Annotated in this window: 43 protein-coding genes and 1 pseudogene; 25 read left to right on the forward strand and 19 right to left on the reverse strand. The window is 72.6% G+C overall.

From position 1 onward, the window contains the following. The 4 genes from OJ997_RS23765 to OJ997_RS23780 form a co-directional block, all read right to left on the reverse strand. A partial coding sequence (locus OJ997_RS23765; RefSeq protein ID WP_270027745.1) for an MFS transporter occupies nt 1–605 on the reverse strand: 605 nt, incomplete at its 3' end. Nucleotides 606–617: 12 nt separating this feature from the next. Beyond that, nucleotides 618–1,208, reverse strand: a complete 591-nt coding sequence (locus tag OJ997_RS23770) for a winged helix-turn-helix domain-containing protein (protein WP_270027746.1) — start codon at nt 1,206–1,208, stop codon at nt 618–620. Nucleotides 1,209–1,313: 105 nt separating this feature from the next. Continuing rightward, nucleotides 1,314–1,940 (reverse strand): HAD family hydrolase, encoded by a 627-nt coding sequence (locus OJ997_RS23775; RefSeq protein ID WP_270027785.1) that lies wholly within the window; start codon nt 1,938–1,940, stop codon nt 1,314–1,316. A 33-nt stretch (nt 1,941–1,973) separates the two neighbouring features. Further along, complete coding sequence (locus OJ997_RS23780; protein WP_270027747.1) at nt 1,974–3,122, reverse strand: ankyrin repeat domain-containing protein; 1,149 nt, start codon at nt 3,120–3,122, stop codon at nt 1,974–1,976. On the opposite strand from OJ997_RS23780, the gene OJ997_RS23785 reads away from it, so the two are divergent. The 6 genes from OJ997_RS23785 to OJ997_RS23810 all read left to right on the forward strand — a co-directional run bounded on the left by OJ997_RS23785 (nt 3,121) and on the right by OJ997_RS23810 (nt 10,641). After that, nucleotides 3,121–4,074: a quinone oxidoreductase family protein gene (locus tag OJ997_RS23785; protein WP_270027748.1), complete on the forward strand. Its 954-nt coding sequence runs from the start codon at nt 3,121–3,123 to the stop codon at nt 4,072–4,074. The two genes, OJ997_RS23780 and OJ997_RS23785, sit on opposite strands and share 2 nt — an antisense overlap. Nucleotides 4,075–4,153: 79 nt before the next feature. Continuing rightward, a complete protein-coding gene (locus OJ997_RS23790) occupies nt 4,154–4,717 on the forward strand; it encodes an RNA polymerase sigma factor (protein WP_270027749.1) in 564 nt (187 codons plus the stop codon). Between the two features lie 3 nt (nt 4,718–4,720). Then, entirely contained in the window at nt 4,721–5,164 is a 444-nt protein-coding gene (locus OJ997_RS23795) for a hypothetical protein (RefSeq protein ID WP_270027750.1), read from the forward strand. Nucleotides 5,165–5,339: 175 nt separating this feature from the next. Then, the gene (locus tag OJ997_RS37800) at nt 5,340–8,615 is read left to right on the forward strand and encodes a CHAT domain-containing protein (RefSeq protein WP_270027751.1); all 3,276 of its coding nucleotides are present in this window, start codon (nt 5,340–5,342) and stop codon (nt 8,613–8,615) included. A 15-nt stretch (nt 8,616–8,630) separates the two neighbouring features. After that, nucleotides 8,631–9,251: a signal peptidase I gene (gene lepB / locus OJ997_RS23805; RefSeq protein ID WP_270027752.1), complete on the forward strand. Its 621-nt coding sequence runs from the start codon at nt 8,631–8,633 to the stop codon at nt 9,249–9,251. 70 nt (nt 9,252–9,321) lie between these two features. Then, nucleotides 9,322–10,641 carry an FAD-binding oxidoreductase gene (locus OJ997_RS23810; RefSeq protein WP_270027753.1) on the forward strand — a complete coding sequence of 440 codons (1,320 nt, stop codon included), beginning with the start codon at nt 9,322–9,324 and terminating at the stop codon, nt 10,639–10,641. Nucleotides 10,642–10,665: 24 nt separating this feature from the next. Here the strand turns inward: OJ997_RS23810 and OJ997_RS23815 are convergent, their stop codons facing one another. Both OJ997_RS23815 and OJ997_RS23820 read right to left on the reverse strand, forming a co-directional pair. Further along, a complete protein-coding gene (locus OJ997_RS23815) occupies nt 10,666–12,564 on the reverse strand; it encodes a M14 family zinc carboxypeptidase (protein WP_270027754.1) in 1,899 nt (632 codons plus the stop codon). Between the two features lie 80 nt (nt 12,565–12,644). Beyond that, nucleotides 12,645–13,859, reverse strand: a complete 1,215-nt coding sequence (locus OJ997_RS23820) for a hypothetical protein (protein ID WP_270027755.1) — start codon at nt 13,857–13,859, stop codon at nt 12,645–12,647. Nucleotides 13,860–13,981: 122 nt separating this feature from the next. On the opposite strand from OJ997_RS23820, the gene OJ997_RS23825 reads away from it, so the two are divergent. Further along, entirely contained in the window at nt 13,982–15,421 is a 1,440-nt protein-coding gene (locus OJ997_RS23825) for a cupredoxin domain-containing protein (RefSeq protein WP_270027756.1), read from the forward strand. Here OJ997_RS23825 and OJ997_RS23830 read toward each other — a convergent pair. The 5 genes from OJ997_RS23830 to OJ997_RS23850 all read right to left on the reverse strand — a co-directional run bounded on the left by OJ997_RS23830 (nt 15,372) and on the right by OJ997_RS23850 (nt 24,310). Next, nucleotides 15,372–16,826 carry a gamma-glutamyltransferase family protein gene (locus OJ997_RS23830; RefSeq protein WP_270027757.1) on the reverse strand — a complete coding sequence of 485 codons (1,455 nt, stop codon included), beginning with the start codon at nt 16,824–16,826 and terminating at the stop codon, nt 15,372–15,374. The two genes, OJ997_RS23825 and OJ997_RS23830, sit on opposite strands and share 50 nt — an antisense overlap. 62 nt (nt 16,827–16,888) lie before the next feature. Beyond that, nucleotides 16,889–18,166 (reverse strand): cell division protein FtsZ, encoded by a 1,278-nt coding sequence (gene ftsZ / locus OJ997_RS23835; protein ID WP_270027758.1) that lies wholly within the window; start codon nt 18,164–18,166, stop codon nt 16,889–16,891. A gap of 112 nt (nt 18,167–18,278) precedes the next feature. Next, complete coding sequence (locus OJ997_RS23840) at nt 18,279–19,031, reverse strand: ParA family protein (RefSeq protein WP_270027759.1); 753 nt, start codon at nt 19,029–19,031, stop codon at nt 18,279–18,281. 109 nt (nt 19,032–19,140) lie between these two features. Continuing rightward, nucleotides 19,141–23,460 (reverse strand): DUF3616 domain-containing protein, encoded by a 4,320-nt coding sequence (locus tag OJ997_RS23845; RefSeq protein WP_270027760.1) that lies wholly within the window; start codon nt 23,458–23,460, stop codon nt 19,141–19,143. A 157-nt stretch (nt 23,461–23,617) separates the two neighbouring features. Further along, nucleotides 23,618–24,310, reverse strand: coding sequence for a hypothetical protein (locus OJ997_RS23850; protein ID WP_270027761.1), 693 nt, complete (start codon nt 24,308–24,310; stop codon nt 23,618–23,620). Between the two features lie 81 nt (nt 24,311–24,391). Here OJ997_RS23850 and OJ997_RS23855 point away from each other — a divergent pair, with 81 nt between their 5' ends. The 4 genes from OJ997_RS23855 to OJ997_RS23870 all read left to right on the forward strand — a co-directional run bounded on the left by OJ997_RS23855 (nt 24,392) and on the right by OJ997_RS23870 (nt 30,519). Then, nucleotides 24,392–24,937 (forward strand): eCIS core domain-containing protein, encoded by a 546-nt coding sequence (locus OJ997_RS23855; protein ID WP_270027762.1) that lies wholly within the window; start codon nt 24,392–24,394, stop codon nt 24,935–24,937. 35 nt (nt 24,938–24,972) lie between these two features. Then, nucleotides 24,973–26,913: an ATP-binding protein gene (locus OJ997_RS23860; RefSeq protein WP_270027763.1), complete on the forward strand. Its 1,941-nt coding sequence runs from the start codon at nt 24,973–24,975 to the stop codon at nt 26,911–26,913. Between the two features lie 86 nt (nt 26,914–26,999). Continuing rightward, complete coding sequence (locus OJ997_RS23865) at nt 27,000–27,497, forward strand: RNA polymerase sigma factor (RefSeq protein WP_270027764.1); 498 nt, start codon at nt 27,000–27,002, stop codon at nt 27,495–27,497. Further along, nucleotides 27,490–30,519, forward strand: a complete 3,030-nt coding sequence (locus OJ997_RS23870) for a WD40/YVTN/BNR-like repeat-containing protein (protein WP_270027765.1) — start codon at nt 27,490–27,492, stop codon at nt 30,517–30,519. The genes OJ997_RS23865 and OJ997_RS23870 overlap by 8 nt, the downstream gene beginning before the upstream one ends. 40 nt (nt 30,520–30,559) lie before the next feature. On the opposite strand, the gene OJ997_RS23875 is transcribed toward OJ997_RS23870, so the two are convergent. Continuing rightward, nucleotides 30,560–31,786 (reverse strand): ABC transporter substrate-binding protein, encoded by a 1,227-nt coding sequence (locus OJ997_RS23875; protein ID WP_270027766.1) that lies wholly within the window; start codon nt 31,784–31,786, stop codon nt 30,560–30,562. 89 nt (nt 31,787–31,875) lie between these two features. Here OJ997_RS23875 and OJ997_RS23880 point away from each other — a divergent pair, with 89 nt between their 5' ends. The 7 genes from OJ997_RS23880 (at nt 31,876) to OJ997_RS23910 (ending at nt 38,608) form a co-directional block, all read left to right on the forward strand. Beyond that, nucleotides 31,876–32,775 carry an ABC transporter permease subunit gene (locus OJ997_RS23880; protein WP_270027767.1) on the forward strand — a complete coding sequence of 300 codons (900 nt, stop codon included), beginning with the start codon at nt 31,876–31,878 and terminating at the stop codon, nt 32,773–32,775. Then, nucleotides 32,772–34,151 (forward strand): ABC transporter permease subunit, encoded by a 1,380-nt coding sequence (locus OJ997_RS23885; protein ID WP_270027768.1) that lies wholly within the window; start codon nt 32,772–32,774, stop codon nt 34,149–34,151. The genes OJ997_RS23880 and OJ997_RS23885 overlap by 4 nt, the downstream gene beginning before the upstream one ends. Beyond that, nucleotides 34,148–34,690 carry an ATP-binding cassette domain-containing protein gene (locus tag OJ997_RS23890; protein ID WP_270027769.1) on the forward strand — a complete coding sequence of 181 codons (543 nt, stop codon included), beginning with the start codon at nt 34,148–34,150 and terminating at the stop codon, nt 34,688–34,690. Before OJ997_RS23885 ends, OJ997_RS23890 begins: the two co-directional genes overlap by 4 nt. 105 nt (nt 34,691–34,795) lie before the next feature. Next, the gene (locus OJ997_RS23895) at nt 34,796–35,548 is read left to right on the forward strand and encodes a carbohydrate ABC transporter permease (protein ID WP_270027770.1); all 753 of its coding nucleotides are present in this window, start codon (nt 34,796–34,798) and stop codon (nt 35,546–35,548) included. A gap of 14 nt (nt 35,549–35,562) precedes the next feature. Next, complete coding sequence (locus tag OJ997_RS23900; protein ID WP_270027771.1) at nt 35,563–36,798, forward strand: ABC transporter substrate-binding protein; 1,236 nt, start codon at nt 35,563–35,565, stop codon at nt 36,796–36,798. Then, nucleotides 36,792–37,739 carry an ABC transporter ATP-binding protein gene (locus OJ997_RS23905; RefSeq protein ID WP_372517927.1) on the forward strand — a complete coding sequence of 316 codons (948 nt, stop codon included), beginning with the start codon at nt 36,792–36,794 and terminating at the stop codon, nt 37,737–37,739. The genes OJ997_RS23900 and OJ997_RS23905 overlap by 7 nt, the downstream gene beginning before the upstream one ends. Next, the gene (locus tag OJ997_RS23910) at nt 37,736–38,608 is read left to right on the forward strand and encodes a carbohydrate ABC transporter permease (RefSeq protein WP_270027772.1); all 873 of its coding nucleotides are present in this window, start codon (nt 37,736–37,738) and stop codon (nt 38,606–38,608) included. Before OJ997_RS23905 ends, OJ997_RS23910 begins: the two co-directional genes overlap by 4 nt. 2 nt (nt 38,609–38,610) lie before the next feature. Here the strand turns inward: OJ997_RS23910 and OJ997_RS23915 are convergent, their stop codons facing one another. The 6 genes from OJ997_RS23915 to OJ997_RS23940 are packed head-to-tail and all read right to left on the reverse strand — an operon-like array spanning nt 38,611 to nt 44,064. Next, nucleotides 38,611–38,988, reverse strand: a complete 378-nt coding sequence (locus OJ997_RS23915; RefSeq protein ID WP_270027773.1) for a hypothetical protein — start codon at nt 38,986–38,988, stop codon at nt 38,611–38,613. A gap of 8 nt (nt 38,989–38,996) precedes the next feature. Next, nucleotides 38,997–39,890, reverse strand: a complete 894-nt coding sequence (locus OJ997_RS23920) for an SGNH hydrolase domain-containing protein (protein ID WP_270027774.1) — start codon at nt 39,888–39,890, stop codon at nt 38,997–38,999. Then, the gene (locus tag OJ997_RS23925) at nt 39,887–40,222 is read right to left on the reverse strand and encodes a hypothetical protein (protein ID WP_270027775.1); all 336 of its coding nucleotides are present in this window, start codon (nt 40,220–40,222) and stop codon (nt 39,887–39,889) included. The genes OJ997_RS23920 and OJ997_RS23925 overlap by 4 nt, the downstream gene beginning before the upstream one ends. 10 nt (nt 40,223–40,232) lie before the next feature. Then, complete coding sequence (locus tag OJ997_RS23930) at nt 40,233–41,225, reverse strand: DUF459 domain-containing protein (protein WP_270027776.1); 993 nt, start codon at nt 41,223–41,225, stop codon at nt 40,233–40,235. A gap of 22 nt (nt 41,226–41,247) precedes the next feature. Continuing rightward, complete coding sequence (locus OJ997_RS23935; protein WP_270027777.1) at nt 41,248–42,633, reverse strand: MBOAT family O-acyltransferase; 1,386 nt, start codon at nt 42,631–42,633, stop codon at nt 41,248–41,250. An 18-nt stretch (nt 42,634–42,651) separates the two neighbouring features. Next, a complete protein-coding gene (locus tag OJ997_RS23940) occupies nt 42,652–44,064 on the reverse strand; it encodes a methyltransferase domain-containing protein (protein WP_270027778.1) in 1,413 nt (470 codons plus the stop codon). Nucleotides 44,065–44,115: 51 nt separating this feature from the next. Here OJ997_RS23940 and OJ997_RS23945 point away from each other — a divergent pair, with 51 nt between their 5' ends. The 6 genes from OJ997_RS23945 to OJ997_RS23970 are packed head-to-tail and all read left to right on the forward strand — an operon-like array spanning nt 44,116 to nt 48,026. Continuing rightward, the gene (locus OJ997_RS23945) at nt 44,116–44,970 is read left to right on the forward strand and encodes a Pvc16 family protein (RefSeq protein WP_270027779.1); all 855 of its coding nucleotides are present in this window, start codon (nt 44,116–44,118) and stop codon (nt 44,968–44,970) included. A gap of 37 nt (nt 44,971–45,007) precedes the next feature. Beyond that, on the forward strand, nt 45,008–45,430 hold the full coding sequence (locus OJ997_RS23950) for an ANTAR domain-containing protein (RefSeq protein WP_270027780.1): 423 nt from the start codon (nt 45,008–45,010) through the stop codon (nt 45,428–45,430). A 9-nt stretch (nt 45,431–45,439) separates the two neighbouring features. Beyond that, complete coding sequence (locus tag OJ997_RS23955; RefSeq protein WP_270027781.1) at nt 45,440–47,002, forward strand: phage tail sheath family protein; 1,563 nt, start codon at nt 45,440–45,442, stop codon at nt 47,000–47,002. Nucleotides 47,003–47,036: 34 nt separating this feature from the next. Continuing rightward, nucleotides 47,037–47,483: a phage tail protein gene (locus tag OJ997_RS23960; protein WP_121248928.1), complete on the forward strand. Its 447-nt coding sequence runs from the start codon at nt 47,037–47,039 to the stop codon at nt 47,481–47,483. 16 nt (nt 47,484–47,499) lie between these two features. Further along, nucleotides 47,500–47,874: a hypothetical protein gene (locus OJ997_RS23965; RefSeq protein ID WP_270027782.1), complete on the forward strand. Its 375-nt coding sequence runs from the start codon at nt 47,500–47,502 to the stop codon at nt 47,872–47,874. Further along, the gene (locus OJ997_RS23970; RefSeq protein ID WP_270027783.1) at nt 47,871–48,026 is read left to right on the forward strand and encodes a hypothetical protein; all 156 of its coding nucleotides are present in this window, start codon (nt 47,871–47,873) and stop codon (nt 48,024–48,026) included. The genes OJ997_RS23965 and OJ997_RS23970 overlap by 4 nt, the downstream gene beginning before the upstream one ends. 358 nt (nt 48,027–48,384) lie before the next feature. On the opposite strand, the gene OJ997_RS23975 is transcribed toward OJ997_RS23970, so the two are convergent. Then, nucleotides 48,385–50,085, reverse strand: coding sequence for a hypothetical protein (locus tag OJ997_RS23975; protein WP_270027784.1), 1,701 nt, complete (start codon nt 50,083–50,085; stop codon nt 48,385–48,387). Between OJ997_RS23975 and OJ997_RS23980 the strand changes: the two are divergent. Continuing rightward, a pseudogene (locus tag OJ997_RS23980) lies at nt 50,084–51,539 on the forward strand (hypothetical protein); the annotation flags it as partial. The gene OJ997_RS23975 and the pseudogene OJ997_RS23980 sit on opposite strands and share 2 nt — an antisense overlap.

Genomic DNA, 51,539 nt, shown 5'->3' on the forward strand with positions numbered 1-51,539 from the left:
ACCGCCGTCGCCGGCGCCCTCCTCGTCGCCGCGCTCGCGGTGTCCCTGGACGGCGGCAGCTCGGCGCTGCCGCTCTCGCTGCTCGGCGCGGCCACCGCGGGCGCGTCCGTGCGGCAGGCCCAGGCCGCCGCGAGGGCCAACGGGACCTGCACGACGAAGATCGCGCGCCAGTCGAAGGCCTCGGTGAGCACGCCGCCGATCGCCGGGCCGGCGGCCGTGCCGATCAGCGCCGCGCCGAGCCACCAGCGACGGCCCGTGGGGGATGCACCGGCCTCGAGGACCTGGAAGGCGGTCAGCAGGGCCGCCGCCGCGCCCGCCGCCTGGACGGCGCGGAACAGCAGCATCAGCCACAGGTTCGGGGCGAGCGCGCAGCCGATCGAGGCGGCCGCGAAGACGAGCAGGCCGGCCGGTCCGGGACGAAGCCCACGGGCCGGCCAGAGGCATGCGGCGAGGACGAGCGCGTAGACGCCGACGATCGCGGCCGCGCCCGTGATCGTGGTCTCGAACTCGACCAGGATCGGCGGGAGCGCGAGCGCGACGATCGACGCGTCGGCCAGCGCGAGTGCGGCTGCGATCGCGACAAGCGCGCGTCGGGTTCCGGCCATTGGCCGGAGAGCTTATTCGCGGTGCTCGTAGTGCAGGATCGCCAGCTCCATCGCGACCTTGGACGCGCCGTTGCCGTTCGAGCGCCGTTCGGCCGCGCGCGACTGGATCTCCCGCGCACGCTCGACGGTCTCGCGCAGCAGCTCCGCGATCTCGCCGGACCCTTGCTCGTCGAGCTCCAGTGGGGCCCGCAGGACGACGCTGGACGGGCTGTCGAAGCCCCCCGCGTCGGCGGCCGCGGTGACGCTGCCGAAGATGTGCTGGAGGTTCTGCCCCAGGATCCCCCGGCGCGCCGAACGCGGCAGCTTCTGCCAGTCGGCCTCGCTGAACCAGACCGTGGTCACGGCCCGGTAGAAGTGCTCGAGCGCACCTCGTCGCGGCTCGGTGCGTACGAGCTCGATCGCCCCGAGGTCGTTCAGCAAGCGGATGTGGTAGCTGACCCGCCCCAGGGGCAGGTCCAGCTCACGCGCCAATTGGTTCGGGCTGGCGGTCCGCCCGTCGAGCATGCCCAGCAAACGATGTCTGAGCGGATGCGAGATCGCCCTAAGCAGCGATTCGTCCAGCTCACCCGATCCCTGCGCCGGGTGCAGTTCAGCTTCGGCCATTGCTACCTCCAGAAGACGTGGATCAATCTACGCCTCCCGACACAAAAAGTCATCAAGCTGTCAACTTCGCATGGCGTTTTTGCTCTGAGCGGGAACTTCGGATTCCTAAAGCGCCGCCAGCGCAAGTATTTCGCTGGCGCTAATTATGTTGACGACGCGGTCCGCTACCGCGAGCGAAGCTTCGGTTCCAGGCACTCGACAGACCCCGAGCGTCGGCATCCCGGCACTGCGCCCGGCCCGCACACCAGGGCCGGAATCCTCGACGACGACGCATCGTTTCGGTTCGATTCCTAGCCGCTCGGCAGCGAGCAGAAACATGTCGGGCGCGGGCTTGCCGCGGGAGACCTCGTCGCCGGCAATCGTTATGCCGAACTCGAGTCCGACGCTCGCCAGCGTGTGATCGAGCCGCTCACGCACCGAAGAGGAAGCAACCGCCATCGGCACGCCGGCCGCGCGCAGCTCCGCCACCGCCTCCAGCGCGTCCGCGAACGGCTTCAGGTGTGTGGCGTAGAGGCCGAACAAGGTCGCGTGCAGCTCGCGCTGCAGCGTCTCGGCGGCGGGGATCGCGACGCGCTCGGCCATGAACGCGTGGGTCCGCTTGTAGGTCGTCCCGAGGCACGCCTCGAGGTCTGCGTCGGTGACGGTGTAGCCGTAGGGCGCGAGCGTGCGGCGCCACGACTCCCCCGAGAGCGGCTCCGAATCCACCAGCGTTCCGTCGCAGTCGAAGATCACTCCGATCAAGGCGCGAGAGCCTAGCCTTCGGGCTCAGCGCGGGAGCCGTGCGGCGAGCCACTCGGCGAGCGCGCCGTCGGCCTGCTCGAGGTGGGCGCGGTCGACCGTGGCGCCCGCGCCGACGAGCGCTTCGGCCACGCCCACGTAGTCGCGACCGTCGAGCGCGTGGTGCTGGGAGCCGTGGGCGGCCCAGCCGAGGTCGACCGGTCGCGCGCCGTGCTCCAGCAGGAAATGCGCGAGCGCGGGGTCCCCCACCCAACTCACGTGCTCGAGCAGCGCGCCCTCGGGCGACCCACCGACGACGCCGCGGAAGTCCGGCCCGAGCAGCTCGACCACGCGCGCCATCCGGCCACGCAGCGCGGCGAGGATCACGACTTCCTGCTGGTCGACGTCAAGCGCGCGTGGCAGGTCGTCGCGCAGCTCGGCGACGGCGCGGTCGGCGGCGTCGACCTCGGTGTTCGCGCCCAGCTCCGCGAGCGTGCGCGCGTTGTCGCTCTGGCCGCGCAGGACGGCGTGCTGGTAGGCGGTGCGCAGCGGGACGTCGCCGCGCCACGTCTCTCCCCCACGGTGCTCGAGGTCGGCGCCGTGCGCGTGCAGGAGGCGCAGCGTCTCGGGCCCGCGGCCGCGGCGGACCGCGAACGGGAGCAGCTCGCGCGGGTCGGCACCCGCGGCCAGGAGGACCTGCGCGTGCTCGATGCGGTCGTGGTCGAGCGCGTGCGCGAGGACGATCGGCTCGGGGACCGCGCCGAACTCGAGGACGAGCTTCAGGCAGGCGGCGTCGGGCGCCTCGGTGGCGTGGTAGGCCGACTCGCCGTCGTTCGGGTTCGCGCCCGCCTCGAGCAGCGCGCGGGTCAGCTCGGGGTCGTGGCGGACGCCCGCCGCGCCGTAGAGCGCCGGCATCTGGCCGTACTCGTTCAGGAAGGTGGCGTTCGGGTCGGCGCCGCGGGCGAGGAGATCCCGCGCCAGCGCCGTCGTGTCGAAGACGCTGAAGCAGGCGTACAGGAGCGGGGCGCGGTCCAGCGGGCCGCCGGGGGCGTTGACGTCGCCGTCCCACGCGCGGCCGGCGGTGAGCCGCACCCAGCGGTCCTGCGCCACCTCCGGATGCTCGGCGAGCAGCGCCTCCGCCCGGGCGCGCCGGCCCGACGTCGCCGCGCGCAGGACCTCCTCCACAATGCCGAGCATGCGCGCGATCGTAATCGAGGAGAAGGGCGGGCCGGACGTCCTGCAGGTCCGGGACGAGCCGGAGCCGACGGTGGGCGACGACCAGCTGCTGGTGCAGGTCGAGGCGGTGGGCGTCAACTACCGCGACGTGTACGAGCGTGAGGGCCGCGGCGCGGCATACGGGAACGCGAAGCTGCCGCTGATCGTGGGGGCCGAGGGCGCGGGGACGGTGCTGCGCGGCGCGGGTTCGTTCAGCGAAGGCGACCGCGCGGGCTGGGTGGCCGCGCCCGCGTCGTACGCGGAGCGCGTGGCGGTGCCGTTGGACGCGGCGATCCCGGTGCCGGATGGCGTGACGTCCGAGCAGGCCGCGGCGGTGCTCCTGCAGGGCATGACCGCGCACTACCTCGCGTACTCGACCTATCCGGTGGCCGCGGACGACGTGGTCGTCGTGCACGCGGCGGCGGGCGGCGTCGGGCTCTTGCTCACGCAAATGGCGAAGGCGCGGGGCGCGCACGTGCTCGCGACGACCTCGACCTCGGAGAAGGCTGACCTGGCGCGCGGTGCCGGGGCCGACGAGACGCTCGGCTACGACGGCTTCCGCGAGCGGGCGCTGGAGCTCGGCGGCGCGCACGTGGTCTACGACGCGATCGGCGCGACGACGTGGGAGGACTCGCTGGCGTCACTGCGCGCGCGTGGGTTCCTCGTGCTCTACGGGATGGCGAGCGGGCCGGCGCCGGACTTCGACCCGCAGCGGCTGCAGGCCAAGTCCCTGTACCTCACGCGGCCGGGGCTTCCCGCCTACACGGCGACGCGCGACGAGCTGCTCGCGCGTGCCGATGCCGTGCTGGGCTGGGTCGCGGACGGGAGCTTGGACGTGCGGATCGGGGAGCGCTACGGACTGGAGGACGCGCGGCGCGCGCACGAGGACCTGGAAGCGCGGCGCTCGACCGGAAAGTTGCTGCTGATCCCGTAGCGACGTATCAGGGCGTGGCGTCGTCGCTCTGTTCGGACGCATGACGACGTCAAGCCCGCTCATGGTACGTTCGCGCCTCATGGCTGAGGTCGCCCTCTTGGTGCGTCGCGCCGCGGACGGGGATCGTGCCGCCTGGGACGCGTTGGTGGACCGCTACAACGGGCTCGTCTGGTCCGTCGCGCGGTCGCACCGGCTGTCCACGGTGGACGCCTCCGACGTGGTGCAGACGACCTGGCTCCGCCTGGTCGAGCATCTGGGCCGCCTGCAGGACCCTGAGCGCGTCGGCGCCTGGCTCGCCACGACGGCGCGCCGCGAGTGCCTGCGCACGTTGCGTCACTCCGCCCGGATGGTGGCCGTCGAGGAACCACCGGAACAGGTCACGGAGCCGCAGCTGGACGCCGCGTTGCTGGTGGAGGAGCGCGACCGCGCGCTGTGGCAAGCCTTCGGCGGGCTCTCCGAGCGCTGCCAAGGGCTGCTCCGGCTGCTGGTCGCGGATCCGCCGCCGAGCTACGACGAGGTGTCAGTCGCGCTGGACATGCCGATCGGGAGCATCGGTCCGACCCGTCAGCGGTGCCTGGAGCGGCTCCGCGGGCTGGCCGAGGGCGAGGGCGTCACCACCACTGACACCTCTGGAGGGAACTGAGCCATGGACGATCTGGAAGCACGCCTGCGGGCGGTGGTCGGCCACGTCGACCCGGTGCCGTCGCTGGTCGACGAGGCCGCGCGGTCCGCGTTCGGCTGGCGCACGATCGACGCGGACCTCGCCGAGCTCCTGCGCGACTCGGCCGACGAGGTCCTCGAAGCGGGCGTGCGCGGCCCCAGCGGCGCGCGACAGCTGTCTTTTGAGTCTCCGCGACTCGGGATCGAGCTCGAAGTGGTGGACATCGGGCCGCGCGAGCGGCGGTTGGAGGGCCAGCTGCTGCCGCCCGCCTCGGCCGTCGTGACGATCGAGCGGCCCGGCGAGGACTCCGTGTCCGTTCAGGCCGACGAGCTCGGCCGGTTCGTGCTCGAAGGGCTCCGCGCGGGCGTCGTGCGCCTACACGTGCTGCTGCGCGGCGCGCAGATCGCCGTGCCCTGGACGACGATTTGAACGGCGACGTCAACGGCTGAGCACACCGCTGGGCGTTCCCCCGTTGCGTATGGCGAGGGCCGACCGGGGGCGCGGTCGGAAACTGTCCCCACAGGACACTTTGCGACCGCACCCCCTACACGCTCGCCGCGCCCTCGGGTCTGGTCAGCCGTTGCCGTTCCCATAGGCTCCGTTCGTGCTCTCGGTCGCCGAGGAGGCAGTGCGGCTGGCGTCCGCCGATGCGCGCGCGGCGCGGCGGGCGGCGGCGTCCGTGGTCGCCGAGACGGTGGACGTGGAGGCGCGGTCGGTCGCCGAGCGGGCCTTGGGGCTCGCGGCGGTGGAGCTCGGGGACGTGGCCGCGGCCGTGGTGCACCTCGAGCGGGCGCGCGAGCTGGCGCTGGGCGGCGGGCTCGCGGGCCGGGCCGGCGAGGCCGACATGTCGCTCGCGCTCGCGTTGACGCTGGTCGGCGACACGGCGGGCGCGTTGTCGGCGCTGGACCGGGCCGAGCCCGCGCTCGACGGGCACCTGCGCGCACGCGTGCAGGGTCAGCGCGCGTTGATCCTGCAGAAGCTCGGGCAGCTGGACGAGGCGCTCGCGGGCTACCGGCGGCCGCTCCGCGCGCACCGCGCGAGCGGGGACGTGCTGTGGGAGGCGCGGCTGCTGTGCAACCGCGGTGTGTTGCAGGTCTATCGCGGCGCGCTGGCCGCCGCCGAGTCGGACCTGGCCCGCGCCGAGGAGCTGCACGAGTCGATCGGCCAGGCCCTGGCCGCAACGCAGGTCCGCCACAACCGGGGCTGGCTCGCGGCCCGCAGCGGCGACGTGCCGCTCGCGCTCGCAAGGTACGACCGCGTCGAGGTCGAGTACCGCGCCCACGACGTGCCGCTCGCGCTGCTGCTGATGGACCGCTGCGAAGTGTTGCTGTCCGCGCGCCTGGCGGCCGAGGCGAAGGCGAACGCCGCCGCCGCCGTGACCGAGCTGGCCGCCGCGGGCCTCGCCGCCGACCTCGCCGAGGCCCGCCTGCTCGCCGCGCACGCGGAGCTGCTGGTCGGCGACACGGCGGCGGCCCGCGAGCACGCACGCCGAGCCGACACAGCTTTCAGTCGCCAGCACCGCCCGGGTTGGGCCGCGCTGGCACGAGCCGCCGCGGCTGAGGCCGCCTGGATCGAAGCCACCCGCACCGATGCCGATCCCGCGACGACGGGCGACGGGATCGGACCGGCGGGGCCGGACGGCACACCGCGGCCAGCGACGAGCGGCGAGGTCGAGACGGCAACGGCCGGCGGCGAGACGGGGTCGGCGACGAGCGGCGAGGTCGAGACGGCAACGGCCGGCGGCGAGACGGGGTCGGCGACGAATGGCGAGGTCGAGACGGCTCCGGCCGGCGACGCGACGGGGTCGGCGACGACCGGCGAGGTCGAGACGGCGACGGCCGGCGGCGAGACGGGGTCGGCGACGAGCGGCGGGAACGAACCAGCGACGGCCGGCGACGCGACGGGGTCAGCGACGAGCGGCGGGAACGAACCAGCGACGGCCGGCGACGCGACGGGGTCAGCGGCGAGCGGCGGGAACGAACCAGCGACGGCCGGCGACGCGACGGGGTCGGCGGCGACCGGCGACATGACGGGGTCGGCGACGACCGGCGAGGTCCGGCGGGTGCGGCTGGAAGCGGCGCTCGGCGCGGCGCAGCGGGCGGTGCGGGCGCTGGAGCGGGTCGGGTGGGACGTCGAGGCGCTCGATGCGCGGCTCATCGCGGGGCGGGCCGCGCTGGAGCTCGGGCGGCCGCGGACCGCGCGGCGCTACCTCGAGCTCGCGGCGACCGGAGGGGACCGCGGGCCGGTCCAGGTGCGCACGCGGGCCTCGCACGCGGCGGCGTTGCTGCGGCTCGCGCGGGGTGACCGGCGTGGAGCGAGCGCGGCCGTGGCAGCCGGGTTGCGCGCGCTCGAGGCGCACCAGATGACGCTCGGAGCGACGGAGCTGCGGGCGCACGCGTCCGGGCACGGCGAGGCGCTCGCGACGCTCGGGCTGCGGCTCGCGGTCGAATCCGGCTCCGCCCAGCGCGTGCTCGCCGCCGCCGAACGACGACGCGCCGCCGGGCTGATGCGGCGGCCGGCGCGACCGCCCGACGACGCGGCGCTCGCGCGTGACCTCGAAGAGCTCCGGCGGGTGTCCGCCGCGCTGGAGGCCGGACTGCGCGACGGTCGGCCCGAGACGGAGCTGCGCCGCCGCCAGGCCGCGCTCGAACGGTCCGTCCGCCGCCGCGCGCTCCAGGCCCGCGGAGAGATGCGCGCGGGCACGACGACCGCCGCGCGAGTGGGCGGCGCACGCGTGGGCGTGAGCGCACGCGGCGACAGCGACGACGCGCGGGGCGGCGAGGAGGCGCGGCGCGACGAGCGCGGTGCCGGGCGGGGCGGCGGCGGCGGGATCGTGGCCGCCGTGGTGCGACGGGAGACCGCGAGCCACGTGGCGTTGATGGCCGACCTGGAGCGGATGCCTTCGTTCGACGCGGTGGTCGCGGCGCTCGGGAAGCGGGTGCTCGTGGAGTTCGTGGCGCTCGACGGGGTGCTGTTCACGGTGACGGTCGTCGACGGGCGGGCCAGGCTCAAACGGCTGGGCAGCGAGGCGGACGTCGCCAAGGAGGTGGCGAGCCTGCGGTTCGGGCTGCGGCGGCTCGCGACCGCTGCGCCGGGAAGTCGCATGGCGCAGGGGATGGCGGACGTGGTGGCGACGGTCGCCCAGAGGCTCGACGCGCTGCTCGCACTCGACTCGACCGCCGCTGCCGGCGACCGGCCGCTCGTGATCGTGCCGACCGGGGAGCTGCACGCGCTGCCGTGGTCGATGCTGCCGAGCCTCGACAAGCGGCCGGTGTCGGTCTCCCCCTCGCTGCGGCTCTGGTACCGGGCGGCGTTCGCCGGGCCGCTGCCGCACCGGCCGCGGCACGTGCTCGTCGCGGGCCCGCGGCTCCCGGCGGCCACCGAGGAGATCGAGGCGCTCGCGCGGCGTCATCCCGAGGCGACGACGCTCACGCACGAGCAGGCCACGGTCGCCAACGTGGCGCGGGCACTCGACGGCGCCGACTCCGCGCACGTCGCCGCGCACGGGCGGTTCCGGGACGACAACCCGCAGTTCTGCAGCCTCGAGCTCGCCGACGGGAACGTCACGGTCTACGACCTCGAGCGGCTGCATCGCCTCCCCCAGCGGATCGTGCTGTCCTCGTGCGAGTCCGGGCTGTCCGCGGTGCACGCCGGGGACGAGCTGATGGGCTTCACGGCCGCGGTGTTCGCGCTCGGGACGAGCACGGTGATCGCCGCGGTCGTGCCGGTCCCGGACGAGGCGACGAAAGGCCTGATGCTGGCCCTGGACGAGGCGCTGCAGGCCGGCGCCAAACCCGCCGAGGCGCTCGTGAAGGCCCGAGCTAAAGACGCCTTCATGAGCGTTGCCGGAGCGGCGTTCGTCTGCTTCGGCGCGGGCTGACTACCCTTCGCAAGCGTGAAGACGAAACCGCTCCGCTCGACGGTTGAACTCATCCTGACCGTCGCCGTGGCGCTGTTCTTCGCCCTGACGATCCAGGCGTTCGCCGTCAAGCCCTACCGCATCCCGTCCGAGTCGATGGTGCCGACGCTCCAGGAGGGCCAGCGCATCCTCGTGAACCGGTTCTCGCACAAGATCGGCGGGGACCCCAAGCTCGGGGACGTGACCGTCTTCACGCCGCCGCGCGGCACGGACGAGCGCGAGTGCGGCAACGCGGGCCAGGGCCCGTTCTACAACGGCGGCGCCGAAGCGCGCCAGTCGTGCGCGAAGCCGACCGCCGAGAAGTCCAAGACGACGTTCGTCAAGCGCGTCGTCGGGATGCCCGGGGACACGATCGCGGTCTCCAACGGCCACGTGATCCGCAACGGCAAGCCCGTCAAGGAGTCGTTCGCGTCCGACTGCTCGGACTCGTCGTGCAACCTGAACCCGATCACGGTCCCCGCGGGCCACTACTTCATGATGGGCGACAACCGCGGCAACTCCGAGGACAGCCGCTTCTGGGGCCCCGTCCCGCGCGACTGGGTGATCGGCAAGGCGGTGGCCACGTACTGGCCGCCGAAAGAGATGGGCGGGGTCTAAAGGGTTCGGCGGGCCCTCCCCTAGGGGGATCCCCGATGCGCGCGGCCCGCGCGCAGTCCACGATCGGCGCATGCTGATCACGGACCGATCTTCCGCCGCCGTCGAAGCCCTCCGCAACCGCCTCCACGGCGAGGTCTACGGACCGGACGACGCCGGCTACGACGAGGTCCGCCGGCCCTGGAACCGCGCGGTCGAGCAGCGCCCCCTCGCGGTCGCGTTCCCGCGTACCGACGCCGACGTGGTCGCCCTCACCCACGTCGCCCGCGAGCACGGCCTGGAGCTCGCCCCGCAGGCCACGGGCCACGGCGCCGGCGCGACCGGCCCGCTCGAGCACACGGTGCTGGTCAGCACGAAGCACATGCGCGGCGTCCGGATCGACCCCGTCACGCGCACCGCCCGTGTCCGCGCCGGGAACGTCTGGGGCGATGTGACCGGCCCCGCCGCGCGCTACGGCCTCGCCCCGCTCGCCGGCAGCTCGGCCACCGTCGGCGTCGTCGGCTACACGCTCGGCGGCGGCACGGGCTGGCTCGCCCGCGCGCACGGCTTCGCCTGCAACAGCGTCACCGCGATCGAGATCGTCACGGCCGACGGCGAGCACGTCCGCACCGACACCCGCACCGAGCCCGAGCTGTTCTGGGCGCTGCGCGGCGGCGCGGCCTGCACGTACGGGATCGTCACCGCGCTCGAGTTCGAGCTCTACCCCGTCGAAGAGCTGCACGGCGGCGCGCTCGTCTTCCCCGGCCACCGGGCCGAAGGGATCTTCCGGGCGTGGCGTGACTGGACGAAGACCGTCCCGGACACCGTCAGCTCGCTGTGCCGCCTCGTGAACCCGCCCGGCGGCGACCCGGTGGTGCTGATCGAGGTCGCGGTCGAAGGCGACGACGCGATCCTCGCCCCGCTGCGCGCCCTGCAGCCCGTCGCCGACCTCATCGGCCCGATGACGCCCGACCAGCTCACCGACATCCACAACGACCCGAAGGACCCGAGCCCCGGCGCGCACGGGCACCGGCTGCTCGGCGAGCTCTCCGACGGCGCGCTCGACGCGCTCGTCGCCCACGCCGGAGCCCCGCTCGTCTCGGTCGAGCTGCGGCACATGGGCGGCGCGATGGCCCACGGGAGCGTCTGCCACGGCGCGCTCAACGACGTGCACGCGTCCTACTCCCTGTTCGGCGTCGGGATCGCGGGAAACGCGGAGGCCGCGATGGCCGTCGACGCCGCGCTCACGCGCCTGACCGACGCGCTGGAGCCCTACGACGCCGGCCGCGCGCTGCTGAACTTCTCCAGCGGCCCGGCGCGCTTCTACGACGGCTTCACCCAGCACCGGCTGCGCGCCCTCAAGGCCCAGCTGGACCCCGAGGGCGTGTTCGCCGGCCGCGGGCAGACTCCATAGGGAGCCTGCCCGCGCGCGAGATGCTTACGGGTTCGTGGTGCTCAGCGTGAAGGTGAGCGTCTTCGAGTACGTGCCCGTGCGCAGCGCGTCGTTGGCGCCGATGAGCTGCTTGAAGGTGACCGGCACCTTCTCGTTGGACGTCGGCGCGGTCCACGTCTTGACGACGCCCAGGCCCTGCAGCGGCTTGGGCAGCGCGAACGTGCCGTTGACCAGGTAGCCCGGGTTGGCACCGGTGTCGGCGACCGTCAGGGTCGCGTCACCGGCCGTGGAGATCACGGTCGCGTCGGTGGTGGCCGTGTACTCCCGCTCGACGCCCGGCGTGAACGCGCCGAACGTCGCCGGAGTGCCGAGCGACAGCGCGAGCGTCGCGGGAACCGTGCCACCGACGTTGCCCTCGGTGCACAGCGACAGGTTCGCCGTCTGGCCCTTGTCGACGAGCACCGTCTTGGAGTCGACGACCGTGCCGTCCGGCTTCGAGCACGTGAGCGTCCAGCTCTCCTGGTAGTAGCCGCTCGGGCCGGGGACCATGCCCTCGGCGCGGTACGGCGGGACCGGGCGCACGGACGGGTTCACGTGGAACTCGAACTTGCCGCTGGCCGGGACCTGCATCCACGACTCGAGGTGCGTCGGGATCGCCTGCGGCTGGTTGAACGTGACCGGCGTGGTGTTGTTGCGGATCGTCGCCGTGTACAGGTTGAAGTCCTTGGTGACCTTCAGCGTGTAGCCGGCCGGCGCGGTGCCGTTGATGACGGAGTGGCCGGCGGAGATCGTCGAGTAGACGAGCGACTGGTAGAAGGCGTCACGCATCGCGTGGCCGCTGTACGCCGTCTTGATGTCCGCGGCGGCGTCGGCCGGCACGAAGCCGGTGTAGTCGCCCGTGGTGCAGTTGACGTAGTTCGGGGCCTTGCCGGCCTTGTTGGTGGCCGAGGCGCGGTTGCAGGTGCTCGAGCCGCCGACGGTCTCGGGCGTCACGGCGAAGCCGCGCGTCGCGTAGTAGGACCAGTCGATCGTCTCGCCCGACGTCTCGTAGTCGTGCGCCGAGTCGCGGACGTTCGTGTAGCCGTTGTTGGTGGCGGCCGCCATCGCGACGGAGAGGCCGCGGATGGAGTCCAGGTCGGCGGGGAGGCCGGCCGCGACCTCGAGGCCGGGGTAGAAGAACGCGTGCGAGTTGTTGTGGTTCGTGAGCAGCGCCACGACCTGGTTGTTCTTCACGATGTCCATCGTGTTCTGGACCTCGGGCTCCGAGCCCGGGCCGAGCCCGCGCGCGGCGAACGTGACGCCGATGTTCGAGCCCCAGCCGAACGGATAGTTGCGGTTCATGTCGACGCCGGTGGTGACGCACGTCGAGCCCGCGGGCGGCGCGGTGATGCCGCCGCAGTTCGCGCGGCGGTTGCGCACCCAGCCGTCGACGTTGACCACCGGGATGACGATCAGGCGGACCTTGTCCAGGAGGGCCTTGACCTTCGGGTTCGTCTTGGACGTGTTGATCACGTCGTAGATGAACTCGAGCGTGTGCTCGCCGGCGGCCCACTCGTCACCGTGGATCGAGCCCATCATGAAGTAGACCGGGCGGCCGTCGTACGCGGAGACGTTGTTGGCGAGCTCGATGTACTTGACGTCGCGACCCTCCACGCTCTTGCGCGGCAGCGTCTTGAGCGTGACGAGCGTCGGGTTGGCGGACGCGAGGTTCGCCAGCTCCTGGTTGATCTGGTCGTAGGTGCGGTAGCCGAAGTTGTCGGCGGCACCGACCGTGTTCGAGACCACGCGCCCGGACGGCATCGTGGTCAGCGGCGCGAGGCCGAGATCCCGGAACGCCGTGACGGCGGCTTCGACGTTCGGCTCCGCCGACGCGACGGCCGGCATGGCACACCCGGCGATGGCCGTGACCGCAGCAGCGGTCATCAGCTTGTTTCTGAGCGACATGGTCCCCCTCTTCAGAGCACCGCGCCTGGACCGCGCGTGCAGATTTGGCGAGCAGAACCTATGCGCCACCTAAGGGACAATCAAGGCGTTGGGCGCTGGGAAACCTCAACACGCGTCGGCGTCGACTGCCACGCCAGGTACGCCGTCGCGCCGTCGAACGCGACCGAGGGCTGGTGCGGCTCCTGCTCGGGACCGCTGACGTCCTCGGGCGCGCCGAAGGCGGTCCCGTCGAACGGCACGGCCCAGATCCGGTCCTTGGCGGCGACCGCGACGACGGCCTTGCCGCCCGCCGAGGTGGCGAGGTCGCCGAGCCCGATGTCGGCGAAGCTCTGGTCGGGCGCGACCGGCGCGATGGCCTGCGGCGCCCCGATCGAGCGGCCGTTGACGAGCGCGGCCTTGATGGCGTCCGAGCCGGAGAAGACGACCATGTTCGGCGCGGCTTTGACGCCGACGCCGCCCGCGATGTCGTTGTTGCCGTACGTGTCGAGCTGCTTGGGAGCAGCGAAGCCCCGCGTGGCGGTGCGGGCCGTGGCCCAGGCGGAGCCCTTCGCGGCCTCGCCCTCGCTGATGCGCTGGTCGATCCAGCCGACGACCGCGCGCCGGTCGTCCCCCAGCGCGACGCCGAGCTTGAGCGCCGCGTCGGTCTTGCCGAGTGCCTTCACGGCCGACAGCCGCTCCGAGCGCGCGTACCAGTACCGCGCCTCGATCGTGCCCGCGCGATCCCAGACGGCGAGGATGTCGCCGCCGGCGTTGGTCGCCACCGCGACCGAGCGGATGCTGCCGCGGCCGGAGAGCTTCTGCGTCGGCTCGAGCTTCGCGCCTTCCTGGCGCACGAGGTACACGGAGCCGGGCCCGAACGTGCCGAACACGGCCGCTCCGGGGGCCGCGGCCGCCCGAGCACCGCCGGTCTTGGGCCCGCGCAGCGACGTACGCCACTGCCCGTTGGGGCCGGACGCCTCGCCGACGAGGACGCGCTCCTCGCCGTTGGAGCCGACATAGAGCGCGCGCTCACCGCCCGCGAACGCGCCGTAGGTGGTGTCGAAGCCCTTCGCGCCCGGCCAGTCGACCGCCTGGGCGGAGCCGTCGAGCGGCGCCTGCAGGACGGGGCGCGCGAACGACGCGCCGGGCCCGTTGAACGCGACGGTGCCGGCACCGCCGGCGAAGAGGACGTGCGGCGCGGAGGTCGCTTCGCTGGACACCGAGACGGGAGCGCTCCACGGCGGCGCGGCCTGCGCGGCGGCCGGGAGCGCGAGCGCCGCGACGGCGGCGGCGATCAAGGTCTTGGGGAGGTGCATGGCTCTACAGCTAACGACGCCCGATGAGTGCTCGCGCTGCCCCTCAGCCGGACACGCGTGTCCGGCTGGCCGTACCCGTTGCCGGATCCCGGCGTCCTCGGCATCGTGTTGACTGTGCGGCGATGGTCCGGTTCCTCGCAGCGTTGGCGCTGCTGCTCGTGCTCGCGCCGGCGGCGCGGGCCGCGTCCACTCCCGTCACCCCGCCGCCGCCCGAGCACCGGGCGGACCCGTCGCTGACCACGTACGTCCAGCGCTCCGGCCCGTTCAAGCTCGGCCCGTACGCGACGCTGAAGACGTCCGCGAAGGTGCAGCCGCCGGAGGTCGCGGGCGCGATCGTGGGGATGGACGCGCGGCTCGTGGACGCCGACGGCAAGGAGCTGCCGCAGTACGTGGCGATGCTCCATCACCTCGTCTTCACCAACGGCGGCCCGGACGGCGAGCGGCGCGACCCGATGTGCCCGAAGAAGACGACCCGCGAGCGCTTCTTCGGCACGAGCGAGGAGCTGCGCGCGCTCACGCTCCCGCCCGGCTACGGCTATCCGACGACCCCGGCCGACCGGTGGAACGCGCCGATCATGGTCATGCACCACCGCGGCGGCTTCCAGGAGTTCTTCCTCGAGTACCGCGTGACGATCGACCCGCGCCCGGTGACCCCGGTCACGCCGTACTGGCTGAGCGTGATCCCGTGCTCGCCCGACCCGCAGTGGTCGGTGCCCGGCCGGGGGAGCAAGGAGCACCGGCGCTCCCGCATGTACGCGATGCCCACGGCGGGCCGGATCGTCGCGGTCGGCGGGCACCTGCACGGCGGCGCGAACGACCTCATCCTCAGCCAGCCGGCGTGCAAGCACCGCACGCTCGTGACCAACACGCCGTTCTACGCGCCCGCGAGCGACAAGCTGTACGCCGTCAAGCCGCTGCTGCACGAGCCCGACCCGAAGGCGATCAGCTGGTGGCAGTCGCCGACCGGCTACGCGTTCCGCAAGGGCGAGGACCTGAAGGTCACCGCGGTCTACGACAACCTGCGCCCGCACACGCGGGTCATGGGCATCAGCCACGTCTACGTCGCGCCGCCGCTCCCGGGCGCGCCCGACGTGCGCTGCTCGGCCGCCCCACCCGACGCGCAGCAGCTCGGCGCGCAGTTCGAGGGCCCGCGCACCACGCCGCCGACGGTCGGCCTGACGCTCGCGCGGGTCGGCAAGGACGGCCTCGCGCGGTCGACCACGACCGCGGCGGGCACGGCGCGTGAGATCGAGGGCGAGTCGGCGACCGTGACCGTGCGCGACTTCCGGTTCAGCTCGACCAACCTCGTCGTCGGGCGCGGCGCCGTCGTGCGCTGGCGCTTCCCCGACGACGAGCAGCACGACGTCACGCTCGCCGACGGCCCCGTCGGCTTCGCCTCACCGTGGCTGCGCGACGGCGGCGGCTACGGCAAGCGCTTCACCGAGCCGGGCCGCTACCTGCTGATGTGCTCGCTGCACTCCGCGTACATGTCACAGGTGGTGACGGTGCGCTCTACACCGCCACGACCGCCCCGCCCCGACGGGGATCCCCGCCCCCGCTGAACGAGCCCTTGCCGTGGTGGCGCTCCGCCGCCTGGCAGCCGCCGAAGAACAGGTTGCGCTCGCGGAAGCGCACCATCGTGCGAGCCACGACGTCCTCGATCCCCGGCTCGGCGTAGACGAGGCCGTCCTCGAAGTGCAGGCGCGGCGCGTCGACGGCGGGCTGGGCGTCCATCCCGTGGTCGATCGCGTTGACGATCACCTGCAGGATCGCGGAGCGGATCCGGTTCGAGCCGGCGCTGCCGACCACGAGCTCCGGACGGCCGTTCTCGAGCACGATCGTCGGCGCCATCATCGACGGCAGCCGGCGGCCCGGCGGGTGCGTGAACCAGCCCGCGGGCGACAGGTCCTGCTCGCCCATCATGTTGTTGACGTGGACGCCGGTGCCGGGCACCACGAGCCCGGAGCCCTCGCCGTTGGTGGTCGTCACGCTGCACGCCCAGCCGTCCGCGTCCATCACGGAGACGTGCGTGGTCGAGCCCAGCCGGGAGCTCATGAACGAGTCGGTGAAGCCCGGCTCGTGCAGGTGGTCGAGGAACGCGTCGGTGCGCTCGGCCTGCGCGGTCTCCATCGCCGCCACGAGCGCGGCGCCGTCCGGCTTGCTCTCGCTGCGCTGCAGGAGCGCCAGCGCGTAGGCGATCAGCAGCCCGCCCGCGCTCGGCGGCGGGTTCGTCAGCACGTCGCGGCCGTGGTAGCCGACGCGGACCGGCTCGCGCGGCAGCGTTCCGTACGCCGCGAGGTCCGCGCGGGACAGCGTGCCGCCGCGCTCGAGCACCCAGTCCGAGACCGCCGCGCCGATGTCGCCGGTGTAGAACGGCGCGGCGCCGTCGGTGGCGAGGCGCTCGATCGCGTCGGCCAGGTCCGGGTCGCGCACGACCTCGCCCTCGCGCGGCGCGCGCCCGTCCAGCTGGTAGCGGGCGCGGGACTCGGGTGTGGCGAACGCGATCGGCCCCAGCAGGTCGAACAGCAGCGCCTGGGTGGCGTTCATCGCGACGCCGCCGCGGGCGGCCGCGATCGCCGGTGCCGCGAGGTCGGAGAGCGGGACGCTGCCGAAGCGCGCGGACGCCTCCGCGATCCCCGCCGGCACGCCGTAGACGCCGCACGAGGACGCGCCGATGTGGAAGACCTGGACGGCGTCGCCGAAGTCGAGCACGACCGCGTCCAGCGGCGCGCGCTCGCCGTTGGAGGGCGAGGCGACCATGAAGTCGAGCAGCACCGGCTCTCCCCCGGGCGGCGCGACGAGCATGTAGCCACCGGCGCCGAGCCCCGTCAGGAGCGGCTCGGCCATCAGCGACATCATCAGCGCGGCCAGCGCCGCGTCGACCGCGTTGCCGCCGGCGCGGAGGATGTCCGCGCCGGCTTGGGCGGTGAGCGGGTGGCCCGCCGCGACGACTCCGCGGCTAGCCACGCTCAGCCCTCAACGGTGTTGAGGGCGGATGATCGGGGTGGGGCGGTGGGGTTGTCCCGGCTTCAAAATCTCGGGATGAACTCAGGAACGTCGACGTCGGTCGGACGCTGGGAACGCTGGGCGGGTTCACGCTCACGCGTACGGGTTACCCGCGGTTCGCCCGCGGGCTCGCGAAACGAGCCGCGATCGGACGCGGCCGGCCGCGCCGCCTGCGTCTCGTAGCCCGTGGCGACGACCGTGACCCAGACCTCGTCCTCGTCCAGGTTGTCGTCGACCATGGCGCCGAAGATGATGTTCGCGTCCGGGTGCGCGGTCTCCTGGACGGCGCGAGCCGCCTCGTTGACCTCCCACAGCGACAGGTCCCGGCCGCCCGTGATCGACAGCAGGATCGCCTTCGCGCCCTCGAGCGTCGTCTCCAGCAGCGGCGACGTGGTCGCCTGCGTGGCGGCCTCGAGCGCGCGCTTGTCGCCCGTGCCCATGCCGATGCCGAGCAGCGCGTTGCCGGCGTCCGACATGATCGTGCGGACGTCCGCGAAGTCGAGGTTGATCAGGCCCGGGAGCGTGATGAGGTCGCTGATGCCCTGGACGCCCTGGCGCAGCACGTCGTCGGCGACGCGGAACGCCTCGACCATCGACGTCTGCTTGTCCAGCACCGACAGCAGCTTGTTGTTCGGGACGACGATGAGGGTGTCCACCTCTTCGGCGAGCGCCTGGATGCCGGCCTCGGCCGCCTGCAGGCGGCGCGAGCCCTCGAAGCCGAACGGCTTGGTGACGATGCCGACGGTCAGCGCGCCGAGCTCACGCGCCACGCGGGCCACGACGGGCGCGGCGCCCGTGCCGGTGCCGCCACCCTCGCCGGCGGTGATGAAGACCATGTCCGAGCCCTTGAGCAGGGACTTGATGCGGTCATAGTCCTCCATCGCGGACGCGCGGCCGCGCTCCGGATCAGAGCCCGAGCCCAGGCCGCGCGTGATGTCCGCGCCGATCTGGAGCGTCAGGTGCGCCGAGGAGGACTGCAGCGACTGCGCGTCCGTGTTCAGCGCGAGGAACTCGACGCCGCTCACGCCGGCCTCGATCATGCGGTTGACGGCGTTCACGCCACCGCCACCCACGCCCACGACGCGCAGCTGCGGCTGGCCGACGCGCTCGTCGCGCCCGGAACCCCACGTGTAGTCCGTGGCGGCCGGCGGCGGCTCGTGCGCCGGCGGCTCCTCGGGCGGGGCCATCATGTCCCCCGGCACGTCCGTGCTGAAGGCGTGGCGCAGGCGCTCCTGCGGGGTCGGCGGCTGCACCGGGGTGACCCGCTCGGGCACCGACGGTTCCTCCCGCGGCTCAGGCACAGGCGATTCCTCTTGATTCATCATCGGCGACTGGGACGGGCCCAGCCCTTCCGTCTCGGTCTTGCGGAACAGGTTGGCCAACGGGCCTTCCCGCATGCTTGCCCGCTTGCCGCTACCCATTCGAGAGCACCTCCTTCGCCAGCCGGCGATACGCGTCTGCCGCTTGCCCAGTCGGGTCGTACTTGAGGACGGACATCCCCTTCACGGGCGCTTCCGCGAAGCGAACGGTCTTCTTGATGCGCGCCCCGAACACCCGGTCCCCGAAGTTCTCCTCCAGGATCTCGAGCGCTTCCTGCGCGTGCAGCGTCCGCGTGTCCACCATCGTGGGAAGGATTCCCATGATCTCGACGGTTGGATTGAGGTTCTCGCGGATCATTTCCAGGGTGTGCTGGAGCTGTAGAAGCCCACGCATCGAGAGATACTCGCACTGCACGGGGACGATCACCTTGTCGGCCGCCGTAAGTGCGTTCACCGTCAAGAGTCCCAGAGAGGGCGGCGTATCGATGCACACGAAGTCGTAGTCGTCGGAAACTGCGCGGAGAGCCTTGTCCAAAGAACGTTCGCGACCGATCTTCATCGACATCGCGATCTCGGCGCCGGCGAGGTCGATCGAGGCCACTGCGACGTCGATCTCGCAGCGGTACGTGACCTCGCGAATCGGCATGTCGTGGACGAGCACGTCGAACATCGACTTGTCCAGCGTCTCCGGGTCGATGCCCTGGGACATCGACAAGTTGCCCTGCGGATCCATGTCCACGCACAGCACGCGATGACCCGCCTCGGCAAAGGCCGCGGCGAGGTTCAGGGTCGTCGTCGTCTTGGCGACTCCGCCCTTCTGATTGGCAAAGGCGATCACCTTGGCCACGGTCACACGCTCCGTTCGCTGTCGCAGGGGAAGCCCATCTCAGGCCCCGAGTTCGCCTCGCGGCGCGGGATTCCTCCCGCGCCGCTTGGCTATCTGTCCGGTGCGAGCGTTACGGCGTGGTGGTGCTGAGCGTGAACGTCAGCGTCTTGCTGTACGTCCCCGTGCGGAGCGCGTCGCTGGAGCCGATCGCCTGCTTGAACGTGACCGGCACCTCGACGTTCGAAACCGGACCCGTCCAGGCCGTCGTGCCCAGCTCGACCCGCAGCGGCTGCGGGAGGCTGAACGCGCCATTGGCCAGATGGCCGGGCTCGGACACCGTCAGCGCCGCGTCACCCGCCGTGGAGATCACGGTCGCCTTCGTCGTGGCCGTGTACTCGCGCTCCACGCCCGGGACGAACGTCGGGAACGCCGCCGGTGCGCCCATCGTCAGCGCCAGCGTCGCCAGGACGGACCCGCCGACCGGCGCGTCCGCCTTGGTCTCGACGGCCACGGCGACGTCCTGCGCCGCCGAGGACGAGCTCAGCGAGCGGCGCTCGTCGGAGGAGACGTAGCGCGCGCGCAGCGTGTGCGCGCCGCCCGACAGCGTCACCGTCTCGGTCGCCTTGCCGCGCAGCACCGGGATCATCGCGATCTCGGTGCCGCCGTCGAGCAGCTCGACGTAGCCGTTGACGTCGCGGTCGGCCGCGAACGCGGTCGAGTCGGCCTTGACCTCGACGTTCGCCGTCAGCGGCTTGCCCGCCACGCGCTCGCCCACGAGCGACAGCGTGGTGATGGTCGGCGTCGGATCGCCCAGCGGCGGCTCCGTGCCGGCTGCCCGCATCAGGCCGACGCCCAGCGAGACCGGCGAGGCGGTCGTGTCGCGGTCGGCGGTCGGCTCGAACCGCGCGAACACCTGCTGGATGTCGGTCGGGATCGTGCCCGTGCGGGTCGCGACGCCGTTGACGACCGGCACCGGCGTGCCGAGGGCCGTGCCGCCGTACTGGAAGAACTGCACGGAGCCGGCCAGCGACCGGTCGGAGACGCGCGCCGTCAACGTGTGCGGCTGGTTGGTGATGCGCGTGCCGGTGACGGTCACGGCGACCTTCGGGATCGTGATCGCGCGCGGCTCGGCCGGCGTCGAGCCCGCCGGGGCGATCTCGACCGGGATCTCCGCCGAGTAGCCGGAGAGGTGGTTCGTCCTGCCGGTCGATACCAGGACGTTGATCCGGTGCTTGCCGGCCGCCAGCGCCGTCGTGTGGATCGTCGCCTCGCCGCCTGAGTCCCCGGTGATGTAGCCGAACTCGGCGGACGGGTTCTCCGGCGTGTTCGTACCCACGATCGGCGTGCTCGTCGCCGAGCCGTTGACGCGCGTCGCGAACTGGAACGTGAGGTTCGAGCCCAGCTCGGCCGGCGTGTAGCCGCGCAGCTTGGCCTTGATCGCGAGCGAGCCGCCGGCGACGCGGTCACCCGTGATCGACACGACCTCGATCTGCGGCGCGTGCGGCTTCCACCCGATGAACACCGGGGTGACCTCAGACGACGACGAGAGGAACGTCTCGGGGTTGCTGGTGATGAACTCCGCGCGCAGGCTGCGCAGGCCGGCGGGCAGCCGTGTGCCGGGTCGGATCGTCACCTTCCCGTTGACGACCGGGAAGTTGGTGTCGAGGGTCCCGGAGTCCTCGTCCGGGAGGTTCGAGCCGCCGTTCCAGAAGCGGATCGTGCCCGTGGCGGCCGGGTCGCTGACCGTCGCGGTCAGCTTGAGGGCCTCGCCGTAGATCGTCGGCCCGGACACCTGCAGCGTGGTCGTTGTGGCGGTCCGCGGGCCCTGCAGCGGCGTCACGTCGACCTTCGTGGCGCTCGCGGAGCGCGAGGCGGTGTTCTCGGCGCGCACGTCGACCGTGTACCCATCTCCGGCGGGAACGCCCTCGAACCGGGTGCTCGTCCCCGTCACGAACCGCGGCGAGCCCGGAGCGTTGGTCCCGGACGCGGTCCTGGCCGTGACGTAGTAGCGCGTCGCGCGCTCGGCGGCGTTCCAGTCGACCTGGATCGCCCCCACCGCGGCGGTGGCGGTGAGGCCGCCGATGGCCCCGGGGCGCTCGGTCGGCGCGTCGAGCGTGACGTACTGGCCGTACGTCTTGCCCAGGCCGGTGTCGCCGGAGTCGGCGGTGAGCAGCACGCGGCTGCCCGGGCCGAGGTTCGCCGGCACCTCGGCGATGCCCTCCCACGCGCCGATCCGGGCCGCGTCCGTCAGGAGCTCCTTGACCATCTGCGGGTCGTGGGCCGAGTTGCCGTCCCACGTGTACAGCGCCCAGTTCTGCAGCGAGTCGCTCGTGTCGCCCGGACCGGCCGCGATCAGGTACTGGTCCTGCGCGTTCTTGGCGATGTCGCGGATCGAGCGGCCGCCGAGATCGAGGAAGATCGGCTGGCCGAGCTGCGCGTCGACCGCGTTCGACGTGAGCTTGTCGATGTTGTTCACCGGGAGGATGACGGCGCGCTCGATGCCGTCGGCGCCCGTGACCGTCGGCGCGCGCATGCCGAACCAGCCGGTCGTGGAGCTGCCGGGGGCCATCGTCAGCCCCTCGACGTTCCAGCCGTTCGGCGCGTTCGGCAGCACGCCAGGCCGCGTCGCCGTCTCGAACTTGAGCTTGTTCGCACCGAGGCCGTGGCCGTTGGTCGCGTCCCACGCGCGCCACTGGTCCCACAGGCGCGTGTAGCTGCCGGCGCCCGTGAGCTTGATCTGCTCACCGCTGCCCGACAGCGTCATGAAGGCGAGGAAGCGCCGCTCGACGCGCAACTCACCCGAGCGGTTGAGGCCGTGCGAGCCGGAGACGATGATCGTGTCGCCGTTGCGCACCGCGCCCTCGAGGTCCGCCTCGCCGCCGGGCAGGCCGGCCTGGAAGCTCTCGAGCCCGGCGCCGTTCTCGCCCTTCTTGAACAGGGTGAGGGCGTTGACCTCGTCGGACATGCCGAGGAAGAGGTCACCGCCGAGGTCGACGGCCGCCGAGATGTCGACCAGGTTCTCGTAGTAGTGGCTGGTGGGGTCGGGCGGTTCCGGGAAGACGCTGACCAGGATCTCGCGCGTCGTCTGCTCGCCGCCGGCCGTGAGCGTCAGCGTGACGTAGCTCCCGCCCGCGACGGTCGGCTCGAACGTGACCGTGCGGCGCGTCCCGGTGCCGGTGACCGTGATCGCGTCGTCCGGGAGCCCATCGGGGTTCGTGGAGCGGGCCGTCAGCGTCAGCTCCGACGAAGGCGTGTTCGGATCGGCGACGTCCACCGTCAGCGTCGTCGTACGGCCGGCGAACGCCTCCACGGCCTCGGTGGCCGGGTACAACCGCGGCGGCGTCGCGGGGTAGGGCGTCGCGTCGGCCGGGAAGCCGTTGCCGGGGGCGAACGTGAGGCCGGTGAAGCGGCGCTTGTCCGGCGCGTAGGCGATCGTCTCAGCGTCCGTGGTGGCGAGCGCGGCGCCGCTCTCGGCGGTGTCGACGACCTTCAGCACGCGCATCCCGTCGACCGAGGACGTGTAGACCTCGACGACGCCGGCGACGGCGCGCGCGGTCACGTAGTTGAAGTCGCCCTTGAGGTTGCCGCGCTGCGTCCACTGCCCGCCGCTGAGCGTGTACTTGTACAGGCCGCGCCTGTAGCGCGAGACGTAGGCGGTGTCCACGCCGGGCGTCGTGTCCGTGTCCACGAACGCGCTGTCGACCGAGCCGGAGAGGTCGATCAGCTGGGTGCGCGGCGGCGTCGTGGCGATCGAGCCCGTCGTGGGCAGGCCGCCTTCGAGGCGATAGACGCCGGTGCCGGTCGTGAACTGCAGCGCGCCGTCGACGAGGTCGATGGCGGGCGAGATCTCCCTGAGGGCGCTGATGCCGATCCGGGTGTTCTCGGTCTCGCCGGGCACGATCGTGTACAGCTCGCCGCTGTTGTGGAACCAGTCGCGCGTGCCGTCGACGGTCACCGCGCTGAAGTTGCCGGTGTTCTCGTAGCCGAGCGGGAGCCGGCTGCTCGAGCCGTCGGCGCCGACGTGCACCGCGACGTGCGACCGCTGGTTGATGAAGACCTGGGAGTTGAACGGCAGCGCGTTGGCCGTGAACGTCAGAAAGCGCCCGTCGGCGGAGCGCTTGAGCGCATGCTCGCGCATCGGCGCGATCGCCGTGTAGTTGTTCTTGGTGAGCGGCGTGACGCCTTCGGCCGCAACGGCCGGGTACTGCAGCCGGCCACGGTACGCGCCGTCGCCGGTGGCGTAGCGGTAGACCGCGATCTCGTCGGTGGCGCTGCGGCCGACGTCGAGCGGCGGGAGCGCGCCGCCGATCGTCAGGACGGCGAGCTCGTCCGGGACGGCCGGCCCGGCCTTCACCGGGTCGGCGTGCGCGGGTGAAGCCGAGGCGAGCGCGCCAACGGCCAGCGCCACCGCGAGCGAGAGCGCGCGTCGGCGAGCAGACGGATGGGACAAGGGAGAGCTCCTGAGTCGGTTCCGCACTTCAGGACCGGCTTCCTGCCGAGCCCTGCGGGGGACAACCGAACCCTTTCGCCCGCGACTCAGCGCGAGGTGACCGGCTCGTTGCCGATTGGTTGCGCGCGTGGACCGATTCGGCCCAGGAATGAGCGAATCAGGTCTTCGGCGGCCGGCAGGCCGGCGGCAGCAGCGGAGCGGACTCCGGGGAGACCACGAGCTTCTCGCCCGGGACGAGCTCGGCCTTGCACCACGCGTACGTGTACGTGTCGAAGTGGACGACCGCCCGGAACGGGTAGCCGAGCGCGCCGGCCATGTTGCGCTTGCCCGAGGAGATCGGGGTGGTCTGGATGAAGCAGTTGAAGACGCCGATCGGGCCGCTGGTCGGCGTGCCCTCGGCGCGTTCGCACGTCGGCGGGGCGGTGACCTGCTTGATCTCGCCACTCGCGGAGCGTGCCTTCGCGTCCGCGTACATGTCGGTCTGCATCTTGTCCATCAGCTGCGTCCGGGCGGCTTCGACCTCGGCGGCGCTCGCGCCGTCGGCCGGCCGCAAGGCGAGTCCCTCGCCGGTCTTCGCCGCCTGGGCCTTGTTGATGCGCGCGACGTTCTCCTGCCGCACGCGCTCCTTGAACGCGGCGTAGTCGGCCGCGTACTGGTCCTTGCTGGAGTCGATCCGCGGGACCATGATCGCGAGCCCGATGCCGACGATGACGGCGCCGACGAGGCTGTAGAGCCCGATCTTGCGCCACGGCACGGGCGGGATCCGGACGTCGCGCGGCGGCGTCCAAATATGCAGCCAGGCGCCGAGGATCTCGAAGGGGTTGGCCTTCTGCTCGGGTGCTTGCTGCACGTCGCACAAGATAATGCGTGCACGGCTGGACGCCCAATCGGCTCTTGCGCGCTTAACAGAAGGACACGTATCCTCGAAGGCGTGAGTAGCGATCCGCAGCGCCTTCACGAGCACGAGAAGCCGCGGGCCCCGAAGCCCGAGGAGCAGCGGGAGGACGCGGCCGCCCCGCTGCACAACCTCGTCTCCAACGTCGGCAACCGGGCGTTCGGCGGCGCGATCGCGGCCCGCCAGGGCGCGGGGATCACGGAGGGCGGCCAGGTCCACTCGTCCGTGCAGTCCAAGATCGACTCCACGCGCGGCGCCGGCCAGAACCTCGACGGCGGCGTGGCCAACAAGCTCTCGCCGCAGCTCGGCGACCTGTCGGATGTCCGCGTCCATACCGGCGACTACTCGAACGACCTCAACCACGCGGTGTCCGCGAAGGCGTTCGCGACGGGCTCCGACGTCTACTTCGGCAAGGACCAGTACAAGCCGGGCACGTCGGACGGCGACAAGCTGATCGCGCACGAGCTCGCCCACGTCGTCCAGCAGCGCGGCGCGCCGACCAGCGGGCCGCTGACCGTCTCGAATCCGGGCGACGCCATGGAGAACGAGGCGGATTCTGTGGCGGACAAAGTCTCTCAGTGACAGAGATCAGCTTTGGTTTCATCGACCGTCGCGTGATGGCGGCGGTCGAGCGCGTCGCGGCGTCCGATCCCGACCCGGGCGATCCGTTCCGGGGCCTGTACATCTCCGACGAGGTCGCGCTGCGGCTCTCGCACGGCGAGGGCGAAGGCTCGGTGGACTCCGACGGGCGACTGCAGGAAGTGGTGCGCGCGCTCGGGCTGGACCTGCTCGAGGCCGCCGTGCTCGCGGTGTGCTCCGCGACCGAGCTCAACCCGCGCTACGGGCGGCTCTACGCCTACCTGCAGGACGACGTCACGCGCAAGCTGCCGTCACCGCGCCTGGTCGGCCAGCTGCTCGAGGGTGAGGGGCTGACGCCCGCCGACGTGATGGTCGCGTTCGACGCGGCCGGGCGCCTGCGCTCGCTCGGCGCGCTGAAGCTGCTCGGGGACGCGCAGACGCCGCTCGCGGAGCGCCCGATCAAGATCGCCGACCGGCTCGCGGCCGTGCTCCTCGGCGGTCGCATGGACGAGTCGCCGCAGCCCACGCGGCTGCGCCTGATCGACATGCCCGCGCACGCCCCGGGCCGGGCCGAGGCGGTCGAGATGATTGCCGCGCTGCTGGCGCGCGAGTCGCACCTGCCGATCGTCCTGGCCGGACCGGACGCCGACACGCTGATCGCGACCGCCGTCGGCCGCCCGCTGGTCGCCGCGCACGTGCGCGACCTGACCGACAAGGACGTGATGGCCGAGGCCGCGCTGATCAGCGCGCTCGAGGACCGGCCGATGATCTTCGAAGGGCTGGAGGACGTCGAGCCGGGCGACCGCGCGCGGATCCTGCGGGCGATCGAGGCCCGGCCGGAGCGGACGGTCCTCGCCGCCCCGACGCGCACCGCGGCGCTCGCGCTCGGGGAGCGCACCGTGCTGCTGGTCGAGGCCGGCCCGCCGTCGTTCGCGGAACGCCGCCAGGCGTGGGCGGACCTGACCGGCGTCGCCGCGACCGAGGACGTCGCCGCCAAGTTCCGGCTCTCGATGACGCAGATCATCGAGGCGGCCGAGGTGGCGCGGCTGTCCGCGATCGCCCGCGGGGCCGAGGTGCCGGAGCTGAGCGACCTCGACGCCGGCGCGCGCCAGGCCTCCTCCTCCAAGCTCGGCGAGCTCGCCGCCCGCCTCCCGCCCGGCTACAAGTGGGAGGACCTCGTCGTCCCGCCCAAGCAGACGGAGCAGCTGCGGTCGATCAGCGCCTACCTGCGCCACCGCGACCGCGTGCTCAGCGAGTGGGGCTACGAGAAGACGGTCTCCCGCACCCAGGGCCTGAAGGTCCTGTTCGCGGGCGAGTCCGGCACGGGCAAGACGATGGGCTCGCAGGTGATCGCGGCCGAGCTCGGCCTGGAGATCTTCCGCGTGGACCTCGCGACCACGGTCTCCAAGTACATCGGTGAGACCGAGAAGAACCTGGACCGGATCTTCGGCGCCGCCGAGGGCTCGAACGCGATCCTCTTCTTCGACGAGGCCGACGCCCTGTTCGGCAAGCGCTCGGAGACCAGCGACTCGCACGACCGCTACGCGAACATCGAGGTCGCCTACCTGCTCCAGAAGATGGAGGGCTACCCGGGCGCGGTGATCCTCGCGACGAACTTCCGCCGCAACATCGACGACGCCTTCATCCGCCGCCTGGACTTCGTGATCGACTTCCCGTTCCCGGAGAAAGAGGACCGCCGGCGCATCTGGCGCAAGGTGCTCCCGCCCGAGGCGCCGCTCGCGGACGACGTCGACCTCGACTTCCTCGCCGAGAAGTTCAAGCTCTCCGGCGGCGCGATCCGCAACTGCTCGCTAGCCGGCGCCTTCGAGGCCGCCGACGACGACTCCCCGATCGGCATGCGGCACCTGGTCCGCGCGGTCGCGAACGAGTACGGCAAGCAGGGCCGCCTGACCCTGGAAGCCGACTTCGGGTCCTTCCACGAGGTCATCAAGGTCGGCGCCCGCGCGAACGGGCACTGACCCGCCATCCCCCGAACGGTCGGCGGAGGTCATGATGGCCTCACGCGTTGGTCACACGACGACGATTCGCTCGTCTCCCCTTGTAGATGGACCCGTTCGACCGCATGTATCTGCGCTACCGCGACCCGGTGCTCGGCTACTTCGCGCGGCGAGTGGGAGAGCCGGAGGTCGCAGCCGACCTGATGGCGGAGACGTTCGCGCGCGCGCTGGTGCACTTCCGCACCCGCCCGCCGGATGACCCTGCCAGCTGGCTGTTCTCGATCGCTCGCAACCTGCTGATCGACAGCGCGCGCCGGGGGCAGGTGGAGCAGTCCGCCCGGCGCAGGCTGCGCCTGGACCCGCTCGTGCTCGACGACGTCGACATCCAGCGGATCGAGGAGGTCGCCGAGGCCGCCGACCTGGCCGAGACGGTCAGGGAAGCGCTGTCGGCGAGCGAGTACGAGGCGCTGCGCGGCCGTGCCGTCGATGAGGAGTCCTACGCCGAGCTGGCGCTGCGTCTGCGCTGCTCGGAGGCGGTCGCGCGCAAGCGCGTGAGCCGCGCCATAGCCAACGTGCGCACGATGATGAGGGACGGGCATGAGTGATTTTCGGGATCGCTACGGCGATCAGCTCAAGCGGGCGCGCCAAGCGCAACGACGGCGGCGGTTCGGCGGACTGGGCCAGGCGCGGCTGCGGGCGCGCCGCTCCCCGCGGCAGACCATCGCGGGCGCCGTCGGCGGCGTCGCGCTGCTCGCGGCGATCGTGACGCTGGCGCTGACCGGCTCGGTGGCCGAGCGCCCGCCGTCCGCGCCGACCGACCTGATCGCGATCGCGCCCGAGAACGAGGCGCTCGAGCAGCTGGCCGGCGTTACGCCCGACGAGATGCAGGACCTCAAGCTCAGCTCCAACGCGCCGGTCACGCGCGCGCAGGTGGACCAGATGAAGGCGCAGGCGGCGGCGATCGCGCCCGCCGCGAGCACCGTCGGCTGGCAGCAGCTCGGGCCGTACAACATCGGCGGGCGCGTGACCGACGTGGTCGCGGACCGCTTCACGCCCAACTCGGCGTTCGCCGCGGTCTCGGGCGGCGGCATCTGGAAGACGACCGACGGCGGGACGAGCTGGAAGTCGATCTGGCCCGATTCCTACGTCCAGAGCATGGGGGCGTTCGACCAGGCGCCCGACGGGACGTTGTGGGCCGGCACGGGTGAGGCGAACCCGCCCGGTGGCGGCCTGACCTTCTTCGGCGACGGCGTCTACAAGTCGACCGACAACGGCGGCACGTGGACCAACGTGGGCCTGCGCGAGAGCGAGTCCGTCGGACGCATCGCGGTCGATCCCAAGAACTCGAACCGCGTCTTCATCGCGGCCACGGGCCACATCGCCCGCAGCTCCGGCCAGCGCGGCCTCTACCGCACGACCGACGGCGGCAAGAGCTGGGAGCTCGTCCTCGCGCCGACGACCTCGACCACCGGCGCGGTCGACGTCGCCATCAACCCGGACAACCCGCAGATCGTCTACGGCGTGCTGTGGGACCACAAGCGCACGAACGGCACCCGCACCTACGGCGGCATCGGCTCGGGCCTGTTCCGCTCCGACGACGGTGGCGACACGTGGAAGCGCCTGGAGACGATGGCGGCGGGCCAGGCCCTGCCGGCCTACGACCAGACGCAGACCGGCCTGCGCGCCGACGCGTCCCTCGGCCGCATCGGCATCGCCGTCGCCCCCAGCAACCCGGACCGCGTGTACGTCGCGTTCGGCTCGCCCTACGGCCCCGACAAGGGCTTCTACTACTCCAACGACGGCGGCAACTCGTGGTGCACCACGGGCGGGACCACCGAGTGCCCGTTCACCGCGGGCCGCGCCTACCAGGCCAACGGCGGCTTCCAGTGGTGGTTCGGCCGCCTCTGGGTGGACCCGGACGACGAGAACCACATCTTCAACGCCGACGTCGCGCTGCGGACGTCGACCAACGGCGGCCAGACCTGGTCCGCGCACAACGGCCCGCACGCCGACCAGCACGGGATGGCGTGGGACCCGTCGACGCTCGACGGCGATCCGGCCACGCCCAACCGCGTCTTCCTCGGCAACGACGGCGGCATGTACCGCTCCGAGACGAGCGGCCTGACGTCGGCGTCGTGGGTGCCGGCGAGCAACCAGCCGTGGAACCAGGCCTACCACCTCGCGGTCTCCAAGCAGCGGCCCCAGCGGCTGATCCAGGGCCTGCAGGACAACGGCAGCGTCCGGACGTTCACGGCGACCGACCCCGTCCCCGCCGACCCGGAGCTGCGCACCTGGAACGCCGCCGGCGGTGGCGACGGCCACTACAACGCGATCGACCCGACCGACGACCGCGTCTACTACACGTGCTCGCAGTCATCGGGCGGCGGCACGCACTCGTGCACGGGCCGCCGTGACTCGGCGACCGCGACGACGACGTTCACCGTCGGCCAGGTCACCTTCCCCAACACCACCACGCGCGTGCCGGGGCAGCGCTACACGACCGACGCGCCGCTGGAGATCGACCCGAACGTCCCGCCGCTCGCGGCGGACGGCACCCAGCCGCCCAACGCGGTCTACGTCGGCGGCAACTACATCGGGCGCTCGCTCAACCGCGGCACCACGATGAACCCGATCAGCCCGATCGACGAGACGCCCGCCGACTCGACCGACCCGACGGCCGCGCTGCCCGGGCCGATCCCGGCGTCCGAGGTCGACATCGGGCTCTACACCAACCTCTACGGCGCCGTGACGTCCCTGGCGCCCGCGAAGTCGGCAACGCCCGTCCCCTACGCGCAGGTGATCTACGCGGGCACGGACACGGGCCTCGTGTGGAAGACCGAGGACGCGGGCGCGACCTGGCAGCGCATGCAGGGTCTGCCGGAGCGTTGGGTGAACAAGATCGTCGTCGATCCGGAGAGCCCGGACCACGCGTACATCGCCTTCAGCGGCTTCCGCCAAGGCATCGACGCCGCCAACGTCTACGAGACACGCGACGGCGGCGACTCATGGCAGAACATCTCGGGCAACCTGCCCAACGGCCCCGTCCAGATGCTCGAGTACGACGCGCGCAACGACGTGCTCTTCGCGGCCACCGACGTCGGCGTCTTCGACCGCAAGGACGGCGACGCGCACTGGTACGAGATCAGCGTCGGGATGCCGGAGGTGCCGGTGCTCGACCTCAAGCTCTCCCACGACGACAAGGCGCTCTACGCGGCGACCTTCGGGCGCTCGCTGCTCAAGCTCAACCTGAGCACGGACGCGACCGACGGCGGTGGCGTGGGCGGCTCGGTGCCGGCCACGCTCGCGCTCGAGCTGCGCGGGCCGGCCACGTTCGCGGCGTTCGTCCCGGGCGTCGACCGGGAGTACACGGCGTCCACGACCGCGAACGTCGTGAGCACGGCCGGTGACGCGACGCTGAGCGTCTCCGACCCCTGCTGCCTGGCCAACGGCGCGTTCTCGCTGCCCGAGCCGCTGCAGGTGTCGTTCAGCAAGTCCACGTGGACCGCGCCCGTCTCCAACGACGAGGTGACGATCGGGTTCCGCCAGCACATCGGTGCATCGCAGCCGTTGCGCACCGGCCGCTACTCGAAGACGCTGACGTTCACGCTGTCGACGACCAACCCCTAGCGCACGCGGGAGCTCCGTCGCCGACGGAGCTCCCGCCCGCTCACTTGCCGGCGAGCTGCTCCACCCGGGGCAGCGCGCCGGAGAGCGGGTCGTCCGAGACCGGCACGAACACGAAGCCCTCGAAGCGCGCGAGGTACATGTCGGTCGGCGAGACGCCCTCGTGGTAGTCCGCGTTGTAGCCACGCTGGTCGCCGTTGGCGCCGATGATCTTCGCGCCGTCGTTGATCGTCTCCAGCAGCGGCGCGCCGAGCCCCGTGGACTGCCCCGCGGCTTCCTGGACGAGCTTGATCGCGTCGTAGGGGTACATCGCCCAGTCCGGAGGCTGGATGACGTCGCGGCCGTCCTGCTGGACGCCGACCTTGTCGGCACCGAGCAGCGACTCGTAGCGCTCGCGGAACGCGTTGAAGGGCTTCGGCCCCACCTCGGCGGTGATGCGCGAGGAGACGAAGCGCAGGCGCGCGAGCCGCTCGGGATGCGCGGCGAGGCGCTGGCGGATCAGCGGGTCCTCACCCGTCTGGCCCGAGAGGACGGGGACGTCCCAACCCGCGGTGGCGACGTCCTCGAGCACGGTCGCGACGTTGGCGGCCCTGGCCCAGACGACCACGCGGTCGGCGCCGGCGCGACGCGCCTGCAGGATCTGCGGTGCCAGGCCGGTGGCGCGGCGCGGGATCACCTGGTCGGACACCACCTCGACCTGGTCGATCGCCAGCGCCTCCTTGAGCGCGGCGCGGCCCTGCTCGCCGTAGCTGGAGTCGTCCGTCAGCAACGCCACCTTCGGGCCGGCGTTGGCGATGTAGTCGGCCAGGCGGCGCGTCATGATCGCGTCCGCCGGAGCGAGGCGGAACACGCTCGGGTGGCGGGCCGCGTCGATCAGGCCGGCGCCGCCCTCGAAGACGATGAACGTCGTCAGCCGCGCGCGGTCGGTGACATCGGCGATCGCGGTGGCGCCCGTGCCGTCGGTGATCAGCGTCGCCGCTCCGCGCGACACCGCCTCACGCGCGTTGGCCAGGGCCTGCGCCGGGCTGGAGGCGTTGTCGAGGACCACCAGCTCGAGCGGGTGGCGCCGGCCCTCGAGGCCGACCACGAGGCCGCCCTCGTCGTTGATCTCCTCGACGGCGAGGCGAGCCCCCTTCTCGATCGACGCGGCGATCCACGGCTCGGTCGAGATGGGTGCGCTGACCACGATCGGCACGGCGGCGCCGTCCTGGCCGCAGCCCGACGCGAGCGCAAGGGCGAGCAGCGGGATGACGAGCGAGAACCGGCCCATGCGGGCAGGCATCATGACGAACGCGGCGGACCCCCAGGCGGCCACAGTGCGCGAGGGCCGGCGGCGCATCCGGTATACGGTCTGCCGACGTGAGCGGGGCCGTCGCGATCCAAGCGCTCGTGACCGGGCTCGCCACAGGTGCCGCCTACGGCTTGATCGCCCTCGGCTTCGCGCTCGTCCACCGGCTCACCGGCACACTCGCGTTCGCCCACGGGGACGTGGTCACCGGCGGCGTGCTGATCGGGGTGCTGGCGCTGCTCGGCGCCACGCCGATCGCCACGCCGCTCGGCGCCGGCAAGGCCGTGGCGCTGGTGCTCGTGGCGCTCGTCGCGGGAGCGCTGCTGTCGGTCGCCGTCTACGTCGTCGCCGTCCGCCCGCTGCGGGCCCATGCGCTGGCCTGGGTGGCCGGGGCCCTCGCGGCCGGTCTCGCGGTGCGCGAGCTGCTCGGGGTCGCGTTCATCCAGGAGGCCTACGCGCTGCCCGACCCGCTGGGCACGCCCGGCGTCCTCGGCCTCGGCGACGGCGTGACCGTGCCCGTGCGCGCGCTCGAGGTGCTCGCGATCGGCCTGGCCGCCGGCGTGCTCGTGGAGCGGCTGCTCGCGCTCACCGGCGCGGGCGCCGTCATGCGCGCCGTCGCCGACGACGCGGGCGCGGCGGCGCTGCTCGGGGTCCCGACCGAGCGCGTCGTCCTGGCCGCGTTCGCGCTCGCGGGCGCGCTGGCCGGCCTCGCCGGCGTGCTGATCGCCCCGGCGGCGCCGATCGGCGTCGGCGACGGCGTCCTACTCGGGTTGAAGGCGATCACCGCGGCGCTGCTGTTCCGGTTGGCGTCGCTGCCGCTCGTGCTCGCCGGTGGGCTGGTGCTCGGCGCCGCGGAAGGGCTGATCCTCGCCTGGCCGGGGCTCGGCGCGCGCTGGGCGGACATCGCGATCCTCGCGCTGCTGGCCGTGCTCGCCGCCACGCGGCCTCGTGGAGGCCTGGCCCCGGCGTGACCGACCTCGCTCACGAGCTGTACCTGTTCGCCGCGGTGCTCGGCCTGCTCGCGGCCGTCGGCCTGGCCGGCGTCCCGGTGCTCGCCCAGAGCGCGTTCGTGGCCGTCGGCGGCTTCGGGGCGCTGCGGCTCGAGCAGGCCGGGCTGCCGATCGGCGGTGCCCTGCTGGCCGCGACCGCGCTCGGCGCCGTGGCGGGCGCGCTGACCGGCCTGCTGATCGCACGCGCCGAACCCGCGTTCGCGGCGCTGTCGACGTGGGCGCTGGCCTGGTTGGCGCCGCTGTGCTTCCCCACCGACGGGCTGGTCCGGCCCGCCTTCGACACCGTCCAGACGCCGTTCGGGACCACGCTCGAGCTCACCCCGGGCGTGCACCTCGTCGCCGCGGTCGTGCTGTGCGGCCTCGCCGCCCTCGTCGTCCACCGGCTGCGCGCGAACGCGATCGGGAGCGACGCGGTCGCCCTGCGCGAGGACCCCGAGCTCGCGCGTGAGCTGCGCGTCCCGATCGCCGCCCGCAAGGCGCTGCTGCTCGCGCTCGCCGGCGCGACCGGAGCGGCCGCCGGTGCGGGCATCGCGATCCTGCTGGGCGTGGCGGCGCCCACGGACGCGTCGCCGCTGCTCGCGCTCGAGCTGCTCGCCGCCGCGCTCGCCGCGACGCGTCACCCGCTGCTCGGGCTGGTCGCGATCGTCGCGCTCCACCGGGCCCCGGATCTGATCACCCCGCTGATCCTGCTGGCCGCGGTGCTCGCCCGGCGCCCGCTCGGCCTGCGGCCCGACGACGTCGTGCCCGCGGAGACACCGCCCTTGGAACCGGCACGCGGCGGGCTCGAGGTCCGCGATCTGCACGTGACGCGCGGCGGCCGCGAGATCCTCCGCGGGTTCGACCTGACGGTCGCCGCGGGCGAGATCCACGCGCTGCTCGGGCCCAACGGCAGCGGCAAGTCGACCACGATCGACGCGCTCCCGGTCGCCCGGACCTTCCAGCGCGACGCGGGCTTTCCGTCGCTCACCCCCTACCGCCAGGTCCTGCTCGCCCTGCGCGCGCCCGGGCACGACGAGCGCGTGTGGACCTACCTGCGGCTCGTCGGCGTGCCGGCCGAGGCGACGGACCTCGGCACGGGGGAGCGGCGCCTGCTGGCCGTGGCCCGAGCCGCCGCCACCGGCGCGCCCAACCTGGCCTTCGACGAGCCCGCGGTCGGGATGTCGGCGGAGGAGCGGCACCGGCTCGCCGGCGCCCTGCGGCAGCTCGCGGCGAGCGGACGCGCCGTGCTGATCGTCGAGCACGACCTGCGCTGGATGACCGTGCTGGCCGACCAGATCACCGTGCTCGAGGACGGGCGTGCGGCCGGCGTCGACGCCTTGGCCCGGGTGTACGCATGATCGAGGTCGCGTCCGGCTCCGTCGTCGCCGTCGTCGGGCACGACGGCGCGCCCGCCCGGGTCGCGCGGCGCTTCTACGGCGTCGGCTACGTGCCGCCGGGCCGGCGCGTGTTCGCGTCGCTGACCGTCGAGGAGAACCTCGCGGTCGGCGCCTACCGCGCGCGCAAGGACTTCGGAGGGATCTACGCCCGCTTCCCGCGCCTGCAGGAGCGTCGCGCGCAGCGCGCCGGCACCCTGTCGGGCGGCGAGCAGCAGCTGCTGGTGATCGCCCGGGCGCTGATGGGCGCGCCCGCGCTGCTCGTGCTCGAGGACCCGTCGGCCGGGCTGGCGCCGCCCGCGGTCGAGGCCGTCGCGCGGGCGCTGCGCGGGCTCACGGTGCTGATCGCCGAGGAGCGCCTGGCCCTGGCGAGCGCGGCCGCCGACCGGATCGTCCTGGTCGAGGGCGACCGCATCGTGCTCGACGCGCCGCGCGAGCAGGCCCTCGCGGACGATCGGCTCGACTCCGCCTACGTCGATGTGGCAAAGGTGAGACGTGCGTGAAATAGTTCGCGCCGAGGGCATCGAGGGGTGTGGTCATGGGGAACGAGGAGCCGGTCTGCCGGCGCGGCGCTGATCGTCGCGCTGCTGTCGGTACCCCTCGCGGTCATGGTGCTGGGCGCGCTGCACCCGCCCGGCGCGCCGCCGCCCGTCGGGTTCGAGCTGCTCTCGGTCCAGCCGTCGCTCGACGCGTTCGCGCGGGCGTTCGAGCTGGTGCCGCTCGGACAGCAGCTGCTGAACTCGTTGACGATCGTGGCCATCGCCGTGCCGCTCACGGTCGTCTGCGCGTCGCTGACCGGCTTCGCGATCACCCGGCTCGGGCGACCGTGGCACGGGCTCGCCGTCACCTTCACGCTCGTGTGCCTGACGATCCCGGCGTCGGCGCTGTGGGTGCCACGGTTCGCGGTCTTCCGGACGCTGGGCGCGCTCGACACCTATGTGCCGCTGATCGCGCCGGCGCTCGTCGGGACGTCGCCGCTGCTCGTGCTGCTGTGCTACTGGAGCGCGCGTGGCCTCTCGCGCGACCTGATCGACGCCGCGCGGCTGGCGGGCCTCGGCCCGATCCGCGTGTGGTGGCAGGTGGTGCTCCCCCTCACGCGGCGGACCGCGATGGCGGTGGCCGCGCTCGCGTTCGTCGCGCACTGGGGGAACTTCATCGAGCCGCTGCTGTATCTCTTCGACACGGCGAAGGCGACGTTGCCGATCGGCCTGAGCAGCCTGCGCCAGCTCGGCCCGACGGACGCGCCGGTGGTGCTGGCGGGCGCGGTGGTGGCGACGGTGCCGCCCGTGCTCGCGTTCGCGGTTGCGCAGCGAGCGGTTCTCGACGACACAAGGAGGGCGGGATGGGTGCCAAGGCGCTGATATGCGCGGGGGTCATGGTGGCGCTCGGCCTGAGCGGCTGCGGCGGCGAGGACGAGCCGGCGGCGGCGCGGGGCACGGCGACGGCCGAGGCTGTGCCGGAGATCACGTTCCAGGTGACCGGCGACCCGGAGGAGACCCGGGTCTACAAGGACCTGGCGGAGTCCTACAAGCGCGACACGGGGCGGACGGTCAAGATCGACGAGGTCCCTGAGCGCGATGTCCACCTGGCCAAGCTCACGACGGGCTTCTCGGCCGGCCAGGCGCCCGAGGTGTTCCTGTTGAACTACCGCTATCTGGGCGGCTTCGCCGACAAGGGGGTGGTCGAGCCCGCGGGTCCGCGCCTGGACAAGTCGAACGCCTTCGCGCGCGAGGACTTCTACCCGATCCCGATGGCGGCGTTCGAGTACCAGGGCGAGCTGCAGTGCGTCCCGCAGAACGCGTCCTCGCTGGCGGTCTACTACAACAAGGACCTCTTCGAGCGGGCCGGTGTGGCCGAGCCGGGCGACTCGTGGACGTACGAGCAGTTCACGACGGCTGCGGACAAGCTGACCACCGGCGAGACCTACGGCGTGGGGATCGACCTGAGCACGATCCGGGCGGCGCCGTGGGTGTGGGCCGCGGGCGGTGAGCTCGTCGACGACCCGGTGAACCCGACCAAGTTCCTGTTCGACACGCCCGAGGGGCGCCGCGGGCTCGAGCACGTGGTGGCGTTGCGGGCCAACGGCTGGTCGCCGACGGCCGACGAAGCCGACTCGAAGGCGATCGACGAGCGCTTCCTGGAGGGGTCGCTGGGCATGTTCCTCTCCTCGCGCCGGGACGTGCCGATGCTGCGCACGATCACCGGCTTCGAATGGGACGTCGCGCCGTTCCCGACCGACGTCGAGCCGGCTTCGGTGCTGCACTCGGACGGCTTCTGCATCGCCAAGGGCGAGCACGCGGACGCCGCGTGGCTGTGGGTCGAGTACGCCCTGGGCAAAGCGGGTCAGCAGGTGCTCGCCGCGTCGGGGCGCAGCGTCCCGTCGTTGAAGGCGGTGGCGGAATCGCCGGCGTTCCTGGACCCGAGCGAGCCGCCCGCGAACTCGAAGGTGTTCGTCGACGCGCTCTCCCAGATGCATCAGCTGCCGGTGACGGCGAACTGGAGCGAGGTCGAAGGACGCACGGACGACATCCTGGGCGAGCTGTACTACGGCCGCATCGAGCTCGACGAGGCGCTGGACCGGCTGGCGAAGGAGACTGACGGGCAATTCTGAGCGTCGAGGAGGTTTCGCGCCGGTACGGCGCGGTCGAGGCACTGCGATCGCTGTCGTTGACGGTGGCGCCGGGTGAGCTGATGACGGTGCTCGGCGCCTCCGGATCGGGGAAGTCGACGTTGCTGCGCGTGATCGCCGGCCTCGAGCCGGCCGATGCCGGCCGGGTGCTGATCGACGGCGCCGACCAGGCGCGCGTCGAGCCGTCCCGGCGCGGCGTCGCCATGGTCTTCCAGTCCTTCGCCCTGTTCCCGCACTTGGACGTGCGGCGCAACATCGCGTTCGGGTTGCGGGCGCGCTCGGCGCCGGGCGAGCTGATCGCCGAGCGCGTCCGCGAGACGGCGGCCGCGCTCGGGCTCACCGAGCTGCTGACGCGCCGGCCGGGAGAGCTGTCGGGCGGCGAGCGCCAGCGGGTGGCGCTGGCGCGGGCGCTGGCGGCGCGCCCACGGGTCCTGCTGCTGGACGAGCCGCTCTCGAACCTGGACGCCCAGCTGCGGGTGTCCACGCGCAACGAGATCCGGCGCGTGCAGAAGCAGACCGCCGTGACCGCGTTGCACGTCACGCACGACCAGGTCGAGGCGCTGGCGCTCGGGCATCGCGTGGCGGTCATGCGCGACGGACGGGTGGAGCAGGTCGGCACGCCGGACGAGGTGTGGGAGCGGCCGGCCAACGCGTGGGTGGCGCGCTTCATCGGCACGCCCCCGATGAACATCCTGCCGTCCGGCGAGGCCTTCCGCGCCGAGCACGCGAGCTGCGCGGTGGACGCGGACGGGGCGTACACGTTCGCCTTCGCCGAGCGGGTGGGCGCCGAGCGCTACTGGCACCTGCACCTCGGCGACACGGAGGTCGTCGTGCGCGCCCCCGCGGACGAGGACGTGCCCGAGCGCGGTACGCGCATCTCCGTCACCGTCGTGCCCGGTCGCGTCCGCCGGTTCGACCCGTGAGCGAACGCCGCCAGCTCGGCCTGATGCTCGCGCCCTACGTAGTGGGGGCGCTGCTGCTGTTCGTCGTGCCCGCGGCGTACTCGATCGCCTTGGCGTTGACCGACGCCGACCTGCTGACGCCGTCACGCTTCGTCGGGACGGCGAACTTCGAGGAGCTGGCGTTCGACGACCCGATCGTCCCGGGCGTGCTGTGGCGGTCGGCGCTGTTCGTGGTGATCGCCGTGCCGCTGCGACTCGCGGTCGCCACCACGCTCGCCCTGATGCTGCACGCGCGGGCGCGTGGCGTGCACGCCGGCCGCACCTTCGCGTTCCTGCCGAGCGTCATCCCGGACGCCGCGTGGGCGATGGTCTGGTTGTTCCTGCTCAACCCGGTCTACGGGCCGGTCAACTGGCTCCTGGGTCTCCTCGGGATCGCCCCCGTCTCGTGGTTCTCGAACGGGACCGCCGCGTTCTTCGCGATCGTGTTGATGCTCGCCTTCACCGTCGGCGAGGCCTTCATCGTCGCGCTCGCCGCCCGGCAGGAGCTGCCCCGGGAGCTGTACGCGGTCGCGCGGCTCGAGGGCGCCCGGCCGTGGTTCGTGCTGCGGACGGTGACGCTGCCGCTGATGGCGCCCGTGCTCACCCTGCTGGCCGTGCGCGACGTGGCGGTCAGCCTTCAGGCGACGTTCACCGCGACCTACCTGCTGACGGACGGCGGGCCGGACCGCGCCACCCTGTTCCTACCGATCTACTCGTTCGACATGGGCTTCGAGCTGCTCCGCTACGGATACGCCAGCGCGATGATGCTGCTCGGGTTCCTCGGCTGCCTGGCCCTGGCGCTCGCGCAGTTCGGGCTCGTCCGGCGCTGGCGGCTCGGCGTCACGCGATAGCGTCAGGAGACCGTGTACCGCAGGCGCAGCTTCCCGTCGCACAGGGAGGCGACCTGCACGCTGACCAGCCGGCCGTCGGCACCCTCGAGGTGCGCCTCGGCTTCGACCGGGGGCTCGGCGTCCTCGCGGAGCAGCGTGTAGCCGCCACGCACGAGCGCCTCGGCGGCCACGTCACGCTTGGCTTCGAGCTCGGCCTCCCCGCCGTCGATCACGGCGTAGAAGCGCTCCGTCCGACCGAACGGCCCTTCCGACAGGTAGACGCGCGCCCCCGTGGGCAGCGCCAACGCCGCCGGCGGCCGGCGCTCGGCCTCGCCCTGGATCGCGGGCGAGCACGCACGCGACCGCTCGCCACCGCAGCCGACGAGCGCGACCGCCGCCACGAGGGATGTCAGCCGGCCGCGGATGGGGCCAGTATGGCCGCATCGGCGGAGCGATCGATCGCCCGGGTGATGTACGGCCCGAGCGAGGCCGAGAAGTCCTGCGTGAGGTGGTCCTGGTCCTTGTGGACGAGCACGCCGCCGACGACCGGGAAGCACTCCTTCGAGGAGCAGAAGAACGGCGTGAGGTCGATCACCCGGGCACGCGGGGATCGCGCGGCGGCGGTGACGGTCGGGTCGCTCACCAGCGCGCGCTTGCGCGGCACCGCGCAGCGTGCGCCCGCCTCGAGCTTGCGCCGGATCGCGCCGCGGATGCAGTCGGGCGTCGCGAGCAGGTTCGTGGGTGTGTCGCGAAGCACGAAGATCCGCTTGACCGAGGGCGGCAGCCAGGCGAACGCGGCCATGTCGCCCTGGACGCGGTAGAGCTTGCCGCGCTCGGCCATCTCCAGCCGCGCGTTGTTGGAGACGAAGACGGTGGCGACCTGCGGGTTCTCCGCCAGCCAGGTGAGCACGTGCTGGTTGTAGGCCACGCACTCGTCCGCGCCCGCCTGGCTCGGGGCGGGGACGGCGTAGGAGAACGGGCAGTGCGGGCGGGCGAACTCGAGCACGCGCCAGCGCTTGGCCTTCGCGACCACCTCGAGCCCCGCCCGCCAGTGCGCGGCGTGCGAGTCGCCGAGCAGGGCGACGGTCGCGACGGGGTTCTGCGCGCCGTAGGCGCACGCGTCGGCGAGGCCCGCGACCGCGCCGCGCACGCACGCGACGTTGGGCGTGAGCGCGGCCTCGTCGGGCGTCGGCTCGACCGACTTGGACGCGTTGACGCAGCGCTGCTCGGTGTCCCGCGCGGCGGCGCCGGTGCACGGCGTGCCTCCGAAGAGGCTCAGGGCGACCGCGAGGGCCGCGATCACGTGTTCTGCTGGTACGTCAACTCGACCTTGCGGCTGCCGTACTTGCAGGTCACGCGACCGTTGATCTCGGTGGAGATCGTCGTGCGCTTCTCGTTGCAGGCGTACTTGCGGACCTTGGAGACGCAGCGGCCGCTGACGCCCTTCTTGGTGCGGCACTTGTGGAAGGCCAGCGCGACCTTGCTCGCTTCACCGCAGCTGACCTTGGTGGCCTTGAGCGAGGTGAAGTAGCCCGACCCCGGGTACTTCGGCGGCGTGCAGGTGGCGGCCTGCGCGGACGCGGGCAGGGCCACGAGGAGGGCGAGTGCTGCGACAAGACCGGCGAGACGTTTCATTGGTGGCCCTTCAGTAGGTGAAATCCTGCCCGAGGCGCGCCAGGACCGTCTCCGCAAGCAGACCGGCACCCTCGTCATTGAGGTGGATCCCATCAGCATTGCGAACGATGCGGCGTCGCCCGTCGATCGTGATCGCGTCCTCGTAGCCGCGGGGCGCGAACATCGGCACGGTGTCGAGGATCCGGACCTGGCTCGCCCACGGCTGCGCCGCGACCTTGACCGCCGCGTTGACGACGCGGTTGATCTTGGCGCGGTCGGCGTCGCGGGCCGTCGGGATCGTGATCCAGTACACGCGGGCGTTCCCCGCCTGGCGGTAGGTGTCGGCCATCCGGCGCGCGCGGTTGGCGTACAGCGCCGCCCACTCGGCCGAGCAGCACTCGACCTCCTGGCCCGCGCCCGTCTCGATCGGGAAGCCCTCGTTGGCGCCGATGAACACGACGACCGCGTCCGGCGTGCGGCGCTTGACCTGCTGCGTGGACAGCTCGCCCCAGTCGAGCAGGAACGACTTGGAGATGCCGGTGCCGAGCCGCACGTCGCGCTCGACCTTCACGCCCTTGTCGCTCAGCGCGGTCGCGAGCTTCGCGTCCAGCGGCTGCGCCATCGAGTCGCCCGTCACGAGCAGCGTGCGCAGGCGCTCCTTCTGGGGCGGCGCGGCGCCGATCGTCGCCGGCTCGAACGCGTCCTTGGTGACCGGCGGCAGCTCGCCCCCGGCCTGCGCGGCGACGTTCTCGAACCCGCCGCCGCTCTCGAGCTTCTCGTCCGGCGAGAGGAACGCGAGCGCGTCGTCGGCGGCGTCCGCGAACGGCAGCGCGTCCGCGATCTCCCCCGCGGGGTTGCCGAAGAACAGCACGACGTCGCGGTCCCAGCCCGGGTCCATCCGCTCGCCCTGGTTGCGCAGCCCGTCGCCCTTGAAGACCACCAGCAGCGCGGCGCAGACGAGCAGCGCGAGCACGCCGTCGCGCGCCCGGAACCGGGTCAGCCCGTTGCGGTCGAAGCGGTTCATGAGGGAGTCGTCAGGCAAGGCTCTAGAAGCGGAAGTAGATGAAGGGGGCGACGCCTTGGCTGGACACGGTCGCGGCGACCAGCGCGATGACCACCGCGAGCCCCGCGCCCAACAACACCGGGTTCGTGCGCTCGATGCGCACCTGCACCCGCTCGACCGTCCGCTCGGGCACGAGCTGCAGCCCGATCACGGCCGCGATCATCAGCGCGACCGGCACCGTGAACAGCGTGGCAGGCCCGGGCTCGACCATACGCTCCAGGAAGTCGCCGAAGATGTCCAGGTTCGGCGAGCGGAACAGGATCCAGCCGAAGACCACGAGATGGAAGGTCACAGCCCAGCGCACCCACGCCGGGATCTTCACCCGCCCGCGCCACGCGTGCTCGATGCACAGGCACGCGCCGTGGAAAAAGCCCCACAGCACGAACGGCCACGCGGCGCCGTGCCAGAGCCCACCGAGGACCATCGTGAGCATCAGGTTCCGGTAGGTCTTCCACTTGCCCTTGCGGTTGCCGCCGAGCGGGATGTAGAGGAAGTCGCGCAGGAAGCGACTCAGCGTCATGTGCCAGCGGCGCCAGAAGTCGCTGAAGCCGGTCGCGCGGTAGGGCGAGCGGAAGTTCTGCGGGAACACGTAGCCCATCAACAGCGCGAGCCCGATCGCCATGTCCGTGTAGCCGGAGAAGTCGCAGTAGATCTGGGCGGTGTAGCCGTAGGCGGCGAGCCACAGGTCCGGCGCGGCGTACGCGTCGGGCACCGCGAACACCGGGTCCACCACTTCCCGCGCGAGCGTGTCGGCGATCGCGAGCTTCTTGATCAGGCCGAGCGCGATCAGCGCCAACCCGCTGCCCACGGCGACCTTGCGCGGGTCCGGCGGCTGCTGGAGCTGCGGGAGGAACTCGCGCGCCCGGACGATCGGGCCGGCCACCAGGTGCGGGAAGAAGCTCAGGTAGATCGCGACGTCGACGGTCGACGCCGGCTCCACCAGCCGGCGCTTGACGTCGACCACGTACGAGATCGCCTGGAACGTGAAGAACGACACGCCGACCGGCAGCGCGATCGTCAGCAGCGGCAGCGGCAACGAGAACGGCCCGAGCGCGCGATCCCAGCTGTCGACGAAGAACGCGTAGTACTTGAAGACGCCCAGCACGAGCAGGTCGAGCGCCACCGCCACGCCCAGGATCCACGACCGCGCCCGCTCGCCCTCGGTACGTGCGATCAGCACCGCCGCCGCCTGGTTCCCGACCGTGATCGCGCCCAGCAGGACGCAGAACCGCCAGTCCGCGTAGCCGTAGAAGACGTAGCTCGCGACGATGATGAACGGCTTCCACAGCGCCTGTCGCTTCATCAGCGCCCACGAGAGAACGAGGACGACCGGGAAGAACAGCGCGAACTGGACGGTCGGGAAGAGCAAGCGGGAGCAGGGTACGAATCAGGGTTCGAGCAAGAACAAACGCGCCAGCTCGACGAGGTTGCGCTCAAGGTCCTCGAGCCCGATCTCGAAGCCCACCGCGGCCTTCAGGTCGGCCTGGATCGCCGCACGGTCGCGCGTGCCGTCGAGCAGGGTGATCAGCACTCGCGCCGCCGGCTCCTCCATCCGCACCCGCATGTAGGCGAGCGAGACCATGTCGGCGCCGCGCGCCGCCTGCCAGCGCGCCAACCTCGACGCGGTCGGCCGCTCCCCCGGCTCCTCCGCCGCGCGCAGCGGCCCGGCGTGCGGCATCAGCCGCTCACGCCGGAAGCCGTCGAGCAGCGCCTCGGCCAGCGCCATCGGCTCCGCCCCCAGCTCCTCGCGCAGCGCCTCGAAGCTCACCGCCCGCGGGCGCCGCGCGTCGAGCACCCGGAACGCGTCCGCGGTCAGCCCGACCTCGAACGGCTCGGCGTTCGGACGCACCGCCCAGTGCAGCCGCTGCGCCTGCACGGGCGAGGCGTCGGCGGAGGCGTCGCGCCCCGCGTGGCAGATCACGCTCTGACGGAAGTGGCGTGCCGTCAGCACGTCGCTCAGGTGCTCGAACGCGACCCGGTCGCCGTCGGCGAGGTTCCACACCTGCGGCTCGACCCCGTCCGGGAGCATCTCCGAGCGCAGGCTGAACAGGTCCGCCTCGCCCACGTACCCGAGCCCGTGGCCGGCGGCGTGCTCGGCGAACTCCCCGAACCAGCGCGGCGTCCACGAGTCCCCCAGGTCGTCGTGGACGAGCCGGTAGCTCGGCGCGTCGGCGAGCACCGGGACCTCGCGGCCGAGCAGCGCGCCGTAGGTGTCGGCGTCGCTGATCCGGTGCTCCTTGAGGAAGATGTAGAGCTCCTGCGCCTTCTCGGCCTTCGCCAGCAGCGTCTCCTCCTTGCGGGCGTGCCACAGGCCGGCGTCGCGCAGCATGCGCCGGAAGTAGCCGCCGGGCTGCGCGTTGAACGACACGTACGCGATCCCGGCGGGCGTCAGCGAGGCCTTGATCGTCGCGAGCAGCGCGTCGTCGGCCTCCTCGGGCATCCAGCCGTAGACGCCGTGGGCGATCACGTAGTCGAACTGCCCCAGCGCCCCGGTCGTCAGGTCACGGACGTCCGCCTGGTGGAACTCGGCGTTGGTCAGGCCGATCTCCTGCACGGCTTGTTGCGCCTCGGCGATCGGGGTCGCGGCGAGGTCCACGCCCACCGCCTTCAGGCCCGGCGTGGCCGCGGCCATGGCGAGCATGTTCCCTCCAGCGCCACAGCCGATCTCCAGCACCCGCGCGGAGAACGGGTCCGGTGGCTCGATCCCGTGCAGCATCGCGACCGTCGCCAGACGATCGGGATGGGTCTGCGCATACGGGAAGTTGGAGTAACGTACCTCGTCGTAGATGGTCTCGGGCATCAGGCGGGCAATCTTCACACCGTTGGGCCCGCCGCAGGTAGGGTGCCTGCCGTGCTGACGATCAACGTGCCGCTCAACACGATGCTGGCGGACCTGGACGAGACGCTCCGGGACCTGCTGAAGGAAGAGCTCGAGCGGCACGGCTTCGAAGGCATCGACATCGAGTTCGACGCCCCGTCACGCGACTGGTCCGGGCAGCTCTCCAAGCCGACCGTGAACCTGTTCCTCTACGACCTGCGCGAGGCCGAGAACCTCCGCGCCAGCGAGTGGACGCCGACCAAGAGCTCCAGCAACGGCCGCCGGGTGGAGGTCCGCCCGCCGATGGTCATGGAGTGCTCGTACGCGGTGACGGCGTGGACGCAGGCCGTCGAGGACGAGCACCGCCTCCTCAGCCAAGTCCTCGCGATCCTGTTCGCCTACCCGCAGCTGCCCGAGGAGCGCCTGAACGGGCGCCTCATGAACGGCTCGCAGCCGTGGCCCATCAAGGGCCGGATCGGGCAGGGCAAGGGCGAGAAGTCGGACTTCTGGAGCGCGGTCGGCGGCCAGTACAAGGTGTCACTCGACTACGTGGTGCGGCTGGCCGTCGAGTCCGGCGCCCGCCGCGAGCGTGGCCCGGAGGTCCGTACGCAGACCATCCGCACGCAGCTGACCGACTCGCCGCGCACGGTGCTCGAGATGCACCGCTCCACGGGGCGGGTCCAGGACGAAAAGGGCAACCCGGTGTCCGACGTCTGGGTCACCTTGCCCGACCTGGGCGCGTGGGCCTCTTCGACGCCGCAGGGGACCTTTCGCTTCGACCGTTTGCCGCCGGGCCTGCACCGGGTACTGGCCCGCAGCGCCGACGGCCGCGAGGCCGACGGACTGCTCCAAGTCCCCGGCCCTGGCGCCGATCTAGTCATCGCCTGAACATTGATGAACACGCTCTCCGGCACGGATTGCCCAAATGGCTGCCTGTCAGCCTCTGGCCTTCCCGATCGATCCGCAGCAAGGTGTGGCCATGGCGATTGAGCCCGGCCCCCGCGTCCTGCTCGGAAACTTGGGACCGATCATGCGAATGGGCATGAATCGCGTCCTGATCGAGGAGGGCTGTGAAGTGGTCGGTCATGAGGACCGGCCCAGCGCCATCATCGGGGCCGCGCATCGTCTGCGCCCCGACATCGTGGTGCTCGATCTGGACAACGGGTCCTCGCATGAGCTGGCACAGCTCGTGCGCGGCGCGTCTCCGGAAACCACCGTCGTGCTCTGGGCCCGCGAAGAGGACCTCATGGAGGTTCTCGAGCCGGTCTGGAATACATCTCGCCTCGTCGCCGTCCCGATTGTCGAGCGACTGCGAAGCGAACTGAGCGGCCAGCACGTCCACGAGTGAAGGAGTGACATGCCCACGTACCTGACTCCCGGCGTTTACGTCGAGGAAGTCCCGTCCGCGAACAAGCCGATCGAGGGCGTGAGCACGTCCGTCGCCGCGTTCGTCGGGCTGGCCCCGGGCGGCCCTGTGAACACGCCGATGCGGATCTCGAACTGGACTCAGTTCGCGAAGATCTACGGCGACCCGAACGAGCCCGACAACGGCCCGTTCATGGATGGCGCCTACCTGGCGCACAGCGTCTACGGCTTCTTCCAGAACGGCGGCACGACCTGCTGGATCGTGCGTGTCGGTGACGACGGCAGCTCCAACGGCCGCGCGGCGACGCCGCGTGCCGCGCTGCCCGCCGCGACCGACGCGTCCGTCGAGGCGTTCGCCGCCGTCGCGCTGAACGCCGGCAAGGAAGAGGTCACCGTCGAGGTCTCCGAGGAGCCCACCGCCGGTGAAGGCGCCGACAAGACCTACACGGTCAAGGTCACGCAGGGCTCCGAGAACGAGGAGTTCACGGGACTGTCGACCAAGAAGGGCCGCACGAACCTGGCCACCAAGGTCAACGCGCAGTCCAAGCTGATCAAGATCGAGGAGACCGGCGCCGCCCTGCCGGACGCGCAGCGCACGCCGGCCACCGGCGTGTTCAAGCTCTCCACGCCGTCGATCGACCCGGGCAAGGTCGAGGGCAGCCACTTCGCCGGCGACGTCGCCCGGCGCAAGGGCCTCGGCGGCCTCGCCGCCGTCGACGAGATCACGATGATCGTCGCGCCGGACATCGTCAACCTCCTCGGGGATGACGGCGACGACACGGCGTTCCGTGACCTCCAGGGCAAGATGATCGCCCACGCCGAGGGCTCGGGCGACCGCATGGCGATCCTCGACACCCCGCCGGACCTGCTCCCGCAGGACGTGCTCGAGTGGCGCCTGAACACCGCCGGCTACGACTCGAAGTTCGCGGCGCTGTACTACCCGTGGATCGAGGTCCAGGATCCGCTGACCAACAAGCCGATCATGGTTCCGCCGTCCGGCCACATGGCCGGCCTGTGGTGCCGCGTGGACGGCACCCGCGGCGTCCACAAGGCTCCGGCCAACGAGGTCGCGCTGGGCGCGAACGGCCTGGGCTTCCAGGTCACGCACGCCGAGCAGGGCGGCCTGAACAAGGTCGGCATCAACTGCATCCGCGCCTTCCCGGGCCGCGGCATCCGCGTCTGGGGCGCCCGCACCCTGTCGAGCGACCCCGAGTGGCGCTACATCAACGTCCGCCGGCTCTTCAACTTCGTGAGCGAGTCGATCATGGAGGGCACGCAGTGGAGCGTGTTCGAGCCCAACGATGAGAAGCTGTGGATTCAGCTGCGCATCGCGGCGGAGAACTTCCTCACGCGCGTGTGGAACGACGGCGCCCTGTTCGGCTCCACGCCGGGCCAGGCGTTCTACGTCAAGTGTGACTCCGAGACCAACCCGCCCGAGGTCATCGAGGCCGGGCAGGTCATCTGTGAGATCGGCATCGCGCCGGTCAAGCCCGCCGAGTTCGTGGTCTTCCGCCTGTCGCAGTTCAGCGGCGGCGAAGGCTCCTCCATCAGCTAGTCAGTTCGGGAACTGAGAGAAAGGATCGACCGGGATGCCGGCCAACGATAAGGAAGCACACGTTCCGATTTGGTTCACCCTGTCCATCGGGGGCGCCGAGGCGGCTGGGTTCTTCAAGGAGGCCACGGGCTTCGACTCGGAGTCCGAGGTCACCGAGATCAAGCGGTCGCTGCCCAACGGGCGCACCGACGTGATCAAGGCGATGGGCAACACCAAGTGGGGCGACATCGAGCTCAAGCGCGGCGTCGATCAGGACAAGACGCTGTGGAACTGGCGCAAGCTGATCGTCGACGGCAAGCTCAAGGAAGCCCGCAAGGACTGCACCATCACGATGATGGACTACGAGCTGAACCCCGTGGTCACGTACTCCATCATCAACGCGTGGCCGAAGAAGTACACGGGCGTGGGCCTGAAGGCGGACTCCAACGAGGTCGCCGTCGAGGGCATCACGCTCTGCCACGAGGGCTTCGAGATCAAGTAAGGCTGGACCTGCGCCTGTGAAGTCGGAATACGCGTTCACGCTCCCGCGGGGGCTTGTCGACAGCGCCGGTGGTGTGCACCGCGAGGGCACCATGCGCTTGGCGACGGCCCGCGACGAGATCGAGCCGCTGCGCTCGGTGGAGGTCCGCCAGAACGAGGCGTACCTCACCGTGCTGCTGCTGGCTCGCACCGTCACCCGGGTCGGGGAGTTCACCGAGATCACCCCCGAGCTGATCGAGAGCTTGTTCGCGGCCGACTTCGACCACCTCCAGCGCCTCTACGAGCGGATCAACTCCGACGGCGAGGCGGTGGGGGTGGTGGCCTGTCCGGCCTGCTCCAACCAGTTCGAAGTGGACCTGACGGAGATAGAGGACGGGCGCCTGGGGGAATGACGAGGCCGTCCCCTCCTGAACTGCTGGAGGAGACGGCCCGGCTCGCGTATCACTTCCACTGGCCGCTCGACACGATCTTGGACCTGGAACACGCCGACCGGCGCAAGTTCCTGCGCGAAGCGGACGCGCTCGCATATCCGTACGAGGGATGAACAGATAGATGGCCGACGACACCCCGCCCCAGAAGCGCCCACCCGTGAAGATGGGGTTGCGCGTGGTTGCCCGCCACAGCGCCGGCCGCCACGGCGGTCGGGCCCTCGCGCGTGACGTGATCGACGCGCGCGCGCCGAAGCACCTCGACGCCTCCACCCGGCTCGCGCGTCATCCCGAGCCGGCTTCGTCTTATGAGGCCCCGGCGCCGCCGGCGCCTCCTGCCCCGCCCGCGCCCCCGGCGCCGCCCGTCGCTGCCGCGCCCGCGCCCGTCGCGGAAGTCGCGCGCGAAGCTGCCCCGGCGCCCGCCGCCCCTGCTGCTCCGGCCGCTCCCGCCGCGCCGCCCGCGGGTGGCCCCGACTACGCGAAGGCCGGCATCAGCGACTTCGCCGCCAACTGGCTCTTCGGCGACCAGAGCGCCGCCCAGGACGGCCTCGTGCCGATGAACATCGCCGAGAAGATGCAGGAGCCCACGAAGGAGCAGCGCCTCGCGCGCTTCCTCGCCCGTGGCGGCCTGGAGCGCTCCCGCGGCGCCCGCATCGTCGAAGGCGCCGCCGCCGGCCCGATCTCCTCCGAGGAGCTCGGCATGGGCGACTCCGAAGAAGGCGACTCAGGCGCGAGCCTCAAGCGCCTCTCCCGCAAGCCGATCGAGCCGTCGGCGTCCGACGCGCCCGCGTCGTCAGGCCCGGCGTCGCTCGCACGCACGCCGGCCGACACGCCGTCGTCTTCAGCCTCGTCGGGCTCCGCCGCGCCGTCGGCCGCGTCGAGCTCCACCCCGTCCTCGTCGCTCGCGCGCACGCCCGCCGACACGCCGTCTTCGCCCGCAGCCTCGTCGAGCTCCGCCGCGCCGTCGTCGCCGTCCAGCTCCGCCCCGTCGTCGCCGTCGCTCGCGCGCACACCGGCCGACGCGCCCCCGGCCTCGTCGAGCTCCGCCTCGCCGTCGTCGTCGGCGCCCACCTCCTCCGGCCCGGCCTCGATCGCGCGGACGCCCGCCGACGCCGCGCCGTCGAGCTCGGCTCCGGTCGCGCCCACCCCGGGCGAGGACGCGCCGACGCCTTCGCCGGCCTCCGTCGCGCGCACTCCGAACGAGGACGCGCCGTCGTCCTCCTCGATCGCGCGCACCCCCGCCGACACGCCCAGCGCGGCGCCGACCTCGTCGGCCCCGGCCTCGATCGCGCGCACCCCCGCCGACGACAACCCGTCGACGCCCGCCGCGCCCACGTCGTCGGCGCCCACCTCGTCGCCCAGCCCGGCACCCGCCGCGCCGACCTCGTCAGGTCCCGCCTCGGTGGCGCGCACGGCCGCCGACGAAACGCCCTCCACGCCGACCTCGTCGGGCCCGGCCTCGGTCGCGCGCACGGCCGCCGACGAAACGCCCTCCACGCCGACCTCGTCGGGCCCGGCTTCGATCGCGCGCAGCGCCGTCGCCGACACGTCCGCCTCGTCGAGCCCGGCACCTGCCACGTCGACTTCGTCGTCTCCGGCCTCCGTCGCGCGCACGGCCGCCGGCGACACGTCTTCCACACCGACTTCGTCAGGCCCGGCCTCGATCGCGCGCACGCCCGCCGACGACGCGTCCAGCCCGACACCCGCCGCGCCGACCTCGTCAGGCCCGGCCTCCGCCGCGCGCACGGCCGCCGACGACACGCCCGCCGCGCCGACCTCGTCGGCCGCGGCCTCGATCGCGCGCACCGCCGACGACGCGTCCAGCCCGACACCCGCCGCGGCGACCTCGTCAGGCCCGGCCTCCGTCGCGCGCACGGCCGCCGACGACACGCCCGCCGCGCCGACTTCGTCGGCCCCGGCCTCGGTCGCGCGCACCGCCGCCGACGACACGTCCGCCTCGCCCAGCCCGGCACCCGCCGCGCCGACTTCGTCGGCCCCGGTCTCCAGCGCGCGCACGGGCACCGACGCGCCCTCCACGACCTCGTCGGGCCCCGCCTCGGTGGCGCGCACGCCCGCCGACGACGCCCCGTCGCTGCCGAGCGCGGCGCCGGCCGGGCCTGTGAAGCTCGCTCGCAAGGCCGCGGAACCCGTCGAGGCGCCGGCGCGACCGGTCATGAAGGTCGCGCGCGTCGCGGAGGCTCCGCTGCGTCCGGTCGAGCCGGCACCCGCGCCAGTCGCCGAGCCGGAGCCGGCCGCCGCGCCCGTCGTCGCCGACGACGCGCCCGAGGAGGCGCCGCGCCGCGGGATCTTCCGCCGCTTCATCGACGCCGTGTCCGGCACCGAGCCGCAGGACGAGAACCCGACCCTCGCGCGCACCGAGGACACGCCCGCCGAGCCCGCGGCCAGCGGGCCGACGCTCGCGCGCACGGAGGACACGCCCGACGGGGACACGCCCGCGGCCAGCGAGCCGACGCTCGCACGCACCGCCGACACGTCCGCACCCGCGGCCGGTGGCCCGACGCTCGCGCGGTCGGCCAGCACCCCCGCCGCCAGCTCGGCAGCCGCAGGCAACGGCCCGGCCCTCGCACGCTCGGCCGGTGGCAACGCCGCCGGCACAGGCACCACGTCGGCACCCGCGGCCAGCGGCCCGACACTCGCGCGGACGGCCAGCAGCACCGCCGCCGCCGGCACAGGCACGGCGCCGGCACCCGCGGCCGGTGGGCCGACGCTCGCTCGGACGGCCGCGGCTCCCGCGGCCGGTGGCCCGACGCTCGCTCGGACGGCCGGTACGCCCGCGGCCGCCGGCCCGGCGCTCGCACGCTCGGCCGACACGTCGTCGGCGCCTGCCGGCGGTGGCCCGACCCTTGCGCGCTCGACCGACCCTGGCGCGACGGAGCCGACCCTGGCTCGCTCCGCGTCCGCCGCCGGCGAGGCCATGGCCGCCGATTCGACGTTGGCGCGCTCGGCACAGGCCGACGGCGAAGACGCCGCGGGGAACGATCTCCCCGCGGACGGGCCGAGCCTGTCGCGCGCCGCGCAGTCCGATGACGCCGACGAGGCGACGCGCTCCGCCGACGCGGCGCCCAGCCTCGCGCGCACGGCCTCGACCGACACATCCGCTCCGGCCGGCAGCACGGCCTCACCCGCCGCGCCGAGCCTGGCCCGGACCGCCGCCCCGGCAACGGCCTCACCCGCCGCGCCCAGCCTCGCCCGGACCGCCGACGCAGCCCGCGGCACGGCCTCATCCGCCGCGCCCAGCCTCGCCCGGACCGCCGACGCAGCCCGCGGTGCGGCATCGTCCGCCGCGCCCAGCATCGCCCGGACCGCCGCCCCGGCGACGACATCGTCCGCCGCGCCCAGCCTGGCTCGGGCCGCCGCCCCAGCGACGGCATCGTCCGCCGCACCCAGCCTCGCCCGCACGGCCGACACGGCCGCAACGACGAGCGGCGCGGCGTCGCCCGGCCCCAGCCTCGCGCGAGCGGCCGACACAGCCGCGGCCGACGCCCCGTCCACTGCGCCCTCGGCCGACGTGGACTCCGGCCCGACGCTCGCGGCTCCGCTCGCGCCGTCGCTGGCCCGTGCCGCGGCCGCGGCGGCTCCGCCCGCGCCCGCTTCGATGCCGTCCGGGG

Origin of the sequence: Solirubrobacter phytolaccae (assembly GCF_027587195.1) — a bacterium.
Classification (GTDB): domain Bacteria; phylum Actinomycetota; class Thermoleophilia; order Solirubrobacterales; family Solirubrobacteraceae; genus Solirubrobacter; species Solirubrobacter phytolaccae.

Coding starts and splice junctions, on each gene's coding strand:
- OJ997_RS23865 (WP_270027764.1), top strand. CDS start 27,000: ATGGACCCGTTCGACCGCATGTATCTGCGCTACCGCGACCCGGTGCTC.
- OJ997_RS23860 (WP_270027763.1), top strand. CDS start 24,973: ATGGCGGCGGTCGAGCGCGTCGCGGCGTCCGATCCCGACCCGGGCGAT.
- OJ997_RS23890 (WP_270027769.1), top strand. CDS start 34,148: ATGATCGAGGTCGCGTCCGGCTCCGTCGTCGCCGTCGTCGGGCACGAC.
- OJ997_RS23795 (WP_270027750.1), top strand. CDS start 4,721: ATGGACGATCTGGAAGCACGCCTGCGGGCGGTGGTCGGCCACGTCGAC.
- OJ997_RS23895 (WP_270027770.1), top strand. CDS start 34,796: ATGGTGCTGGGCGCGCTGCACCCGCCCGGCGCGCCGCCGCCCGTCGGG.
- OJ997_RS23815 (WP_270027754.1), bottom strand. CDS start 12,564: ATGTCGCTCAGAAACAAGCTGATGACCGCTGCTGCGGTCACGGCCATC.
- OJ997_RS23955 (WP_270027781.1), top strand. CDS start 45,440: ATGCCCACGTACCTGACTCCCGGCGTTTACGTCGAGGAAGTCCCGTCC.
- OJ997_RS23960 (WP_121248928.1), top strand. CDS start 47,037: ATGCCGGCCAACGATAAGGAAGCACACGTTCCGATTTGGTTCACCCTG.
- OJ997_RS23770 (WP_270027746.1), bottom strand. CDS start 1,208: ATGGCCGAAGCTGAACTGCACCCGGCGCAGGGATCGGGTGAGCTGGAC.
- OJ997_RS23870 (WP_270027765.1), top strand. CDS start 27,490: ATGAGTGATTTTCGGGATCGCTACGGCGATCAGCTCAAGCGGGCGCGC.
- OJ997_RS23975 (WP_270027784.1), bottom strand. CDS start 50,085: ATGACCGGTCGCGCCGGCGCCTCGACGGGTTCCGCGGCCTTGCGAGCG.
- OJ997_RS23780 (WP_270027747.1), bottom strand. CDS start 3,122: ATGCTCGGCATTGTGGAGGAGGTCCTGCGCGCGGCGACGTCGGGCCGG.
- OJ997_RS23950 (WP_270027780.1), top strand. CDS start 45,008: ATGGCTGCCTGTCAGCCTCTGGCCTTCCCGATCGATCCGCAGCAAGGT.
- OJ997_RS23970 (WP_270027783.1), top strand. CDS start 47,871: ATGACGAGGCCGTCCCCTCCTGAACTGCTGGAGGAGACGGCCCGGCTC.
- OJ997_RS23930 (WP_270027776.1), bottom strand. CDS start 41,225: ATGAACCGCTTCGACCGCAACGGGCTGACCCGGTTCCGGGCGCGCGAC.
- OJ997_RS23875 (WP_270027766.1), bottom strand. CDS start 31,786: ATGGGCCGGTTCTCGCTCGTCATCCCGCTGCTCGCCCTTGCGCTCGCG.
- OJ997_RS23940 (WP_270027778.1), bottom strand. CDS start 44,064: ATGCCCGAGACCATCTACGACGAGGTACGTTACTCCAACTTCCCGTAT.
- OJ997_RS23810 (WP_270027753.1), top strand. CDS start 9,322: ATGCTGATCACGGACCGATCTTCCGCCGCCGTCGAAGCCCTCCGCAAC.
- OJ997_RS23820 (WP_270027755.1), bottom strand. CDS start 13,859: ATGCACCTCCCCAAGACCTTGATCGCCGCCGCCGTCGCGGCGCTCGCG.
- OJ997_RS23900 (WP_270027771.1), top strand. CDS start 35,563: ATGGTGGCGCTCGGCCTGAGCGGCTGCGGCGGCGAGGACGAGCCGGCG.
- OJ997_RS23785 (WP_270027748.1), top strand. CDS start 3,121: ATGCGCGCGATCGTAATCGAGGAGAAGGGCGGGCCGGACGTCCTGCAG.
- OJ997_RS23790 (WP_270027749.1), top strand. CDS start 4,154: ATGGCTGAGGTCGCCCTCTTGGTGCGTCGCGCCGCGGACGGGGATCGT.
- OJ997_RS23825 (WP_270027756.1), top strand. CDS start 13,982: ATGGTCCGGTTCCTCGCAGCGTTGGCGCTGCTGCTCGTGCTCGCGCCG.
- OJ997_RS23925 (WP_270027775.1), bottom strand. CDS start 40,222: ATGAAACGTCTCGCCGGTCTTGTCGCAGCACTCGCCCTCCTCGTGGCC.